Source organism: Streptomyces sp. NPDC098101 (assembly GCF_044760185.1).
Classification (GTDB): Bacteria; Actinomycetota; Actinomycetes; order Streptomycetales; family Streptomycetaceae; genus Streptomyces.
Map to the genome: position 1 here is coordinate 112,518 of NZ_JBIWAS010000007.1, position 57,498 is coordinate 170,015.

Genomic DNA, 57,498 nt, shown 5'->3' on the forward strand with positions numbered 1-57,498 from the left:
GGGCCGTACCCCGGCGTCGAGGGCCCCTGGCCGGGGGGCGGGGGCCCGTATCCGGGGGTCGGGGGACCGAAGCCCGGGGGCGGGGCGCCGGAGCCGGGGGTCGGGGCGCCGGAGCCGGGCGTCCCCCCGGAGGGGACCGGCTGCGGGGCGGGCGCGGCGGCGGGGTCCCCGGGGCGCGGTACGGGAACGAAGTCCAGGAGCTGGGCCGCGTGCCGTCCCAGCTGGGCCAGGACCTCGCCCGGCAGCCAGACCCCGCGCTCGTCCCCGTCGGTGCGGGCGGCGATCTGCTCCGGGGTGGGCCGCCCGGCCGGGTCCTTCTCCAGGCAGGCGCGGACGAGGTCGACGAGCGACTCCGGCACTCCCGTCAGGTCGGGCTCCTCCTCCGCGATCCGGAAGAGGTGGGCGTGCAGGCCGGTGTCGGTGGCGCCGAAGAGGAGCCGCCCGGTGGCCGCGTACACGAGGACGGCGCCGAGGCAGAACACGTCGCTGGCGGGGGTGAGTTCGCGGCCCCTGACCTGTTCCGGCGACATGAAGCCGGGCGAGCCGATCAGCATTCCGGTGCGGGTGTGCAGGCTGTCGCCGGTCAGGCTGTCCATGGCGCGGGCGATGCCGAAGTCGATGACGCGCGGCCCGTCGACCGTCACCAGGACGTTGGACGGCTTCAGGTCGCGGTGGATCAGGCCCGCTTCGTGGACGGCCTCCAGGGCGCGGGCGAGACGGTTGGCGAGGACGCGGACCGAGTGCTCGGGCAGCGGGCCGAAGTCCCGGGCGACGACGGTGGTCAGGTCGGGTCCCGCGATGTACTGGGTGGCCACCCAGGGCACTTCGACCCCGGCGCCCGCGCCCGTCCCCGCTCCCCCGTCCGGTCCCCCGCCGTCCGTCCCCGTTCCCGCTCCCGTCTCCGCGTCGAGGACGTCCGCCGTCCAGCTCCCGCCCACGCGCCGGGCCGCCGCCACCTCGCGGGCGAAACGCCTGCGGAACTCGGGCTGCGCGGCGTACTCGCGCTGCACGACCTTGACCGCGACCGTGCGGCCGACGTCGGAACGGCCGAGGTAGACCAGGCCCATGCCGCCCGCGCCCAGACGGGCGATCAGGCGGTAGGGGCCGATGTGCGTCGGGTCTTCGGGAGTCAGCGCGTCCACGTCAGGAATCTAACCGAGGGGGCCGACGCGGTCCGGGAAACGGGGAGATCCACGACGCCCCCCGCGGGGACGGAGAAGAGCCGGGACCCGTGACGGGTTCCGGCCCTTTTCGGGAGGTGCGCGCGCTTACTTCGCGGCGACCTCTTCCAGGCACAGGACGAACTTGTCCGAGTCCAGCTGCTGCGCGAGCGCCGCCTGGCCCTCGCCGCAGCTGTTCAGGTCGAAGGTGTTGTCGTTGACCTTGATGACCTTGAAGAGGTCGGCCTTCCCGGAGGAGCAGTCGACGGTGTCGACCTTCGGGTCGTCGTCCGGGCCGGTGACCGTGACGCACTCGCCGGCCTTGGCGTGCACCGGGGCGTCGCCGGTGAGGTGCGGGAGGCCGAGCTTCACCGCGATGGCGACGGCGATCGCGACGACGACCCCGCCGATCTTCTTGAGGATCGCGGAGCCCTTCTTCGCGGGGGCGGGCTGCTGCTCAGGAGCGGAGGGCGCGGGCGGCGTCGTCATGAGGGTTTCCTTGAAGGTATGGACATGATCAGACGCGAACGTTACATGCGCTAAAACCGGCAAAAAGGATCACGAAGATCCACTTCCCGATCATTTGCCGAGTCGTGATCCTGTCGCCCCGTCAGGGAAGCCACCCCGTCAGGACAGCCGCCCCGTCACGGGTGTCGCCCCGTCAGGGACGCGGCCCCATCATCCGCTGGTGGTCCAGCGCCCTGCGCAACTCCGCCGGAAGCGGGTGGTACGGGCCGTACGCGCGCTCCGCGTCGAACAGCAGCCGCTGGAGCTGGTCCCGGCCGGCCGCGTGCTCGCCCGCCGCCAGGAGCAGCAGCCCGATCCGCTGCCGGATGTCGAAGGCGCGCGCGGGCTCCCGCTCGTAGTACGGCAGGACCGCCCGGAACTCCGCGAGCGCGGCCGCCGTCTCCCCCAGCTGCTCCAGGCACAGCGCCGCGTCGTAGTGGAACTGGAGCGTCTGCGGGTCCGCCGGGCCCGCCTCCGCCTGGCGGTCCGCCGCGAGCCGCCGCAGCTCCGGCAGCGCGCGCCGGTACTGGCCGTCGTCCATCAGCGTCGACGCGTACTGCTTGCGCAGGATGCGGACGACCGGCGAGCGCTCCCCGTGCTCGGCCTCGGCCGCGGGCAGGATCCCGCCGAGGACGTCCACGGCCTGGGTCAGGGACCCCTCCGCGAGCAGCCGCTTGACCTCGTCCACGGCGGCGGCCACGTCCGGCCGCGCGAACGGCCCGGACCGGTCGTACACCCGGGGGTCGGCCCGGGGGCCCGGCACCGGGGTCGGGGCGTGCGTGGGCACGGGCGGGATCGGGACGGGGGGCGTCGGGACGGGCGGGGTCGGTCCCGCGGGCGTCTGCGCGCGGTCCGGCCAGGGCGCGTGCGGGCGCAGGAACGGCCGGGTCGGGTCCATCGGGCCCGCCGGGGCGCCGCGCGCGGGCAGCAGCGGCAGCAGGTGCTCGTACACCTCGTGCGCGCCGGCCGGCCGGTCCCGGGGATCCTTGGCGAGCAGCCGGAGGACCAGCGCCTCCAGCGGCTCGGGGACCTCGGGGCGCAGCCGCCGGAGCGGGACGGGCGGGTCGTACAGGTGGCGGTGCAGCACGCCGAGCGCGGTCGAGCCGGAGAACGGCACGTCCCCGCTGAGGAGTTCGTGGAGCAGGACGCCGAGCGCGTACAGGTCGGTGGCCGGGCCGACGGCGCCGCCCATGGCCTGCTCCGGCGCCATGTACGCCGGGCTGCCGATGGGCGAGCCGGTGTGGGTGAGCCGGGTGGTGTCGGTGTCCAGGACGGAGGCCACGCCGAGGTCGAGGACGGTCAGCGTCCCGTCCGGGCGGATCATCACGTTCCGCGGCTTGAGGTCGCGGTGCACGATCGGCACCGCGTGCACGGCGGCGAGCACCGCGCACAGCTGCGCGGCCACGGACACCGCCCACTCCCACGGGTACGGGGCGTGCTCGGCGAGGTGGTCGGCGAGGTCCGCGCCCTCCACGTACTGCATGACGAGGTACAGGTCCTCGCCCTCGCTGCCCGCGTCGTGCACGGTCACCAGGCCGGGGTGGGTCACGCGCGCGGTGACCCGGCACTCCCGCACGAAGCGGCGGCGCAGTTCGTCGGCGGAGGAGGCCTGCCCGTTCATGCCGGCCGGTCGCAGCAGCTTCACCGCGACCCGCCGGTCGAGGCGTCCGTCGTACGCCGTCCAGACCTGGCCCATGCCGCCCTGTCCGACGACGGTGGCCAGCTCGTAGCGCCCGCCGACGATCCGCCCGTTCACCGGCCGCCTTCGCCTTCCCGGGGCTCCCCGGTCTCCTTCCGCAGCAGGTCGCTCAGCTCGTCGAGCTCGGCGCGGACCTGGTCGATGCGGGGGCCGGGCGGCTGGGGCGCGGGGGTGGCGGGGGCCGGGACGACGGGCGCGTGCGGGGCGGGCGTGTGGGGGACGGGCGCATGGGTGACGGGGCCGACGTACGGGTTCGGGCGCAGGTCCGTGCTCGGCACGGTCGCCGCGGTGCCGCCGCCGTACGTGTAGGCCGCCGGGCCGTACGCGGGCGCGGTGCGGGCGCGCTCCGCGTGCCGGATCTCCCCGAACAGGTAGTACGTGACCGAGCCCGCCACCAGGGCCACCATCACGCCGACGGCGGCGAAGGACTCCCCGGTGGTCGGCTCCTTGTCGCCGGTGGCCGCCGCGTACGCGAACAGGCCGGCCGAGCCCAGGAACAGCAGGCCGCACACCACCCAGTCCCGCGCCCTGCGGGTGACGCACGCCAGGCGCAGCAGCGGCGCCCAGGACAGGAAGCCGCAGCTGAGCAGCGCGAGGAGACAGAAGAGGACGAGCAGCGCGATCCGGCCACCGGAGAGGGAACTCCTCGGCGGCTTCGGAACCTGCGGGACCTGCGTGGGGCCGTACATCCTGCTGCTCCTGCTCGGACGGATCGGGGTGCGGGGACGAGCGTATACACCCATACGGACAACGGTTCCGGGTTACCCGGAACCGTTGTCGAAGAGATGAGGAGCGGAGGCGGCGTCAGGGGGCCACGGAACCGTCCGCCAGGCCGTCGTACAGGCCCTGGACGAGCCGGTCGCCGAGGCGGGAGGCCCGGCGCAGGGACTCCTCGAAGGCGGCGAGGGCGCGGAACCGCTCGCCGAAGCGGCGCTGTTCGGCCAGGGGCAGGCGCGGCAGCTGGAGGCGGCGGACGTCGAGGCGGGTCGCGGTGGAGGCGTAGCTGCTGGCCTGCCGGGTGTTGGCGGTGGCCCGCAGGAAACCGGCCAGGAACCAGGGGTCGAGGGCCGCCGGGTCGGGGCGCAGGAGCTGGAGGTTGCGGCCGAGGGCGGCGCCCTCGGCGGTGGCGTCCACGACCCGGACGGCCGCGCCGCCGCCGAGGACCGGGACGACGACGTCCCCGGCGGCCAGCAGGACCGGCTCCTCGGGCGGGCCGTCGGGCAGCGTGCCGGAGGGCGGCTGGGCGGCCAGGACGTCGTGGTCGGTGAGGACGGCGACGGGGGCGGTCGCGGGGGCCGTGCCCGTGCCGCCCGCGCGCAGCACCAGGGCCCCGGCGCGGGCCAGTTCGCCGACGGTCGTGGTGGGCCGGCCCGCTCCGGCGGCGGCCGGGTCGGCGACCGGGGGCGGGGTCAGTGCGCGGACGCGGTCCAGGGTCTCCGTCAGGCGCTCGCGCACCCCGGCGAGCTGGGCCGCGCCCCCGGCGGCGGCCGGGGGCGGCAGGTGCCGGGCGGGCGCGAGGTCGACGTCGTCGTCGAGGAGCTCGATGACGGGGACGGAGCGGCTGGCGCCCGGGGTCCCGGCGAGGGTGCCGTCCCGGTCGAAGGGCGCCCAGGCGTCCAGTACGGCGGTGTGGACGGCCGGCCAGTCGAGCCGGTCGCGGCCCTCCCGGCCCGGTCCGGTGTGCTCGGACGCGGTGTCCACGAGGAGGAGTTCGGCGGCGGGCCGGCCGCCGGGGACGGGCTTGCGCAGCACCCAGAGGTGGAGCGGGACGCCGTACGGGGGCGCGGCGCCGGCCGGGAGGGCGACGACCGCGCGCAGGGCGCCCCGGCGGAGCAGGTCGGCGCGGATGCGGCGGCCCGAGCGGCGGGAGGCGGCGGCGGGCGGCATGAGGAGGACGGCGGTGCCGCCGGGGCGGAGGCGGGCCAGGGCGTGCTGCACCCAGGCCAGTTCGGATTCCGTACGGGCCGGGAAGCCGTACTCCCAGCGCGGGTCGTAGGCCAGTTCCTCGTGGCCCCAGTTGCGTTCGTTGAACGGCGGGTGGCACAGGACGGCGTCGGCCGCGAGCGCCGGGAAGGCGTCGGCGCGCAGGCTGTCGCCGGACCTGACCCGGATGTCGGCGTCGGCGGCGAGGGCCAGGCGCAGGGCGGTGAGCGCGGCGAGGTCGGGGTCGGCGTCCTGGCCGCAGACGGCGCCGGGGCGCTCGACCGCGCCGAGCAGTCCGCCGGTGCCACAGGCCGGGTCGAGGACGGTGAGCGGGGCGGCGCCCTCGCCGGCGGGCGCGGGGGCCGCGAGCGCGGCCATGAGGGCGGCGGGGCCGGGCGGGGTGAGCGTGTACTGGCGCGGGTTGGCGTCGAGGTGGCGGCCGAGCAGGAACTCGAAGGCCTGGCGGGCGCCGGTGTCGGCCGCGAGTTCGGCGGCGCCGCGCAGCAGGGGCAGGGAGACGGCGAGCGCGCCCGAGGTGGGGGTGAGGACGGCCCGCCCGGGGCCGAGGCGCTCGGTCAGCGTCTCCTCCAGGGCGACCGGCAGCACGTCCCCGAGCCGCTCGTCCGGGAGCGCGGCGAGCGAGGGCCAGGCCGCCGACCTGTCCCGTACGAGGAGGAGGGCGCAGCCCGCGTGGACGAGGGCGGTGACGGCGCCGGCCGGGTGGCCCGCGACCTGCTGCCAGACGCGCTCCCGGAGCGGGACCTCGGCCAGTTTGCCCTGGACGCGGAGCCACTCCTCGACGTCGGCGAGGGCGAAGGACGGGCTGGTCTCCGTGCCGCCGACGGGCTTGGGGAAGTCGGCGTGGCGGCGGCGCCAGTTGCTGACGGCGGCCCGGCCGACCCCGGCGAGCCGGGCGATCCCGGCGGCGGTGACCTCGGCGGGGGCGGCCGCTTCGGGGACGGCTCTCTCGGGGGTGGCTGCTCCGGGGGCGTCCGGTTCCGGTGCTCCCGCGTCCGCTGCGTTCTCCGGCAACTGACCCATCTCCCCTGGCCGAACCGCTGCTGTCTCTCGTGTGACCCCCATCCTACTGACAACGCGACGCTCCCTCACTTCACAACGTGAGCCGACCCATTTCGCGTGAACCGTGTTGACTCGGTTCACAAACTTTGCTGTGATTGACCCACCACGCCAGACATCTCCATCGTCCGGAAGGGCACACCCGTGTCGTACGACGCGCCGCAGCCCTTCGGGTCCCGCCCCGTACACACTTCTTCCGGAGACGAACCGCCATGCGCGCCCACACCCGCACCTCCTTCGCCGTCACCGCCCTCCTGTGCGCCGCCGTCGCGGCCGGCGCCACCGCCTGCGGGCCGTCCTCGGAGGACGCGAAGCCGGCGGGGCCCTTCGCGGGTCTCACCGGGTCGGAGATCGTCGACAAGGCGTTCGCGGCGACGGCGGCGGCGAAGTCCCTGACCGTGGACGTCGACACGACGTCCGAGGGCGAGCGGACGAGGGCCTACGTCTCCTTCGACAGCACCGGGAAGTGCGCGGGCACGCTGACCACGGGCACGGCCGCCACGACCGAGCTGCTCCGGGTCGACCGGAAGAACGTGTACATGCGCTTCGACGAGGCGTCCCTGAACGAGCAGGCGAAGGGCGAGTCCCCGGAGGTCCGGGAGGCCATGCTCAAGACCCTCAAGGGCCGCTGGGTCGAGATGGCGGCCTCCGAGCCCGAGGCGAAGGACGCCATGGAGATGTGCGACGCGAAGACGCTCCTCGGCGGCTTCGAGCAGGGCGCGAGCGGCATCGTGCGGGGCGGGGAGACCACCGTCGGCGGCCGGAAGGCGCTCACCCTGACGGAGCCGGACGGCGACGGCGGGACGAGCACGGTCTACGTGGCCACCGAGGGCACGCCGTACGTCCTGCGCATCGTCACGAAGGGCACCGAGCCGGAGACGATCACCTTCACCCAGTACGGCAAGCCGGTCGCGGCGAAGGCCCCGGCGGCGAAGGACATCGCGGACCTGGACTGAGCCCGAGGGGGGCGTGCCCGGCCCGGGGGGCCGAGGGGGACGCGTGAGGGGGGCCGTCGCCGGGGAGCGGCCCCCCTCACGCGTGCGCGTGGTGGTGCGGGTGCGTCAGACGCGGTGCCTGACCCACACGTTCGGTTCGACGTAGACCGCGTAGCCGCGTGAGGCCTCGCAGTGGACCGGGACGAGTGCGCCCTCGACCTCGACCGGGCCGTCCGTGTCGAAGGGGAGGCCGGTCCACTTCCGCCACTGCTCGACGGAGCCGGGGACCGTCATCGACGCCGGGGCCACCGCCTCGATCGTGCCGCCCGCGCGCACGTGGACGCGGAGCCACGGGTCGTGCGGCAGGCCGTCGGACGCGCGGGTCCGGAAGGCGTACTCGTGGATGCCGGAACCGGCCTCCAGGTGCTTGCCGTTGGGGCGGACCGGGGCGACCAGCTCGGAGAAGCCGCGCGCGGCCGCGTTCTGCCGCAGGGCGGTGAGCATCCGGCGCGAGACGCCCTTCCCCAGAAAGTCCTTGTCGACCGTGATCTCGATCGCGCTGACCGTGTCGGGCTCCCGGCCCTGCTTCAGGTCGGAGAAGGCCCAGAGCAGCACCTCGTCCCAGCCCCGGTCGGGCAGCGCGCGGCGACCGTCCAGGTCGAGCCGGAAGGGGACGCTGAACCCGCGCGCGACGAACTTCCCGTCGGCGTCGGTGGCGACGAGCACGTACTCCGGGAGCTGCCGCACGATCTGGCCCATGCTCGCCCAGCCCACCGGGTCGTGCATCATGAACTCGGGCCAGAGGTGGCGCATGTCCCACATCGGCCCTTCCAGTTCGGGGCGCTCGGCGAGGGTCGATATGTTCAGGTCCATGGCCGCAGACTAAAGATCGTTCCGGCAGTGGCCAATCGTTTTTCCTCCGGTTCCCCGCAGGCCTTCCCGTCGGACCGCTCTCCTACGGGAGCTTCTGCTGCGGGCACTCGCGCAGGACCCGCTTCATCGCGTCCCGCTCCCCCTCCGTCACCCACACCCCGTACTTCTTCTTCACCGCGACCTGCCGGGCCACGTACGTGCAGCGGTACGCGCTGTTCGGCGGCAGCCAGGTCGCGGCGTCGCCGTCGGACTTGCGGCGGTTGGTGGCGGCGTCGACGGCGAGGAGGTTGAGCGGGTCGTTGGCGAAGCGGCGCCGGGTCTCCGCGTTCCACTGCTGCGCCCCCTTCTGCCAGGCGTCGGAGAGCGCCACGACGTGGTCGATGTCGACCTTGCTGCGGCCCCGGACGTAGGGGACGGTGGTGCCGGTGTACGGGTCGTCGGTGAGGGTGCCGGAGGCGACCTTGCAGCGGCCGTCCGTGTACCGGACCCCGGTCAGGTCCCGCTTGAGGATGTCGTCGCGGGTGCCGCAGCCGTTGCGGTCGACGTCGATCCAGCCGCGCCCGAACGCGTCCCGGTCGTACCCCGTCTTCGGGGCGCGGCCCTTGACGGTGAGGGCGTCCACGGCGGCGAGGGCGGTCCCGGGCGAGGGCGAGGGTCCGGCTCCGCCGCCGGTCCAGGGGGAGCAGGCGGAGGTTATGAGGGCGACGACCGCGAGGGCCGAGGCGGCGAGGGTCCTTCGATACGTCAGCACCCTTCAGATCCTAGGACGGACGGCAAGAACCGCTTCGTACCGGTGTGTCACACCTTGCCGATGCCGAGGGTGTTCTCGGCGGGCAGCAGACCCGAGCCGATCACGGCGAGCCAGGGGCCACCGAGGAGGTCGGCGAGCCGGTCGGCCTCCCCCGGCCCGAGGGCGGCCCAGGGGGCGGCGGCCAGTTCGTCCGTACGCCGCTCGATCCCGGCCCGCAGGTCCCGCCCGGCCCCGGTGGCCGCGCCGTCCGCGTCCACGAGCCCCCGGGCGGCGAGCCGGTCCCGGGCGGCGGACCACTCGGCGGCGGACCAGCCCCGGCTCGCGAAGACGGGCTCGGGCGCGGCGCCGACCGCCGCGAAGGAGACGAGCGCCTCGACCGGGTCGAGCCCGGCGGCCAGGAGCGCGGCGAGGTGCCCGTCGCCCCGGTGCTCGCGCAGGACCGTCGCGGCCTGCCAGAGGACGAGGTGCGGGCTGTCGGGCCAGGGCAGTTCGGCGTTGGCGGCGGCTAGCGGCCGGCCGGCGCACGAGGCGGCCTCCGCCGCCCGGCGGGCGAGGGCGGCGGCCTCGGCGAGACCGGGGTCGGGGTCGGGGCCCGCGACCGCGTCCTCCCCGAGGACGGCCCGGTAGGCGCGGTCGACGGCCCGGAGCCGGGCGGCGAGCACGTCGGCGGGTTCGGCGGTCGCCCAGGCCGCGGGGACGTACCGGGCGACCGCGGCGGGGCTGAAGCTGTAGAAGGCGGAGGCCACCCGCAGCGGCCCGGCCGCGCCGAGGGGCGCGGCGCGCCAGGCGAAGTAGGAGGGCCAGCGCTCGCCGGTGCCGTATCCGAGGGCGGCGGCCTCCTCGAAGGCCTCGGGGGCGTAGTAGAGCAGGGCGTGCAGGGGTTCGAGCAGGTGCCACATCCGGCGTACGCGCCCGGATTCGACGAGTTCCCCGACCTCCACGGACTGCACGGCTCGCGCGGCTTCCACGGCGTTCTCCCTCACGTGCGAACGGCACATCGTCTTGTCATTGACAAGATTGCGCCCGGTCCCGTGAACTTGTCAATGACTAGATGAGGGATAGGCTGCCGCCATGACGACCGGGAAGACGCACAAGAACACGGGCCGGAGCACGTACCACCACGGCGGCCTGCGGGAGGCCGTCCTCGCCGCCGCCCTCGACGTCATCGCCGCCGAGGGCCCCGGCGCGCTGAGCCTGCGGGACCTCGCCCGCCGCGCGGGCGTCTCGCACGCCGCGCCCGCCCACCACTTCAAGGACCGCACCGGGCTCCTGACCGCCGTCGCCGCCGAGGGCTACGACCTCCTCGCCGGGGCCCTGGCCGGCACGCCCGCACTGCGCGAACGGGGCGTGCGGTACGTGCGGTTCGCGGTGGAGCACCCCGCCCACTTCCAGGTCATGTTCCAGCCGGACCTGCTGCGCGCCGACGACCCGGACCTGCTCGCCGCGAAGGAGCGCGCCTCCGCCGAACTCCGCGCGGGCGTCGCGGGCCTGGACGACGTCCCCGACGCGCGCGAGGCCGGCATCGCGGCCTGGTCGCTCGCCCACGGCTTCGCGACGCTGCTCCTCACCCACAACGTGACGGACGCGCTGGGCGACCGGACCCCGGAGGAGTACTTCCGCTCGCTCACCGGCCTGCTCTTCACGCGGCGGGAGTAGGGGCGGCCCCGGAGGACCGCCCCGTCCCTCACGACCCCAGGATCGTCGTCAGGAACTCCCCCGTCCACGCCAGCAGTTCGCGGCCCACCACCGGCTTGCCGCCGATCTTGCCCGTCGTCGGGCGCGGGACCAGGATCTGGTGGACGGCCGGCTTGATCACCGTGCGCGGGTGGAGGCGCTTGAGGCGCAGCTCCTGGGACTCGCGCAGTTCCACCGGCGCGAAGCGGACGTTCGGGCCCTGGAGGACGATCTCGCCGACCCCGCAGGCGCGGGCCAGCATCCGCAGGCCCGCCACCAGGAGCAGGTTCTCGACCGGCTCGGGCAGCTTGCCGTAGCGGTCGGTGAGCTCCTCCCGCACGGCCCTGATGTCCTCCTCCGAGTTCGCCGAGGCGATGGCCCGGTAGGCCTGGAGGCGCAGCCGCTCCCCCGGCGCGTAGTCGTGCGGCACGTGCGCGTCGACCGGCAGCTCGATCTTGACCTCCAGGGGCGGCTCCTCCTCCGCCCCGCCGTCGAGCGACGCCCGGTAGTCCGCGACCGCCTCGCCGACCATCCGCACGTACAGGTCGAAGCCGACGCCCGCGATGTGGCCCGACTGCTCGCCGCCGAGCAGGTTGCCCGCGCCCCGGATCTCCAGGTCCTTCATGGCCACGTACATGCCCGCGCCCATCTCGGTGTGCTGGGCGATCGTCGCGAGCCGCTCGTGCGCGGTCTCCGTCAGCGGCTTCTCCGGGGGGTACAGGAAGTACGCGTAGCCCCGGTCGCGGCCTCGGCCGACCCGGCCGCGCAGCTGGTGGAGCTGCGACAACCCGAAGTTGTCGCCGCGCTCCACGATGAGGGTGTTGGCGTTGGAGATGTCGATGCCGGACTCCACGATCGTCGTGGAGACGAGCACGTCGAACTTCTTCTCCCAGAAGTCGACCACGACCTGTTCGAGGGCGCCCTCGCTCATCTGGCCGTGCGCGGTCGCGATCCGCGCCTCGGGCACGATCTCGCGCAGCCGCGCCGCCGCCCGGTCGATGGAGTCGACCCGGTTGTGGATGTAGAAGACCTGGCCCTCGCGCAGGAGTTCGCGCCGGATCGCGGCGCCGATCTGCTTCTCCTCGTACGGCCCGACGAAGGTGAGGACCGGGTGGCGCTCCTCCGGCGGGGTGGTGATCGTGGACATCTCGCGGATGCCGGTGACCGCCATTTCGAGCGTACGGGGGATGGGGGTGGCCGACATGGTGAGCACGTCGACGTTGGCCCGGAGCTTCTTCAGCTGCTCCTTGTGCTCGACGCCGAAGCGCTGCTCCTCGTCCACGATGACGAGGCCCAGGTCCTTGAACTTCGTCTCGGAGGAGAAGAGGCGGTGGGTGCCGATGACGATGTCCACCGAGCCGTCCCGCAGCCCCTCCAGGGTCGCCTTCGACTCGGTCTCGGACTGGAAGCGGGACAGGGCCCGCACCTTCACCGGGAACTGCGAGTACCGCTCGGAGAAGGTCCCGAAGTGCTGCTGCACGAGCAGGGTCGTCGGGACGAGGACCGCGACCTGCTTGCCGTCCTGGACGGCCTTGAAGGCCGCCCGCACCGCGATCTCCGTCTTGCCGTAGCCGACGTCGCCGCAGATCAGGCGGTCCATGGGGACGGTCTTCTCCATGTCCTCCTTCACCTCGGCGATGGTGGACAGCTGGTCGGGCGTCTCCGCGTACGGGAAGGCGTCCTCCAGCTCGCGCTGCCAGGGGGTGTCGGGGGCGAAGGCGTGGCCGGGGGCCGCCATCCGCGCCGAGTACAGCTTGATCAGGTCGGCGGCGATCTCCTTGACGGCCTTCTTGGCGCGCGCCTTCGTCTTCGTCCAGTCCGCGCCGCCGAGCCGGTGCAGGGTCGGCGCCTCGCCGCCCACGTACTTGGTGACCTGCTCCAGCTGGTCGGTCGGGATGTAGAGCCGGTCGCCGGGCTGGCCGCGCTTCGCGGGCGCGTACTCCACGAGGAGGTACTCGCGGGTGGCGCCCTGCACGGTCCGCTGGACCATCTCGACGTACCGGCCGACGCCGTGCTGCTCGTGCACGATGTAGTCGCCGACCTCCAGGGTCAGCGGGTCGATGGTCTTGCGCCGCTTGGCGGGCATCCGCTGCCCGTCCTTGCCGGCCGCCTTCTGCCCGGACAGGTCGGTCTCGGTGAGGACGGCCAGCTTCAGGCCGGGGTCGACGAAGCCGTGGTCGATGGAGCCGCAGGCCACGTGGACGACCGAGGGCGCGATCTCGGTGAGGTCGGAGTCGAGGCGGGCGGCGATGCCCTCGCCGCCGAGGACCTCGACCGTGCGGGAGGCGGGGCCGTGGGCCTCGGTCACGTAGACCGTGCGCCAGCCGTCGGCCAGCCAGCCCTTGGTGTCGGCGAGCGCGCGTGCGGTGTCGCCCCGGTACGACTCGGGGGCGCGCATCCCGAGGGCGAGGACGTCGCCGTCGGCGTCGGCCGCGTCCGCCGCGAACGGCGACACCGACCACCAGGGCATCCCGAGCTCGCGGGCCCGGTCGCGGACGTCCGCGATGCCCCACAGGGAGGCCGCGCCGACGTCGATCGGGGCCTCGCCGCCGCCGGCCGTCGCCGCCCAGGACGCCTGGAGGAACTCCTGGCTGGTGGCGACCAGGTCGGCCGCCCGGGTCCGGACCCGCTCGGGGTCGCAGACCACGGCCATGGAGCCCTTCGGCAGCACGTCGAGGAGCAGCTCCATGTCGTCGACGAGGACCGGCGCGAGGGACTCCATGCCCTCGACCGCGATCCCCTCCGCGATCTTGTTCAGGAGCTCGCCCAGCTCCGGGTGCTCCTCGGCGAGGGCCGCCGCCCGCTCCCGTACGGAGTCGGTGAGGAGCAGCTCGCGGCAGGGCGGCGCCCACAGGCCGTGTTCGGCGACCTCCAGGGACCGCTGGTCGGCCACCTTGAAGTAGCGGATCTCCTCGACGTCGTCGCCCCAGAACTCGATCCGGAGCGGGTGCTCCTCGGTGGGCGGGAAGACGTCCAGGATGCCGCCGCGCACGGCGAACTCGCCGCGCTTCTCGACCAGCTCCACCCGGGAGTACGCGGCGGCCGCCAGGCCCGCCACGACCTCGTTCAGATCGGCCGTCTGCCCGGACCGCAGCGCCACCGGCTCCAGATCGCCCAGGCCCTTGACCTGCGGCTGGAGGACCGAGCGGATGGGCGCGACGACCACGCTGACCGGCCCGGCCGCCGGGTCGTCGTCCCTCGGGTGCGCGAGGCGGCGCAGCACGGCGAGGCGGCGGCCGACGGTGTCGGAGCGGGGCGAGAGGCGCTCGTGCGGCAGGGTCTCCCAGGAGGGGTACTCGGCGACCGTGTCGGGGTCGAGGAGCGAGCGCAGCGCGGCGGCCAGGTCCTCGGCCTCCCGGCCGGTCGCGGTCACCGCGAGCACCGGCCGCCCCGAGTCCCGGGCGAGCGCGGCCAGGGCGAACGGGCGCGCGGCGGCGGGGCCGACCAGGTCCACGTGCGGCCGGTTCCCGTCGGCTGCGGCCTTCACCGCCTCGGTGAGGGCGGCGTCCTTGACGACGGCGTCGAGCAGACCGTGCAGGCTCATGGGTCTTTCCATCCCGGAACTGGAGGGCGGACAACGCGAACGGCCCGGCACGTCGCACGGGCCGGGTGATCCCGGACGCGTTCGGCCCGGGCGTCCCCAGCCTACGACGTGCCACTGTCACCCGCCCGAAGGAACCCGGCCACTCGGGAGAGTGAGGCGGCTGGCTCGCCTGCGGCTTGTACGACTAAGATTAGTCCAGCACTTAGTCCACCTTTGCTCCACCTAGCTGTGAGAGGCCGCGATGGAAGCAGCCCGGCAGTACACCCGGCAGTACAACGTCCACGAGGCGAAGACCCACTTCTCCAAGATCCTGGAGGCGGTCGCGACCGGCGAGGAGGTGATCATCAGCAAGTCCGGAGAACCGGTCGCGAAGGTGATCCCGCTCCGGGGGAAGGTCCGGCGCACCGCCCGGGGATCCCTCACCGCGCCGGTCGTCCTCCACGACGACTTCGACGACATGTCCGACGACCCCGGCTTCGCCGAGGCCTTCGGACTCGGCCCGGAAGGCACCACGGAGTGAAGCTGCTGGTCGACACGCACGTCGTCATCTGGTGGCTGCTCGACTCCCCGCAGCTCTCCGACGACGTCAAGGACCTGCTCGACACGGAGGAGCACGCGTACGTCAGCGCCGTCACCCCGTGGGAGCTCTCCGTCAAGCAGGCCCTCGGCAAGCTCGACGGACCGGCCGAACTGCCGGAACTGGCCCGCGACTGCCAGCTCAAGCCGCTCCCGATCACCGCCGAACACGGCATCCGCGCCGGACGGCTCCCCGCCCACCACCGCGACCCCTTCGACCGGATACTGATCGCCCAGGCGCAGACCGAGGGGCTCACCCTCGTCACCCGGGACAAGCACATCCCCCGCTACGACGTGCCCGTGCTCACCGTCTGAGCAGCCGTACGGCCCCGGTACGCGCGTACCGGGGCCGTACGTTTCCCTCCGTACGACCGCTACTCGCTCGCGATCGCGTTCAGGACGTTCATCCGCCCCGCCCGGAACGCCGGGATCAGGGCCGCGAAGAGGCCCACGAAGGCCGAGGCGACGAAGACGGTGAGGATCGTCGGCCAGGGGATCTCCAGGACGCCCAGGCCCTCCAGGGCCAGGATCTTCTGGGCGGCGGTGCCCCAGCCCATGCCCAGGCCGAGGCCGAGGAGCGCGCCGAAGAGGGCGATGACCACCGACTCCAGGCGGATCATGCGGCGCAGCTGGCGGCGGGAGAGGCCGATGGCCCGCATGAGGCCGATCTCCCGGGTCCGCTCGACCACCGACAGGGCCAGGGTGTTCACGACGCCGAGGACCGCGACGACGATCGCCAGGGCGAGGAGCCCGTACACGATGTTGAGCAGCTGCCCGACCTGGTCCTGGAGCTCCTTCTTGTAGTCGGCCTGGTTGCTGACCTTGTACTGCGGGTAGGGCGCGAGCGCGTCCTTGAGCGCCTGGTACGCCTGCGTCTCCTGGCCGTCCTTCGCGCCGGCGAGGAGCAGCAGGCTGTGCGGCATCCGGTCGGCGGGCAGGTAGCGGGCGGCGGTGGTGACGTTGGTGTACATCGCCCCCTTGTCGACGTTCGCCTGGTCGGAGGTGATCGCCGCGACCCTCAGCTTCGCCGGCTTCCCGCCCTTGAAGGCGACGGTCAGCACGTCGCCGACCTTCACGCCGTGCGCGGTGGCGTAGTCGCTGCCGACGGACATGGCGTCCGGCCCGTAGGCGTCCGCGAGCCGCCCGGCGGTGGTCTCCCGGCGCAGGTCCTGCGCGTACGTCGGGTCGGCGGCGGCCAGGCCCTGCTCGGCCTTCTTGCCGCGCGGGTCGGTGACGGTGACGTCGAGCCACTTGTACTCGGTGACGTGGTCGATGCCGGGGGCCTTCTCCAGGGCGGCCTGCGCCTGCGGCACGATCGGCTGCCCGGTGCCGGACTGGACGATGAAGTCGGCGCCGACGGAGCGGTCCAGCTCCTCGGTGGCGGAGGCCACCATGGAGGAGCCGACCACCGACAGGCAGGCGACGAGCGCCAGGCCGATCATGAGGGCGGCGCCGGTGGCGCCGGTGCGGCGCGGGTTGCGCAGGGCGTTGCGCTCGGCCATCCGGCCGACGGGCCCGAAGACCCGCAGGACGACGACGCCGAGGGCGCGGACGACCCCGCCCGCGAGGAGCGGGCCGACGACGACGAAGCCGAGCAGGGAGAGGACGACGCCGAGGCCGAGCCAGCCGGAGCCGGGGGCGGCCTCCTCGGCGCGGGCGGCGGCCACGAGGGCGGCCGCTCCGGCGGCGGTGAGGGCGAGGCCGATCCCGCCCCGGACCCGGCCTGCCCTGCCGTCGGCGGGGGTGCCCGCGTCGCGCAGGGCGGCCATCGGGGAGATCCGGCCCGCCCGGCGGGCCGGGACGTAGGCGGCGAGGACGGTGACGACGACGCCGAGGACGACGCCGACGACCGGGGTCGTCCACTTCACGGTGAGGTCGCCGGTGGAGAGCTCCATGCCCACGGCGGACATCAGCTTCATCAGGCCGACGGCGAGGCCGACGCCCGCCGCGACGCCGGCGGCCGAGCCGACCAGGCCGAGGAGCAGCGCCTCGATCAGGACGGAGCGGTTGACCTGCCTGCGGCTCGATCCGATGGCCCGCATGAGGCCGATCTCGCGGGTGCGCTGGGCGACCAGCATGGAGAAGGTGTTGACGATGAGGAAGATGCCGACGAGGAAGGCGATCCCGGCGAAGCCGAGCATGGCGTACTTCATGACGTCGAGGAATCCGGCGATGTCCTCGCGGCCCGCGTCGGCGGCCTCGGCGGCCGTCTGGAGCTTGTAGCCGTCGCCGAGGACGGCGGCGACGTTCGCCTTGAGGGTCTCGTCGCTCACGCCGGGCGCGGCGTCGGCCGTGATCTGGGTGAAGAGGCCCTCCTTGCCGAGCAGTTCGCGCTGGGCGGTGGCGGTGTCGAAGTAGACGAGGGTGGCGCCGGGGTTGGTGACCTTGAAGTCGACGATGCCGGAGATCTTCGCGGTGAAGTCGCCGTTGACGGAGATGGTCCGCAGTTCGTCGCCGAGCTTCAGGCCGTGCTTCTCGGCGGTGGCGCCGTCCACGACGACGTCGGTGGGGCCGCGCGGCTCGTGGCCGGAGGCGATCTCCACCGAACGCAGCTCGTTCGGGCTCCAGTTGACGGCGATCGTCGGGGCGCCGCCGGTGGAGCCGAGGTTCTTGTTCTTCGCGTCGACGACGGTGACGCTCAGGGAGACGACCGCGCCCTGGACGTTCCGGGCGCCCTCGGCCTTCGCGACCTTCTCCAGGAGCACGGCGGGGAAGGTCTCGGGCCGGCCGGTCTGCGGGACGTCGTCGTCCGTCGCCGCGCCCTTGGGGCTGACGGTGACGTCGGAGGAGGTGGTGGCGAAGAGCTTGTCGAACGTCGTGTTCATCGTGTCCGTGAAGACCAGGGTCCCGGAGACGAACGCGACGGAGAGCAGGACGGCGACGGCGGAGAGCGCCATCCGCCCCTTGTGCGCGAGGAAGTTGCGCAGGGAGGTCTTGAGGACGCTCATGACGTCCGCCCGCGCGCGTCGAAGTCCTTCATGCGGTCGAGGACGGCCTCGGCGGTGGGCCGCTCCATCTCGTCCACGATCTTCCCGTCGGCGAGGTAGAGGACGCGGTCGGCGTAGGAGGCGGCGACCGGGTCGTGGGTGACCATGACGATGGTCTGGCCCAGTTCGTCCACCGAGGTGCGCAGGAAGCCGAGGACCTCGGCGCCGGCCCGCGAGTCGAGGTTTCCGGTCGGCTCGTCGCCGAAGATGATCTCGGGGCGGGCGGCGAGCGCGCGGGCCACGGCCACGCGCTGCTGCTGACCGCCGGAGAGCTCGTTCGGCCGGTGCTTGAGCCGCTCCGACAGGCCGACGGTGTCGACGACCCGGCGCAGCCAGTCGGCGTCCGGCTTGCGGCCCGCGATGTCCATCGGGAGCGTGATGTTCTCGATGGCGCTCAGGGTCGGCAGCAGGTTGAACGCCTGGAAGATGAAGCCGATCCGGTCCCGGCGCAGCTGGGTGAGCTTCTTGTCCTTGAGGCCGGTGATCTCGGTCTCGTCCAGGAAGATCTGCCCGCTGGTGACGGTGTCGAGCCCGGCGAGGCAGTGCATCAGGGTGGACTTGCCGGAGCCCGAGGGCCCCATGATCGCGGTGAACCGGCCGCGGGCGATGTCCACGTCGACGGCGTCGAGCGCGACGACCCGGGTCTCCCCGGAGCCGTACGCCTTGACGACCTGGCGCGCCCTCGCGGCGACGGCCGTAGCCCCTCCAGTACCCCCGTGCCTGGGGATGGTCACAGCCGAAGTCACGGTTTTCTCCTCGGGTCGGAACAGTGGTGGTTTGTAAGTTCAAGTTAAGGAGCGGCGCGGGGACTTCACCTCCTCCGCCGGTACGAACGGCCCCTGGGCCCTATGAGGGAGGAGCCCCTAGGGGTTCCTCCACCCGTGGTCCGAGTGGCACGCTGTCCCCGGGAATTTAGGTGTACGAAGAAAGGAAGGGCGTACGGTGACCGATCCGTCGACGACACGGACCGGGACCGGCCCGGCCCCCGCCCCCGCACCGGCGCGCCGGGGACCCGTCGTCGCCGCGCTCATGCTGGGGATGGGCCTCGCCGCGCTCGACGGCACGATCGTGTCCACGGCCGTCCCTCAGATCGTCGGCGACCTCGGCGGACTCGCCGTCTTCTCCTGGCTGTTCTCCGGCTACCTGCTCGCCGTCACCGTCACCCTGCCGGTGTACGGGAAGCTCAGCGACACCTTCGGCCGCAAGCCGGTCCTGATCGCCGGGGTCGTCCTCTTCCTGCTCGGCTCCCTGCTGTGCGCGGCCGCCTGGAACATGGCGTCCCTCATCGCCTTCCGGGTCGTCCAGGGCCTGGGCGGCGGCGCGCTCCAGGGCACGGTCCAGACGATCGCCGCCGACCTGTACCCGCTGAAGGAGCGCCCGAAGATCCAGGCGAAGCTCTCCTCCGTCTGGGCCGCCTCCTCGGTCGCGGGCCCGGCAGCCGGCGGCCTCCTCGCGGGCTACGCCGACTGGCGCTGGATCTTCCTGATCAACCTGCCGGTCGGCCTGGTGGCGCTGTGGCTGATCTGCCGGTACTTGGTGGAGCCGGAACGGGACCGCGCGGGCGTACGGGCGGGGGCCGGGAAAACGGAGCCACGCGCGGGCGTACGGGCGGGGGCCCGGAAAACGGAGCCACGCGCGCGCGTACGGATCGACTGGGCCGGCGCGCTCTGCGTCTTCGCCACCGGCGTCCTGCTGCTCACCGCCCTCGTCCAGGGCGGCGTCGCCTGGCCCTGGCTCTCGGCACCCTCCCTCGGACTCCTGGGCGGAGCGGCCGTCCTCGGCGCCGTGACGGTCGCCGTCGAGCGGCGCGCGGCCGAGCCGATCATCCCCGGGTGGGTCTGGCGCCGCCGTACGATCGCCGCCGTCAACCTCGCGCTCGGGGCCCTCGGCCTGCTCATGGTCGCCCCGACGGTCTTCCTCCCCACGTACGCCCAAGCCGTCCTCGGACTCGGGCCGATCGCGGCCGGGTTCGTCCTGTCGGCGATGACCCTGAGCTGGCCCGTCAGCGCGGCGCTCTCGAACCGGGTCTACACCCGCATCGGCTTCCGCCGCACCGCGATCCTCGGGATCTCCGGCGCGCTGCTCGTCCTGCTCGCCTTCCCGCTGCTGCCGTTCCCCGGGGAGCCCTGGCAGCCCGCGCTCCTGATGCTGCTCCTCGGCGCGGCCCTCGGCCTCTTCCAACTGCCCCTGATCGTCGGCGTGCAGTCGACTGTCCCGTACGAGGAACGGGGCACGACCACCGCGTCCGTCCTCTTCTGCCGCCAGGTCGGCCAGAGCGTCGGCGCGGCCGTCTTCGGCGCCGTCGCCAACGGCGTCCTCGCCGCCCGCCTCGGCGACGGCGGCGACCTGGACGCCCTGGCCCGCGCCCTGGACTCCCCCGACTCCCTCCCGCCCGCCACGACGGACCTCCTGCGCCGCGCGGTCGACGCGGCGGTGGACTACGTCTTCGTGGGCGCGGCGGGAGCGGCGGCCCTGGCCCTCCTGGTCCTGCTCACCCTGGCGCCCCGCCGCTTCCCGGTGCTGCGGGAGGGAGCGGGGGACGGGGACTGACCCCGTACGGCTCCGGCATGGGGGGGACGGCCCGGCAGTAGGATTCCGGCCCATGACCCACCCCCCGTACGACGCGCCCGAGACCGGGGAGGGGGACGACGACGCGCTGATCGAGAGGCTGCGGGCCTGCGCGTGGGACCCGGGCCGGCGCTTCGACGCGGCGGACGTCCCCGTCGCGTGGCTGACCGAGCGGTACGGCGACGGGCGGCTGGACCAGGACCGCGACGACATCGTGTCGTACGGCGGCGACGGAACGGTCCAGCTCAAGGCGGGAGCCGAGGAGGTGGCCGCCTACTACGCCGACGCTCCCCGTGGGCCGCTGTTCCCGCCGGTCACCCCGGCCGAGGTCGAGAAGGCGGAGCGCCGCATCGGACACCCGCTGCCCGCACTGCTGCGGCGCGTGTACACCGAGGTCGCCGACGGCGGCTTCGGCCCCGACAGCGGACTCGCCTCCCTGACCGGGGGCAACCGTCCCCCCGGGCACCTCCGCGACTGGCCGTGCGCGGTCGACCTCCACGAACGGAACCGGACGCGGGGCGTGCCCGCGTCGTGGCTCCACCTCGCGTACGGCGGCTGCACGATGGAGTGGCACCTCTCGTTGACCGCGGCCGACAACCCGGTGCTCCTCTACGACGCCGACGGCTGGGAGCCCGCCCGGGACGAGGACCCCCACGACGGCCTGCGCCACGCGTCGCCGTCACTGCGCCACTGGCTCCGGACCTGGGCCGACGGCGGCGACGTGTGGACCGAAGCCCTCGGCCGCCGCTCCGGCCACGAGTGACGTCCCGGCCTCGCGGACGGGGGCCGGGGGCTGCTGCTCGTGGAGCGGCTCGCGGACCGCTGGGGCTGGTACCCCAGGGTCGGCGCGCCGGGGAAGACGGTGTGGGCGGAGTGCGTCCTCCCCTGAACGGGCCGTCTAGAAGACGGTGTTGTAGGTCGTCTCCTGGGTGAGGGACACGGCGGTGCCGCGCTTGAAGGGTGCCGACCAGCCGCCCGTACCGGCGTAGAAGGTCTCGGCGCCGTTCGAGGCGACCAGGTCGGCCCGTCCGTCGCCGTTGGCGTCGCCGACGGCCGTGAGCCCGGTGAACCCGCCCCATCCGCCGCCCACCTTGGTACGGGCGGCGAAGGTGCCGTCGCCCTTGCCGAGGTACAGCCAGAGGACGCCGTCCTTGTCACGGGCGACGAGGTCCCCGGCCGGACCGCCGGCGAGGTTGCCGGTGGCCGCCAGCTGGTTGTAGGTGCCCCAGCCGTGGCCGATCTGCTTCCGCGCCGCGAAGGGGGCGGTGGCCGAGCCCGTGCCCTTGTAGAGCCACAGGGCGCCCGCCTTGTCCGTGGCGACGAGGTCCGCGCGTCCGTCGCCGGTCAGGTCGCTGCCACCCGCGAGCTCGGTGTACGTCTGCCAGCCGGACCCGATCCTCGTGCGGGCCGCGAGCGGCTTGTTCCGGTCGCCCGTGCCCCGGTAGAGCCAGAGGACGCCGCTCTTCTCCCGGGCGATCACGTCGGGCGCGGTCGAGCCCGCGACGTCGCCGACGGTCTCCAGCCGGTCGTAGGCTCCCCAGCCGCCTCCGACGCGCGAGCCCCCGGTGTCCGCGAGGGAGCCGCCGGGAGCGGCGGGGCGGGTGCCGAAGCGCCACAGCACTCCGCCGGTGTCCCGGACGAGGAGGTCGGCCGTGCCGTCGTCGTCGAAGTCGTGCGGGGCCGCCGGCCGGGTCACGGTGAACCGGCCGGTGGAGACGGCGTCGGGGCCGATGCCCTCGTCGGGGCGGGCGGTGAGCTGCCACTCGTACGTGCCGTTGCGCGCCGGGGCGTCCCAGTCGGCGGCCTCCAGGTCCTTGCCGTCCCAGTGCCAGGTGAGGTGGCCCGGCAGGCCCGGGGCGACGGGGTTCTGGGCGTACAGGCGGGTGCTGATCGTCCCGCCGCTGCCGACGTGGGTCAGGGTCAGCCACACGTCGGCGTCCGCCCGGGACAGGTCCCAGCCGAAGTCGAAGCCGCGCGCGGCCTGCTCGCCGGTCAGGGTCGTCGGGGTGGTGGAACGGGTGACGGCCAGGACGGTCGACTGCCCGGTGGACGCGACGAGTGCGACGTCCGGACGGCCGCCGTCGGAGCGCGGCGAGACCCGGTAGAGGCCCTCGCCGTGCTCGGGGGTGCCGCCGCGCACGAGGAGGCTGCCGTCGGGGCCCGCGACGGCGGACGAGAAGGCGGTGAGGAGCTGGACCTTCTCTCCGGTCGCGACGGACTGGGCCGTGAACGGCCGCACCGTCGGACGGGGCAGGCCGGGCGCCGAGGTGGACGAATCGATGCGGGCCTTGCTGCCGGACGCCACCCAGCCGCCGACCAGGTACAGCGGGTCGCTCAGGTCGTCGTCCGACGGGATCCACCGCTCGGTGGTGCTGTCGCGCGCGAAGGCGACGATCCCGTGGACGGCCCGGCTGCCGGACATCCGGGCCTCGCGCCAGGCGACGTGGGTGCCGGAGACGGCGCCCTCGCGGGCCCACTGGCCGTCGAACTGGGGGTACCACTTCGAGGTGCCCGAGGCGAGGTCGACGAGGACCTTGACGGTCGTCCCGGTCGCGTCGAGGCTGCACTCGTAGAGCGCGGAGGCGGTGTCGGTCCAGCCCTCGCGGCCGTCGGAGCAGTCGATTCCGGCGCCTCCGGCCACCGCGCGGGCCTTCGGCGGGTTGCCGTCGAGGGTGACGGCGTACTGCTTCTGCGGGCCGCCGGCCACGTACTGCCCGAGGAGCATGGTGGCACCGGCGACACCCTCGAAGAAGAAGCCGTCGCCGAGGGCGTCGAGGTCCACCTCCCGGGGAACCGGGGCGGCCGTGGGCTTCGCCAGGTCGTAGGCCCGGACCACCCGGCCGGCGACCGGGGCGGACCGGTCGACGGTGACGACGAGGTCCGCGCCGCCGGCGGCGGCGTCGGTGGCCCCCGGCAGCACGACGGACGAGCCGTCCGCGTACCAGGTCCAGCGGAACTCCGGCGTGGCGCCGCGGGTCTTCGACAGGAAGCCGCTCGGGCCCGCGCCGACGACGTCGGCGTTGCGCGGGAACGACACGGGGGCCTGCTGGTCTTCCCGCGTCGCGGCGGGCGCGGGTGCGGCCGTGGCCGGGAGCGCGGTGAGCGCCCCGCCGGTGGCGGCGAGTACGACGGTGACGGCGACGGCCGCGAGACGGCGCGCGCGCGGGTGTGCGTGGTTCACGTGGATGTTCCCTCCCCTGGGAGAGGGGAGGTTATCCGACGTCAGACGGCCACCGGCCTTCGGGGGGAGGCGGAAGGGCCCCGCCTACCCCTCGGTCCCGGGCTCTGCCCCGGCCCCGTCCTCGTCCGTCGTCCCCGCCCGGCCCGTCAGCGCCGCCAGCGAGTCGCGGATGTGTTCCATGTGGGAGTGGATCTCGTCCCGGGCCTCCTCGTGCTCCCGCAGGATCCGGTCCGTCGCGCGCTGGACGCGTTCGGCGTCGAGGCGGGCCCGGGTGAGGAGTTCCGCCGCCTTCGCCTCCGCCTCCGCCTGGTCGTGCCGGGCCCGCTCACCGGTCTCCGCCAGGGACCGGCGGGCCTCCGCGAGACGGGCCTCCGCGCGGTCGAACAGGTCCTCGTGGAGCGCGTCCTGCTCGTCCGTGCGGGACCGCTCCTCGCGCTCGGCCTCCTCGCGCGCCGCCTCCTGCTCGGCGGCCCGCTCCGCCAGGAGCTCCGCCGCGCGCCGCTCGGTCTCCTCGAAGACCTCCCGGGCCGCCGCCCGCAGCTCCTCCGCCGCGCGGTCCGCCTCCGCCGTCAGCTCCCCGGCCCGGCCCCGGGCCGCCTCCAGGGTCGCGCGGGCCTTCGCCTCCGCCGCCGCGCGGACGCCCTCCGCGTACGCCGCCGCCGACTCCGCCGCCCCCCGGGCCGCCGCCCCGGCCGCCTCGGCGAGGGCCTGCGCGTCGGCCTCGGCGGCGCGCACCAGCGCCTCGTCCTCCGCCTCCGCGAACTCCAGGATCTTCCGCGCCCGCTCGCCCAGCGACTCGTACCGCTGCGGCGGCAGCCCCTCGACGAGCTCGCGGAGCCCCGCGAGCTCCTTCTCCCGCTCCGTCACCAGGCCGGTCAGCAGCACCGCCCGTTCCCGGGCGTCGTCGCGTTCGGCGGAGAGCGCGGCGAGGAAGCGGTCGACCTGTTCGGGGCGGTAGCTCCGTCCCCGCCCGACAGCGAAACTCATCCCTGGCGTCCCTTCCCTGTGGCCCGAACGTCCAGGATGCTCCATCAGAACGGACAAAAGACGCCCAACGTGTACACACGTCGAGCGCCTTTCGTCACATTCCGTCCGGCCGTGGACCGGGCACGGTCAGAGCAGACCGTCCCACATCTGCTCCAGGAGCACCGACCACCAGTTCTCCGGCGACGACAGCGCCGCCGGGTCCAGCATCGCCAGCTGCGCCTGGAAGTCCACCGTCCAGCGGCCCGCCTGCTCCGGGTTCAGCCCGAACCGCAGCCGCCACATCCGGCCCAGCAGCGCCAGCGAGCGCGTGAACTCCGGCAGCCCGGTGTTCACGAACTGCGGCGGCACCGACTGCCCGCCCGGACCGGCCTCCACCGGCACCGCCACGATGTGCGCGGTCCCGTACTGGACGCAGATCGCCCGCCCGAAGTCCGAACCGAGCACCAGGTACGAGCTCGCGTCCGGCGCCGCCGGGACCTGCCGCTGCGCCGCCAGCTCCGCGAGCGTCGGCACCACCGGCACCGCCGGCTGCGCCCAGAAGAACGGACCGAAGTCCGCCGGGAGCCCCGCCCACACCAGCGTGCGCGCCACCAGCTCCGGCACGCCCTGCCGCGACACCGCCCGCTGGTCGAAGCGCAGGATCCCCGGACCGAACGCCCCGGCCAGCTCCTGCGCGATCGCCTCCGGCGGGACCGGCGGCGCCGGCTGCATCGGCGGCAGCGGCGCCCGCACCGGGGCGGGCCGCGCCGGACCGTCCGCGACCTGGTGCAACTCGCCCTGATGGGTGAGCAGTTGCCGCATCCCCTGCTGCCGGCCCGCGTGGTCGCGACCGTACGGGGCGATGCTGGTGATCCGTGCCTGCGGCCACGTCTCCCGGATCATCCGCGCGCAGTAACCGCCCGGCAGCTCGCAGGACTCCAGCTCCGTGTGCAGTTCGAGCACCTGCTGCGGCGGCACGTTCATCGCGCGCAGCTCGTGCAGGATCTGCCACTCCGGATGCGGGGTGCCGGGCGCCGAACGCCGGATGATCTGCGCCTCGGAACCGTCGGGCGCCCGGTAGCGCAGTACCGCCTGGTAGCCGGGACCGACCGTCGGCTGACCTGTCGGCTGCTGCGGATACCCGTACGCGGGCGGCGGCGTGTGCCCGCCGTGCACCGGCGGCGCCGGGGCGGGCGGGGGCGGCGGACCGGCCGGACCGCCGGGCCCGGGACCCGGGTGCGCCAGCATCGTCGCCGCGTGCGCGACACCACCCGGAGGCGTACCGGGCACGCCCGGCGGCGGCGGGGGCGGCGGAGGAACCCCCGGACCGGCCGGACCGGGCTGCGCCAGCATCGTCGCCGCGTAGTGCACGGGCTGCGGCGGCGTGACCGGACCCGGCGGGGCGGGCGGCGGACCGGGCGGACCCGGCTGCGCGGGCGGCTGGGGCGGCTGGGGCCCGTCGGGCCCGAGCTGCGACACCAGCTGCGTCGGGATGTACGCGTTGCCGCCCGACGACGCGCCCGGCACGCCCGGGACACCCGGCGGGGGCGGCGGGCCGACCGGGCCCCGCCCGCTCTTCGGCGGCGGCGTGGCCTTGCTCGTCGCGGCGTCCGCGATGTCCCCGGCACCCGAGGGCCCCGGCGGCGGAAGCGGCGGGGCGGCCGGACCGGGCGGGGCCGGCGGGGTCGCCGGGGTGACGCCCGGCGGGGGCGGGGCGGCCGGGTCGAGCCGGGGCGCCACGGCGGTCGGCGGCAGTGCGCTGCCGCCCTTCATCAGGGCGGTCGGCGCGTCGGCGCCCACCACCGGCGGCGGGGCGTCCTCGTCGTCCGTCCCCGACAGCGGCGGCGCGAAGACGGTCGCGGGCAGCGGCACCGCCCCGTCCGCACCGCCGGAACTCGCGTTCGCGTCCACCCACGGGCCGCCCACGGGCGCGGCCGCGGGGACGCCGTCCATCGCGGTCGGCTCGTAGGCGTCGTCGGAGGCTGTGCCGGTGCCGGTCGCGGTCCCGGACGCGGGGGTCCCCTGAGCCGGGGTCCCGGAAACCGGCGCCACCGGGCCGGAAGCCGCGTCGGACACCGGGGCCGCGTCCGTCACCGGGGCGTCCGCCGTTCCGGAAGCCGTTCCGGAAACCTCGTCGGACACCGAGGACGCCTCGGACGCCTCCGGCCCGGAGCCCGTGGAGGACACGGACACGGACGCGGACTCGGACGCGGACTCGGACACGGGCTCGGACGCGGACGTAGACGTGGATCCGGACGAGGACCACGACCCGGATGACGACCCGGACCCGGCCGACGACCCGCCCCCGGACGACGACACCGGCACCCCGGAAGAAGTGGAGGACGCCGACGACGCCGACGGCACCGGCCTGTCCACCACGTCCGACACGTCGTCCACCGGACCCGCCGCGCTCGCGCTCTCCTGCGAGGCGTGCGACTCCTCCCTCGGCAGCCCGACCTTGTCCGCCGCGTCCTGCAACCACTCCGGCGGCGTCAGCAGGAACGACGTCTGGTTCAGATCGATCCGGGCCGCCGGCACCGCCGCCTGCGCCGGCACCTCGTCGGCGGACCCGTACTCCTCCTCGTACCGCCGGATCACCTCGCCCACCGGCAGCCCCGGCCACAGCGTCGCCTCACCGCTGTCCCGCGCGATCACGAGCCGCTGGCGCCCGCCGTCCGACGTCGGACCGCCCGCGCGGTCCTCCGCCCACACCACGAACCCCAGCTCGAACTCCCGCACCCGCACCTCGCGGTGCTGATAGCCCGGCAGATCGCCGTTGATCCACTCCTCGGCGCGCTCCTGCGCCTGCGCGAACGTCACCACAGCCAGCTCACTCCCCCACCGGGACCACGGGCACGGCACGCGCGAAGCCGCCGTCCACCATCAGGTTCGCCACCGTCTCCAGCTCCGGCGGATTGCCCGCGAGCCGCTGGAGGAACGCGTCGAAGTCCGCGCCGCAGGGCAGCAGCAGCCGCTCCACCCGCTCGTTCACCGTCCAGCCCGCCGCCGCCTCGCCGGCGTCCCGCGCGTCGTCGTACGCGCAGAACCACACCGAACCGACCGCGTCGCCCCGCACCTTCAGGGCGATCAGACCGCCCTGCACGAACGCGACGCCCAGGTAATCCTTCGTCAGGTGGTCGCGGAGGCACTTGTTCACGTACACGAGGTCGTTGACCCCGGCCTCCTCCCGCACCGTGAAGAACGGCTGGTCCACCAGGAGCCCCAGCTCCGCGTCGAGCGCCGCCCCCACCGGGGCGCACCCGCCCGCCGCCCGCAGGAAGGAGCGGTACGCCCCCGGAAGCCGGTAGCCCAGGTCCTCCTCGACGCCCTGGAGCTGCTGCTCCGAGACCGACACCCCGCCCTTCGGCAGCCCGAAGTGCGCGGGGCGCGTCTCCTGGAGCGGACGCGTGCCCCGCTTCGTCTGGTCCACGGCGGCCGTCGCCACCCCGCCGTGGTGCCGCAGCAGCGCCTTCACCTCGACCGGCACCAGCTCCATCCGGCGGCTGTGCGCCACGTGGTGCCAGGTCCAGCCGTGCGGCGTCGCCACCGCCGGAATCGTGTCCCACAGCTCGTGGCCGGTCGCGGCCATCGCCGCGTTCGCCGACACGTAGTCCGTGAGCCGCAGCTCGTCGACGCCGAAGCCCTCCGGAGGATCCGCGATCTCCGCCGCCGCGCGCGCGTACGGCGAGAAGTCCGGGTAGCCGCGCCCGTCCACCCGCACACCCCTGGGGTGCCGGGAAGCACGGACCGGATCCGGGAAGTGCACGACCTGCCCGGCGTAGGCCGCGTTCGGTGGCGCGGTGTCCTGCCCGAGCCGACCTGTCGTCATGGCGGTTGCCCCCTGCATGGCGTCGCTGACTGCTGCTACCGACAGCCGGACCGCTGGCTGCCGCCGACTGATGCCGCACAGCCTATGCGCTGCCACAAGAGGCCGAACCGGTCCGATCCCACGGTGACCAAACGTCACGACCCCATGACAGGCGCACCATGATTCCGACACACCGAAAGCGCGTTTCGGCGCCCCAGCTTCCCCATATGGCTCCCCATTTGGCAGGCTGTCCCCGCAACTCGGGGGGATTGCAGGAGGGGAAGACCAGCACCATGCACACAGCAACGACGCCCACACAGGGTGACCCACGCCTCAACTGGAGCAGCAGCGCCGAGGCGGGCCGCGCCCCCTTACTGCGTCACCGCCGCGACGGAATCCTTCCCACCGTCGGGGCCGCCCTCTCCGTCCGCGGCGAGACCCTCACCGGCACCGCGGGCCGCGGCGACCGCCCGCCCGCCCTGCACCCGCTCGTCCAGGACTTCCTGGACACCCTCACCAGTGGTCAGCGGGAACGGTTCACCGGCCGATGTCCCGAGGCGATCCTGCTCTCCCGGCACCTCGCCGCCACCGAGGGCGGACGCTCCAAGCGCGCCCAGCGCAAGCCGCTCACCCACGGCGAGGCCCGCCGCTCCCTCAAGCACGCCAAGCTCACCGCCCGGCACATCCGCGAGGACGGCGACCCGCTGCACGGCAGCTACGCGGCACCCTGCCGCTCCTGCACGGCGATGCTCGCCCACTTCGGCGTCCGCGCCGTCGACCCCACCACACCCGTCGAGAACGGCTGACCGCACCCCCATGCCCGACCACAGCACCACCCGCTTCCCGGTCAACGTCGACGCCGCCCTCCGCGAGGCCGGCTGGCAGCCCGGCCGCTGGGACATCAAGCTCGCCGAGGAGTGGGCCGACGCCCTGCGCGCCCACGTCTCCCCCGCCGGGCACCGGCACAGCGTCTTCCCCGCCGTCGTCGAGGCCTGGGCCGAGTTCGGCGGCCTGCGGATCACCGCGCCCGGCCACGGCCGGCAGATAGCCCCCGCCGCCGTCCGCTTCGACCCGCTCGCCGGCCTCCACCTCTCCCGCACCCTCGCGGACCTCGGCCGCGCCCTGGAGACCGAGCTCGCCCCGCTCGGCGAGGAGGGCGACCACCAGGCGGTCCTGGCGATGGACGCGGAGGGACGCGTGTACAGCCTCGACCACGCGGGCGACTGGTACCTCGGCAAGGACATCGACGCGGCGCTCGCGGCGCTGGTGACGGGGGCGCAGCCGACACGGCTGACGGCGGGCTAGGGCCTGTCCGGCGGAGGGCTACACCGTCTCCGCCGCCCGCACCGGCAGCACCGCCGACACCTTGAAGCCCCCCGCGTCCGTCGGACCGGACACGAACGCGCCGCCCAGCCGGGACACCCGCTCCCGCATCCCGACCAGCCCGTTGCCCCCGCTCGGCAGACCGGCGTCCGAGGCCCCCGCGTCCGAGGGGCACGGCCCGTTCTCCACCTGCATCGCGACCTCCGCCCCCCGGTGCGCGAGACGCACCACGACCTCGGCGCCCACCGCGTGCTTGTGGACGTTGGTCAGGGCCTCCTGCACCACGCGGTACGCCGTGCGCTCCACCTCCGGCGGGTACGCGCGCACCTCTCCCGTCACCATCAGCTCCACGACCGTCCCCGCGAGCCGCGACTGCTCGCACAGCGCCTCCAGGGCGTCCAGGCACGGCCCGTCGTCGGCGGCAGCCTCGGCAGCGGCGGCGGCGGCCCGCCCGACGGCGGCCAGCGGCACCGGCGCGGGGGCGGCGGGCACAGTCCCCTCCCGCAGCACCCCGAGCATCTCCCTCAGCTCGGTCAGCGCCTGCCGGCCCATGTCGCCGACGAGGGCGGCGTTCTTCACGGCCTTCTGCGGGTCCTTCAGGGCCACCGCCTGGAGCGCGGCCGCGTGCACCACCATCAGCGACACCCGGTGCGCGACCACGTCGTGCATCTCGCGGGCGATCCGGGTCCGCTCCTCCTGCCGCGCCCACTGGGCCTGCTGCTCGGCCCGGTCGGCGAGGAGCGACAGCTCCTGCTCCAGGCTGTCGGCCCGCTCCCGCAGGCTCTCCATGAGCCGGCGGCGGGCCCCTATGTAGAGGCCGAGGAGGAGCGGCGGCGCGTTGAGCCCGAGGGTCAGGAGGAGCGCCATGCCGGGCACGTACCAGCTGCTCGTCTCCAGACCGGCCCGGGCGATGTCCTGCCGCAGCGAGACCACCGTCACGACGAACACGGCCGTCGTCGACATGGCGGCCAGGACGGCGGTGATCCGGCGGGGGACGTCGGAGGCGGCGAGCGTGTAGAGCCCGACGATCCCCATCAGGAAGCCCATCTCGGCGGGCGCGACGGCGATCGACACGAGCACGACGGCGATGGGCCAGCGGCGGCGCGCGACCAGGACGGAGCCGACGACCAGCCCGAACACCACCCCCACGGGCAGGGGCAGCGCGGCCTTCTCCGCGAACCCGATCCCCTCGAGCCCGCACTCCAGCGCGGACACGACCGCGAGCCCCACGTCGAGAACGGCGCTCCGCCGTCTCCCCCACCACCGGCCCCCGACGCCCGCGGCGTCCCGATCTGCCCCCGTTACGGTCATGCCCACCACCCTACGGGCGGGCCCGGGGCTTTACCGTCGCACTCAGGGGGCCGGGTACGGCATAGTAGAGGCCGCCGGGGACGAGACCGACGACTTGTCCATTTCGACCCCATACGCCATCCCCTGTGGTGTAATTGGCAGCACTGGGGCTTTTGGTGCCCTATGTCCGGGTTCGAGTCCTGGCGGGGGAGCTGTGCGTCGCGGGTCCCGACCTCCACGGTCGGGACCCGCGCTCATGTCCGCCCCCCGACCCCCCGGTATCCTTCGTGCGTCCACCACCCAAAGCCGAAGGGCATCCCCGTGAGCACCAATCGCCCGGCAGCCGTCGTCGTCCTCGCAGCGGGTGAGGGCACCCGCATGAAGTCGAAGACCCCCAAGGTCCTGCACGAGATCGCCGGACGTTCGCTCGTCGGGCACGTCGTGTCCGCCGCGCGGGAGCTGGAGCCCGAGCACCTCGTCGTGGTCGTCGGGCACGCCCGGGAGCAGGTGCGGGGGCACCTGGAGGAGCACTACGCCGGCACCCGGACCGCCGTCCAGGAGGAGCAGAACGGCACCGGGCACGCGGTGCGGATGGCCCTGGAGGAGCTGGGCGAGGCGCCCGAGGGGACCGTCGTGGTCGTCTGCGGCGACACCCCGCTGCTCTCCGGCGAGACCCTGCGCGCCCTGGCGGACACCCACGCGGCCGACGGCAACGCCGTCACCGTGCTGAGCGCCGAGGTCCCCGACTCCACCGGCTACGGGCGGATCGTGCGGGACGCGGCGACCGGCGCCGTGACGGAGATCGTCGAGCACAAGGACGCCTCCGACGCGCAGCGCGCGATCAAGGAGATCAACTCCGGCGTCTTCGCGTTCGACGGGAAGCTGCTCGCCGAGGCCCTGGGCCAGGTGCGGACCGACAACAGCCAGGGCGAGGAGTACCTCACCGACGTGCTGTCGATCCTGCGCGAGGCCGGGCACCGGGTCGGCGCCTCCGTGGCCGCCGACCACCGCGAGATCCTCGGCATCAACAACCGGGTGCAGCTCGCCGAGGCCCGCGGCCTCCTGAACGGGCGCCTCCTGGAGCGCGCCATGCTCGCCGGCGTGACCGTCGTCGACCCCGGGTCGGTCTTCGTGGACGTGACCGTGACCTTCGAGCCCGACGCCGTGATCCTGCCCGGCACGCAGCTGCTCGGCGCCACGCACGTCGCCGAGGACGCCGTGGTCGGCCCGAACACCCGCCTCAAGGACACCGTCGTCGGCGCGGGAGCCCGGGTGGACAACACGGTGGCGGATTCGGCCACCGTCGGCGCGGGCGCCTCCGTGGGCCCGTACGCGTACCTGCGTCCGGGCACGAACCTCGGCCCGAAGGCCAAGGCCGGCACGTACGTCGAGATGAAGAACGCGACGATCGGCGAGGGCACCAAGGTCCCGCACCTGTCGTACGTGGGCGACGCGACGATCGGCGAGTACACGAACATCGGCGCGGCGAGCGTCTTCGTGAACTACGACGGCGAGGCGAAGCACCACACCACGATCGGCTCGCACTGCAAGACCGGCTCGGACAACATGTTTGTGGCTCCGGTCACGATCGGGGACGGCGCCTACACGGCCGCCGGGTCCGTGATCACGAAGGATGTGCCGGCCGGCGCCCTGGCCGTGGCCCGGGGCCAGCAGCGGAATATCGAGGGTTGGGTCGCCCGGAAGCGGCCCGGCAGCGCCGCCGCGCAGGCCGCCCAGAGCACCCCGGAGGGTTCCGCCGGGGAAAGCTGACCGGAAACAGGTGCGCCGAACTCGGCGTACCGTGATACGTGCACACAAATTCGGCTGGTTCGCCCACGCGCACGGGAGCGCGGATCGCGGCCAGAGAACACGTCTGAGGAGACAGTGCTGTGACCGGGATCAAGACGACCGGCGAGAAGAAGCTGATGCTCTTCTCCGGCCGCGCCCACCCCGAGCTGGCCGAGGAGGTCGCGCACCAGCTGGGCGTCGGCCTCGTTCCCACCAAGGCGTTCGACTTCGCCAACGGTGAGATCTACGTCCGCTTCCAGGAGTCGGCCCGTGGTGCGGACTGCTTCCTGATCCAGAGCCACACGGCTCCGATCAACAAGTGGATCATGGAGCAGCTGATCATGATCGATGCGCTGAAGCGGGCCTCGGCCCGCAGCATCACCGTGATCATCCCGTCGTACGGCTACGCCCGTCAGGACAAGAAGCACCGCGGCCGCGAGCCGATCTCGGCGCGTCTGGTGGCGGACCTGCTGAAGACGGCGGGCGCGCACCGGATCCTGACCGTGGACCTGCACACGGACCAGATCCAGGGCTTCTTCGACGGGCCGGTGGACCACCTGTCGGCGCTGCCGGTCCTCGCGGACTACGTGGGCGCCAAGGTCGACCGCTCCAAGCTGACGATCGTCTCCCCGGACGCGGGCCGCGTGCGGGTCGCCGACCGCTGGTGCGACCGTCTGGACGCCCCCCTCGCGATCGTGCACAAGCGGCGCGACAAGGACGTCGCCAACCAGGTGACCGTGCACGAGGTCGTCGGTGACGTGAAGGGCCGCGTCTGCGTCCTGGTGGACGACATGGTCGACACCGGCGGCACCATCTGCGCCGCCGCCGACGCCCTGTTCGCGCACGGCGCCGAGGACGTCATCGTGACGGCCACGCACGGCATCCTGTCGGGTCCGGCGGCCGACCGCCTGAAGAACTCCAAGGTGAGCGAGTTCGTGTTCACGGACACGCTGCCGGTGCCGGGCGCCCTGGAGCTGGACAAGATCACGGTGCTCTCGATCGCGCCGACGATCGCGCGCGCGGTGCGCGAGGTGTTCGAGGACGGTTCGGTGACGAGCCTCTTCGAGGAGCACTGAGCCCCGGAGAAGTGACAGGGAGGGCCGTTTCCCCGATGGGGAGGCGGCCCTCTCCCGTGCTCCCGCTGATCCATTTGGGCGCTTCGGGGGCGGCGGGTAGACTGCCGGGGTTGCTCGGCGAGGGAGGCCGCACCCGTGAGGGGTCGCGGCGGTCCGTTATCGACGCGCTCTTCGTAGCAGGCCATCGCCAGTCGTGGCCGGGTGACCACGCTTTCCGTCACCTTCTACGAGGAGTGCACCATGTCCGAGGTCAAGATCGCCGCCTCCGTCCGCTCGGAGTTCGGCAAGGGCGCCGCCCGCAAGATCCGCCGTGACAACAAGGTCCCCGTCGTCCTCTACGGCCACGGCACGGACCCGGTCCACCTGACCCTCCCGGGCCACGAGCTGCTGCTCGCCCTGCGTACCCCGAACGTCCTGCTCGCCCTGGACATCGACGGCAAGGGCCAGGAGCTGGCGATCCCGAAGGCCGTGCAGCGCGACCCGCTGAAGGGCTTCCTGGAGCACGTCGACCTGATCCTCGTGAAGCGCGGCGAGAAGGTCACCGTCGAGGTTCCGGTCCAGGCCGAGGGCGAGCTGGCCGCCGGCGGCAACCTGCTCGAGCACGTGCTGAACACCCTCTCCGTCGAGGCCGAGGCCACCCACCTGCCCGAGTCCTTCTCGGTCTCCGTCGAGGGCCTGGAGGCCGGTGCCTCCGTCCTCGCCAAGGACATCGAGCTCCCCAAGGGCACCACCCTGGTGACCGACGCCGACGCCGTCGTCCTCCAGGTCCTGGCCGCCCAGGCCGAGGAGCCGGCCGCCGAGGGCGAGGCCACCGAGGCCGCCGAGGGCGAGACCGCCGAGGGCGCCGAGGCCTGAGCCGTAGGCTCTGCCTGACGTGACGGGGTGACGGGCCGCACGGCCCGTCACCCCGTTTCTTTCTGTACGGGTACGGACACCACGGCTCACGGACACGAGGAGACCTGACGCACATGACGGACGACGTCGACGCCCCCTGGCTGATCGTCGGCCTCGGCAACCCGGGGCCCGAGTACGCGGCCAACCGCCACAACATCGGCTTCATGGTCGCGGACCTGCTCGCGGAGCGGATCCGCGGCTCGTTCAAGCGGGCGCAGAAGGCGCAGGCGCAGGTCGTGGAGGGCCGGATGGGCCCGCCCGGTCCTTCGAGCCGCCGGGTGGTCCTGGCGAAGCCGATGTCGTACATGAACCTGTCGGGCGGTCCGGTGACGGCGCTGCGCGACTTCTACAAGGTGCCGACGGCGCACGTGGTGGCGGTCCACGACGAGCTGGACGTCGACTACGGGGTGCTGCGGCTGAAGCTGGGCGGCGGCGACAACGGGCACAACGGCCTGAAGTCGATGACGAAGGCGATGGGCGCCGACTACCACCGGGTGCGGTGCGGGATCGGGCGTCCGCCGGGCCGGATGCAGGTCGCGGACTTCGTCCTGAAGGACTTCTCGTCGACGGAGCGCAAGGACCTGGACTGGTTCGTGGACCGGGCGGCGGACGCGGTGGAGTGCCTGGTGGCCGAGGGCCTGGAGCGGGCCCAGTCCGCGTACAACTCCTGAGTCCGGTCGTACGGGCGTACGTCCCCACGGATGTACGACTGTACGATCGCGGGTCATGACGCACGTCCGTAACGCCGCCCTGGCCCTGGTCGCCCTGCTCCTCGTCGTCGCGGGCGTGTGGGCCTCGTGGTCCTCGGCCCAGCACGTGCTGCTGGGCAAGGGGCGCGAGCACGGCACCCTGACGGTGACGGCCTGCGGCGAGGAGACGTGCAGCGGGCGCTACGTCCCGGGCGAGCCGGGTCCGGCGCACCGGACGCTGTCCATAGGGCGTTCGGTGGCGGCGGGCCCGGGGATGACGATCCCGGTGGTGGTGAAGCCGGGCACGGACGAGGGCGTACGGGCGGGCTGGGGCGGCGGGCTGCACGCCTGGCTGCCGCTGGGCGGGGCGCTGCTCCTGGCGGCGCCGCTGGTCGGCGGGGGGCTGCGGCTGCCGCGGACGGCGTGGTCGCTGGCGGGGCTGGGCGCGGGGCTGCTGGTGGCGACGTTCTTCGCGCTCTGAGCCGTACGCGCACCGAGCCGTACGCGCACCGATTCGTACGTACGGGGAAGCCCCCGTCGGGAGAGATCCCGGCGGGGGCTTCGCCGTGTCCGTGCGGGTGGGGGTCAGCCGGTGTTGCGCAGGCCCGCCGCCACGCCGTTCACCGTGAGGAGCAGGGCTCGGGCGAGCAGCGGGTCCGGGTCCTCCTCCTGCTCGGCGGCCGCGCGCTGGCGGGCGAGGAGGGCGACCTGGAGGTAGGAGATCGGGTCCAGGTAGGCGTCGCGGATGGCGAAGGTCTGCTGGAGGACCGGGTTGGAGTCGAGGAGCTTCTCGCCGCCGGTGACCTTGAGGACCTCGGCGACGGTCAGCTCGTGCTCGGCCCGGATGGCGTCGAAGACGTGCTTGAGGTCGTCGGGGACGAGGGTGTCGACGTAGTGGCGGGCGATCCGCAGGTCCGTCTTCGCGAGCGTCATCTCCACGTTGGAGAGGAAGTTGCGGAAGAAGTGCCAGTGCTCGTACATCTCGCCGAGGACCGGGTCGAGTCCGGCCTCGCGCAGGGCCTTGAGGCCGGAGCCGACGCCGTACCAGCCGGGGACGATCTGGCGGGACTGGGTCCAGCCGAACACCCAGGGGATGGCGCGGAGTCCGTCGAGGGAGACGCCGGAGCCGGGGCGGCGCGAGGGCCGCGAGCCCAGGTGCAGGTCGGCGAGCTGGTCGACGGGGGTGGAGGCGAGGAAGTACGCCGGCAGGCCGGGGTCCTCGACGAGCTTGCGGTAGGCGGTGTGGGCGGCGTCGGAGACGGTGTCCATGGCCGCGTCCCAGCGGGCGAGGGCCTCGTCGGACTGGCGCGGCGCGGTGTGCAGGGCGGAGGCCTGCAGGGTGGCGGCGACGGTCAGTTCGAGGTTCTCGCGGGCCAGGGACGGGATGAGGTACTTGTCGGAGATGACCTCGCCCTGCTCGGTGACCTTGATCTCGCCCTCCAGGGTGCCCCAGGGCTGGGCGAGGATCGCGTCGTGCGAGGGGCCGCCGCCGCGGCCGACGGTGCCGCCGCGGCCGTGGAAGAGGCGGAGGCGGACGCCGTAGCGGTGGGCGACGTCGCGCAGGCGCCGCTGGGCGCGGTGGATCTCCCACTGGGAGGTGGTGATGCCGCCGAACTTGGAGGAGTCCGAGTAGCCGAGCATGACCTCCTGGACGTCGCCGCGGAGCGAGACCAGGCGCCGGTAGGAGGGGTCGGCCAGCATGGCGTCGAGGATGACGTCGGCGGCCTTGAGCTCGTCGGTGGTCTCCAGGAGCGGCACGATGCCGATCTTGGCCCAGCCGCCGTGCAGGTCGATCAGTCCGGCCTCGCGGGCGAGGACGGCGGCGGCGAAGACGTCGTCGGCGCCCTGGCACATCGAGATGATGTACGACTCGATGACCTCGGGGCCGAAGCGCTCGAAGGCCTCCTTGACGGTGTGGAAGACGCCGAGGGTCTTCTCTCCCGCGGCGTCGAGGGGGGCCGGGGTGGGGGCGAGCGGGCGGCGCGAGCGCAGCTCCTTGGCGAGCAGCTTCTGCCGGTAGTCGCGGGGCATGTCCGCGTACCGCCAGGACTCCTCGCCGAGGCGGTCGAAGAGCTGGCCGAGGGCGTGGTGGTGGGCCTCGGCGTGCTCGCGGACGTCCATGGTGGCGAGCTGGAGGCCGAAGGCGGAGAGGGTGCGGATGACCCGGTCCATGCGCCCGTCGGCGAAGAGCGCGCCGCGGTGCTCGCGCAGCGAGGTCTGGATGAGGGTGAGGTCGTGGATCAGCTCGGCGGTGCCGAGGTAGTCGCGGCCGTCCTGGTGCGCGGTGCCGTTGGCCAGGCGCTCGCGGGTGTTGACGAGCTTCTGCCGGACGCAGGTGGCCTTGAGGCGGTACGGCTCCTCGGCGTTGAGGCGCTTGTAGCGGGGGCTGATCTCGGGGAGGAGTTCCAGGTCGCGCTGGAGGGAGTCCAGGAGTTCCTGGGTGGCTCCGGTGTAGCGGATGGAGTTGGAGAGGAGTCCGCGCAGGAAGTCGACCAGTTCGAGGGCGTCGGTGATGCCGTGCTCGTGCTGGAGGATCAGGACGTCGCGGGTGACCTGGGGGGTGACGTTGGGGTTGCCGTCCCGGTCGCCGCCGATCCAGGTGCCGAAGGTGAGCGGGCGGGTGCCGGCGGGCAGCTCGACGCCGACGCGCTCCAGCTCGGCGGCGAGGTCCTCCAGGACGTCGCCGACGGCGCCGGCGTGCAGCTCGTCGAGGTAGTAGATGGCGTTGCGGGCCTCGTCGGCGGGCTCGGGGCGGACCACCCGGAGTTCGTCGGTCTGCCAGATGAGGTCGATGTTCTCGGCGAGGCGGAGGTCGGTGCGGCGCCGGTCGGCCTGGCCGACGGGGGTCTCCAGGAGGGCGGCGATCCGGCGCAGCTTGTTGAGGACGGAGCGGCGGGCGGCCTCGGTGGGGTGCGCGGTGAAGACGGGCCGCACGTTGAGGTTCTTGACGGTCTCGCGGACGTGCTCGGGGTCGCCGTCCTTGAGCATGTCGACGGTGCGGGCGAGGAGACCGCCCTCGGCGGCGCGCTTCTCGCGGAGCTCGCGGCCGCGGTGGACCTGCTCGGTGACGTTCGCGAGGTGGAAGTAGGTGGAGAAGGCGCGTACGAGCTTGGCGGCCGTCTCGAGTTCGACGCCGCGGAGCAGCTCGGCGGCGGCCTCGCCGTCCTCGCGGGTGAGGCCGCGGACGCGCTCGACGAGGTCGAGGAGTTCGTGGCCCTCCTGCCGGACGAGGGTCTCGCCCAGGAGGTCGCCCAGTCGGCGGATGTCGGCGCGCAGCTCGGCGCTGGCGGTGGGGGTCTGGTCGGCACTGCTCACAGGTGCGGCTCCTTGCAGTGTTTGAGCACGTCTGGAGGTGTTCTGGAGGCTTGCGGACCGCGCTGTCCGACGCACCAAGGATAGGTGGCCGTCCTCCCGGTGGCGGCCGGGCCCCTCTTGTGCCCTCTTGCCGCGCGCCACGACGCTGCCATACTTACGACACCGTAGGTTACGGAGCCGTAGCCACGGGGCTGTTTCCGTGCGCGTTTCCGCGCGCGTCACCCCTTTTTCCCCTCACTCCCCAGGGAGACCCATGACCATGAGCCCCGAAGTGACCTCCGCGCCCGAGGCGCCGGACAGTGCCGGATCCCCGCCGTACGCCACGCTGAGCGGCGACAGCAAGGGTTCGGTCGAGCAGGTCGCCCTGCTGCTGTTCATCACGGTGCCGTTCGTGGCGCTGCTCGCGGCGGTGCCGCTGGCGTGGGGCTGGGGGGTGAGCTGGCTGGACCTGGGGCTGATGGTGGCGATGTACTTCATCGGCTGCCACGGGATCACGATCGGTTTCCACCGCTACTTCACGCACGGCTCGTTCAAGGCGAAGCGGCCGCTGCGGATCGCGCTCGCGATCATGGGTTCGCTGGCGGTGGAGGGGCCGCTGGTGCGCTGGGTGGCGGACCACCGCAAGCACCACAAGTTCTCGGACGCGGAGGGCGACCCGCATTCGCCGTGGCGGTTCGGCGAGACGGTCCCGGCGCTGATGAAGGGCCTGTGGTGGGCGCACATCGGCTGGATGTTCGACGAGGAGCGGACGCCGCAGCACAAGTACGCCCCCGATCTGATCAAGGATCCGGCGCTGCGGGCGATCTCGCGCCAGTTCGTGCTGTGGACGATCGTGTCGCTGGCGATCCCGCCGCTGGTGGGCGGTCTGGTGACGTGGTCGTGGTGGGGCGCGTTCACGGCGTTCTTCTGGGGCTCGCTGGTGCGGGTGGCGCTGCTGCACCACGTGACGTGGTCGATCAACTCGATCTGTCACGCGGTGGGCAAGCGTCCGTTCAAGTCGCGCGACCGCTCGGGCAACGTGTGGTGGCTGGCGGTCCTGTCCTGCGGCGAGTCGTGGCACAACCTGCACCACGCGGACCCGACGTCGGCGCGGCACGGGGTGCTGCGCGGCCAGATCGACTCCAGCGCGCGGCTGATCCGCTGGTTCGAGAAGGCGGGCTGGGCGTACGACGTGCGCTGGCCGGTGAAGTCCCGCGTGGAAGCCCGCCGCCGGACCGCGTCCGCAGACGCGGCATGATGGAAGACGTGGCGATCGAGGGCAGGACCGGCGGCAGTGGCGGCAGCGGCGGAGAGCAGAAGCCTCCCCGGCGCGGGCGCCGGGTGCGGATGACGGGCGCGGAGCGCCGGGAGCAGTTGCTCGACATCGGCCGCACGCTGTTCGCCGCGAAGGGCTTCGAGGGCACGTCGGTGGAGGAGATCGCGGCGAAGGCCGGGGTCTCCAAGCCGGTGGTGTACGAGCACTTCGGGGGCAAGGAGGGGCTGTACGCGGTCGTGGTCGACCGGGAGATGCGCCAGCTCCTGGACGGGGTGACGGGGGCGCTGACGGCGGGGCATCCGCGGGAGCTCCTGGAGCAGGCGGCGTTCGCGCTGCTCGACTACATCGAGAACTACACGGACGGTTTCCGGATCCTCGTGCGGGATTCGCCGGTGGCGCAGTCGACGGGCACGTTCGCTTCGCTGATCAGCGACATCGCCACGCAGGTGGAGGACATCCTGGGCCTGGAGTTCAAGGCGCGGGGGTTCGATCCGAAGCTGGCTCCGCTGTACGCGCAGGCGCTGGTGGGCAGCGTGGCGCTCACGGGCCAGTGGTGGCTGGACGTGCGCAAGCCGAAGAAGGCGGAGGTCGCGGCGCACCTGGTGAACCTGGCGTGGCACGGCCTGGACGGTCTGGAGCAGAAGCCCCGGCTGATAGGGCACCGGAAGAGCTGAGGGGCGGGGCGCGCTGCGGACGGCGCGGAAACTGACCGGACAGTCGGATTCAGGCCGTAAACCCCTGGCCAGTGGCGCGTCCATGAGTAGAATCGTGTTCAACATCCGGGGGGGTGTTTCGAACCGTCGAACGACGCCGTCTCCGCGTGCTTCCGCACGCGCTGACGCCGTTCGATGCCCGTGCGAACCCCCCTGTGTGGTTCTGTCGAACTGTGTGGTTCTGTCGAACCTCTTAGATCCCTGGGGGGGATCTCTTGCTCTTCACGCGTTCCCGGCGTGCCCGTAGGGTCGCCACCTGCACCGCCCTCGCCCTCTCCGCGGGCATGGTGCTCGCGGGCACCGCGTCCGCCGACACCCCGGCGCCGCGTCCGGCCACCGAGAAGCCGGCCCCGGCCGCCGAGCCGCTGGAGCGGGTCCTGCCGCCGTACGAGGGCACCGCCCGCGCGACCGGCGCCTCGAACGCCGGCACCGCTCCGCGCTCCGACCTCGACGGCGACGGCCGGGGCGACCTCGTCTACCGCGTCGGTGACAAGGTCTACACCTCGACGACCCAGAAGCAGGGCTCCGAGTTCTCCGGGTTCAACGAGTTCGCCGAGGACATCATCCCGCTCGGCGACCAGGACAAGAACGGCAGCGGCCCCGAGGTCCTGACCGTGTCGAAGTTCGGCGCGGTGACCCTCTACGGGGACGCCTCCCCGTCGTACGCCTACCAGCGCTGGTCCGGTGCCGGCTGGCAGATCTACAACAAGATCTTCTCGCCCGGCGACATCAGCGGCGACGGCCGCGCCGACGTGCTGGCCCGCACGCCCTCCGGCGAGCTGTGGGTCTACGTCTCCACCGGCACGTACGGCGCCCCGTTCCACGCCCGCCAGAAGGTCGGCAACGGCTGGGACGTCTACGACCACCTGATCGGTCTGGGCGACAGCGACGGCGACGGCCGGGGCGACCTCCTGGCCCGCACCCCCTCCGGCGCGCTCTTCTACTACGGGAGCACCGGCAGCCCGTACTCGGTGAAGGCGCGCAAGCAGGTCGGGTACGGCTGGCAGGAGTTCAACCAGATCGTCGGCATCGACGACGACAACGGCAACGGCATCCCCGACCTCCTGGCGCGCGGCTCCGACGGCACGCTGTGGGAGTACTTCGGCACCGGAAGCGGCCACTTCACGGCCCGCAAGCAGGTCGGCTCGAAGTGGGGCGGCGCGTACCAGATCGGCGGCGCGGGCAACGTCCCGGCGCACGGCAAGGAGGGGCTGCTGGCCCGCGACAAGGCCGGCTCGCTCTACTGGTACAACACCCTGGGCACGGGCAAGCTGTCCCCGCGCGACCAGCTCGGGGAGACCGGCGAGGCGGCCGGCGCCACGCTCTACGAGGTCAACTCGCTGGACCGGGACTCGGTCTCCGACACCCTGCAGATCTTCCAGGGCGGCCTCTACAGCATGAACGCCTACCTGGGCAGCGGCTGGGGCTCGATCAACCTGATCGCGGGCCCGGGCGACCTGAACGGCGACGGCACCGGCGACTTCGTCGCCCGGGACAAGTCCGGCGTCCTGTGGCTGTACCGGAGCAACTACGACGGCACGGCGCTGCACGCGCGCGTCAGGGTCGGCGGCGGCTGGGACGCGTACAACGCGATCGTCGGCTCGGGCGACTACACCGGCGACGGCCGGAACGACCTGGTGGCCCGGGACAAGTCCGGCGTGCTGTGGCTGTACCCGGGCACCGGCCGGGAGGGCAGCCCGTTCCACGCCCGCGTGAGGATCGGCGGCGGCTGGAACAGCTACACCAAGCTGGCGGCGCCCGGTGACATCACGGGCGACGGCAAGGGCGACCTGGTCGCGGTGAACTCCGGCGGCGAGCTGTTCCGCTACAGCGGCACCGGCGAGAAGGGCAACGCCTTCAAGCCGCGCGTCAGCATCGGCCACGGCTACCAGACCTACAACAACCTGTACTAGTCGCAGGGCGGGCGCCCCGCACCGGAGTTCCGGTGCGGGGCGCCCGTGCGTCCGGGGGTGCCGGGCGAAACGGACCGCGCGGTCCGCTTCCGGCCCGGGCCCCGCCCGCGCGGAGGCCTCGCGTAGACTCGCGTCCGACGTCCAGGGGGGTTCCGGCCGCCGGGCGAGGCCGTCTCCGCGCGCCCGCGCCGACGCCGCCCGGTCCCGTACGAGCCCCCGGGCCGCTCCTGTCCGTGCCCTTCCGTTCGCGTCCTCCGGTGCGCGCGGCGACCACGTCCGCGCGATCCGTCCGTGTGGTTCCGTCGAACCTCCGATCCCTGGGGGGGATCCCTTGCTCTTCCCGCACTCCGCGCGCGTCCGGCGCGTCGCCGCCTGCACCGCGCTCGTGCTCTCCGCCGGCACGGTGCTCACGGGCATCGCCTCCGCCGGCACCCCGGCGCCGCGTCCGGCCGCCGAGAAGCCCGTGTCCGGCTTCGTCCCGCCGACCCTGGAGCGGCCCGCCGCCGGCGCGTCCCGCGCGGGCGCCGCGGGCACCGCGGGCGTCGGCGCCTCGCCCCTGCTGTCGGACTTCGACCGCGACGGGGTCGGGGACCTGATCTACCGCGCCTGGGACGGCAACCTCTACACCGCCACGGCCGCGGGGCGGGGCGGGCTCTTCCTCGGGAAGACCTCGCAGCCCGTGAAGGACGTCGTCCCGATCGGCAACCAGGACGGGGACGTCAGCGGCCCCGAGGTCCTGACGCTCTCGGCGCACGGCGTGCTCTCGCTGTACCGGAACGCCTCGCCCACCTCCGCGTCGTACGCCTGGCAGGGCAGGGGCTGGCAGATCTACAACAAGCTGGTCGCGCCCGGCGACGTGAACGACGACGGCCGCGCGGACCTGCTCGCCCGCGAGCACAACGGCGACCTGTACCTGTACTACGCCACCGGCGACCCCAAAGCGCCGTTCTCCGCGCGCGTGAAGGTCGGCCACGGCTGGAACGGCTACGACCAGGTCGCCGGCATCGGCGACAACAACGGCGACGGCTGGGCCGACCTGATCGCCCGCGACCCCGCCGGCACCCTGTGGTTCTACGCGGGCCGGGGCGACAAGTCCGGCCCGTTCGCCGCGCGCGTGCGGATCGGCGGCGGCTGGAACGCCTACAACCAGTTCTTCCCCGTCGGCGACGACACCGGCGACGGCAACGGCGAGCTGATCGCCCGCGACCAGCAGGGCACCTTCTGGTACTACACCGGGCGGGGCGACGGCACCTTCACGGCCCGGCAGCAGCTCGGCAAGACGGGCGCGTGGAGCGGCATCCCGCAGTTCGGCGGGGCGGGCAACATCCCGGTCACCCTCGAGAAGGACGGCGTGATGGCCCGGGACAAGGCCGGCACGCTCTTCTGGTACGGCGCCACCAACACCGGCCGGCTCGACGCCCGCGCCCAGTACGGCAACACGGGCGGCTGGGCGGGGGCCGACTTCACCTACCTGTCCACGCTGGACCCGGACGGCTCCTCCGACCTCGCGCAGCTCCTGCAGAACAAGCTCTACGTCGAGGGCCGCATCATCGGCTCCGGCTGGAACGTGTACAACGCGTTCGTGGGCCCGGGCGACCTGACCGGCGACGGCAAGGGCGACCTGCTGGCCCGGGAGAAGTCCGGCGCCCTCTACCTGTACCCGGGCAACGGCGCGGGCACCGGCTTCGCGGCGCGGATCAGGGTCGGCTCCGGCTGGGGCGCGTACGACCGGATCGTGGGCGCGGGCGACTACACGGGCGACGGGCGCGCCGACATCGTGGCCCGCACCCCGGGCGGCGTCCTGTACCTGTACGCGGGCACGGGCGGCGCGAAGACCCCGTTCAAGACCCGGCAGCAGATCGGCACCGGCTGGCACACCTACTCCAAGGTGATCGCCCCGGGCGACCTGAACGCCGACGGCAAGGGCGACCTGCTCGGCGTGGCCTCCAACGGCGACCTGTACGCCTACCTGAACACCTCGCCGGGCAAGTTCACGGCGCGGAACAGGATCGGCAACGGCTACGGGATCTACAACACCATGTCGTAGGCGGCCCCCGGGCCACGGGCGCCCCGCACCGGGACTCCGGTGCGGGGCGCCCGCGCGTCCGGGCCCGTTCAGGCCGGCTTGCGGGCGACGGCGAAGATCCGCCGGAAGGGGAAGACGGTCCCGTGCGGGCCGGGCGGGTAGGCCTCGCGCAGGAGGTCCCGGTACTGGCCGAGGAAGGCGTCGGCCGCCTCCCGGTCGTCGCCCAGGGCGGTGAGGACAGGGCGCAGGGCGGTGCCCTTGACCCAGTCGAGGACGGGGTCCTCGCCCTGGAGGAGCTGGCAGTACGTGGTCTCCCAGACGTCCGCCTCGCAGCCGAGGCCGATGAGGCGGTTCAGGTAGTCGGCGGTGTCGAGGACGTGGACGAAGCGGCGGCCCTGCTCGCCGAGGCGGTCGCGCCACTCGGGGGCGTCGCAGAGGTCGCCGAGCAGGGCGTGGCTGGGCGAGACGAAGTTGCCGGGGACCTGGAAGGCGAAGGTGCCGCCGGGGCGCAGTCCGTCGATCCAGGGGGCGAAGGACTCGGGGTGGTTGGGGACCCACTGGAGGGCCGCGTTGGAGACGATCAGGTCGTAGGGCTCGTCCGGGGTCCAGTGGGCGGCGTCGGCGGGCCGGAAGTCGATCCAGCCGCCGCCCCGGGTGGTCCCCGCCCAGTCCTTCTCGGCCCGTTCCAGCATCTCGGGCGAGAGGTCGAACCCGGTGATGTGCGCGTCGGGCCACCGGTCGGCGAGGAGGACCGTCACGTTGCCGGGGCCGCAGCCGAGGTCGGCGACGCGGGCGGGCCGCCCCTCGGCCGGCAGCCGCGGTATTCGGGCGAGCAGGTCGAGGAAGGGCCGGGCGCGGTGTCCGGAGTGGCGGAGGTACTGCTGCGGATCCCACGTGGGCGCGGCGGATTCCACGGAATGCATGTTCGAAGCCCCCTTGCTGGAACGAATGACCGAAACGGAACGGTGTTCCGGCCGGGTCCCTTCCCCATAGTCCAGCGAAATATATCTTGACGAGAAGAATCTTTAGGTAAAGAAACTTGACTTGAAGAGACTTTATGTCAACAGACCCTCTACACTGATCGTCATGGAGGACGAGGTCGACCGACTGGTCGCAGCATGGCGCCGCGAGCGCCCCGACCTCGACGTGGAACCGCTCGAGGTGCTCAGCCGCGTCTCGCGGCTCGCCCGGCACCTCGACCGCGCCCGTCGGCTCGCCTTCTCCGAGCACCAGCTGGAGCCCTGGGAGTTCGACGTCCTCACCTCGCTGCGCCGCGCCGGAGCGCCCTACCAGCTCTCCCCCGGCCAGCTCCTCACCCAGACCCTGGTCACCTCGGGGACCATGACCAACCGCATCGACCGGCTCACCAAGAAGGGCCTGGTCGAGCGGCTGCCCGATCCCAGCGACCGCCGCGGGGTCCTCGTCCGGCTCACCCCCGAGGGCCGCGACCGCGCCGACGAGGCGCTCGCCGGGCTCCTCGCCCAGGAGCGCGCCATCCTGGCCCGGCTCTCCGGCGGCCAGCGCGCCGAACTGGCCGCCCTGCTACGCCGGCTGACCGCCCCGTTCGACAACGTCCCCGGCTAGTACGGGCGTCGGCACCGACGCCTTCGCCGGTACGGCCTCCGCCGGGCCGACGCCCGCGCGGCGGGCCAGGGCCACCGCCGCCAGGGTCGAGTGCACGCCCAGCTTCCCCAGCACGTTCTGCATGTGGGTGCGGACGGTGTGCGGGGACAGGAAGAGGCGCTCGGCGACCGCCTTGCGGCCCAGGCCCGCGACCATGCAGCGCAGCACCTCCCGCTCGCGCGGGGTCAGCGACTCCACCAGACGCTCGCTGTCCGTGCGGTGCTTGCGGGCCGCCGTCAGCTCCCGCAGGACGCCCGTGAGGAGGGCCGGCGGCAGGTGCGTCTCGTCCCTGAGCACCCCCCGGACCACCGCGAGCAGCCGCTGGAGCGAGCAGTCCTTCGCGACCCAGCCCGACGCCCCGGCCTGGAGGGCGAGCGCGGCCCGGTGCGGGTCGTCCCGCTCCGCGAGGACGACGGTCCGGACGGCGGGCTGGACCCGGCGCACCCCGGCGACCAGCGAGATCCCGTCCACCGCGGCCTCGCCGTCGTCGGGCACCGCGCGGGCCGGGGCCGTCCCGGGCGGGCCCGCGCCCAGCTCGGCGTCGACGAGCAGCACGTCGAACCTGCGTCCCTCCGCCGCGCCGCGCTCCAGACAGCGCAGGGCCGCCGGACCGCTGCCGGCCGCGGCGACGTCGACGTCCGGCTCCGCCGCGAGGGCGGCGGCCAGCGACTCGGCGAAGATCCGGTGGTCGTCCACCACCAGGACACGGATACGTGCCACGGACACCCCCATGCGTCGAGGAACGGACCGGCGCGGGCACGGCGCCGGAGGCGGGTCCGTCGTGGGACACGGCCGCCGCCGTGCGTGGACAGATACCCCGCTCACGGCGCCGTACCCGGCGGGCCTCGCCCCCTGAACGGCGCCGGCCCCCACCGGCGCTGCCCCTCAGGGTAGGGGCGGGGCGCCACGGCGGGGGCCGAATCGGGGAACTGTCGGGGGCGGAGGCCGGAAAGGGCTCCTCAGAGGCGGCGGGCTCCCGCCGACGGGACGGCCGGGAAGACGCCCGGGGCCGCGTGCCCGGCCAGGGCGAAGGCCTCCTCGACGGCGGCGGCGACCTTCTCCGCCCGGTCGGTCTCCACCAGGACGACGGCCGAGCCGCCGAAGCCGCCGCCGGTCATCCGGGCGCCGAGCGCCCCGGCCGCGTTCGCCGCCGCGACCACCAGGTCCAGTTCGGGGCAGGAGACCCGCAGGTCGTCCCGGAGGGAGGCGTGGCCCTCGGTGAGGACCGGGCCGACCGCCCGGGGGTCCCCGGCGTCCAGCAGCGCGATCACGCGCTCCACGCGCGCGTTGTCCGAGACGACGTGCCGGACGTACCGCCGGACCGTCCCGTCGTCCAGCCGGGCGAGCGCTTCCGGCAGGTGTACGGCGTCGACCTCGCGCAGGGTGCGGACGCCGAGCGCCCGCGCGCCCGCCTCGCACCCGGCGCGCCGCTCGGCGTACGCGCCGTCCCCGAGCGCGTGCTTCACGCGGGTGTCGACGACGAGCAGCGCCAGCCCCTCGGCGGCCAGGTCGAAGGGGACCTGACGGTACGACAGGTCGCGGGTGTCCAGGTGGAGGGCGTGGCCCTCCTCCGCGCAGGCGGAGGCCATCTGGTCCATGACCCCGCAGGGCACGCCGACGAAGGCGTTCTCGGCGCGCTGGGCGATCCGGGCCAGCTCCGGCCGGGAGAGGCCGAGGCCGAACAGGTCGTTCAGGGCGAGCGCGGTGACGACCTCCAGGGCGGCCGAGGAGGAGAGTCCGGCGCCGGTCGGCACGGTCGAGGCGAGGTGCAGGTCGGCGCCCGTCACCGGGTGCCCGGCCTCCCGCAGGGCCCAGACGACCCCGGCCGGGTAGGCCGCCCAGCCGCCGCCGGAGAGCGGTTCCAGGGTGTCCGTATCGAGCCGGACGATCCCGCCGTCGACGTCGGCCGAGTGCAGCCGCAGGACGCCGTCGTCGCGGCGGGCGACGGCGGCGACGGCGGTGTGCGGCAGGGCGAGCGGCAGCACGAAGCCGTCGTTGAAGTCGGTGTACTCCCCGATGAGGTTGACCCGCCCGGGGGCCGCCCAGACCCCGTCGGGGGCGGTCCCGTAGAGGCTCTCGAATCCGGCGGCGACGTTCACGGGCGTTCTCCTTCTCCGCGCCGGGCGAAGGCCCAGGCGTCGGCGACGACGTCCGCCAGGTCGGGGCGGGCGGGGGTCCAGCCGAGCCGCTCGCGCGCGGTGTCGGCAGAGGCGACGAGGACGGCGGGGTCGCCGGGGCGGCGCGGGGCGACGACCTCGGGGACCGGGTGGCCGGTGACCTTACGGACGGTCTCGATCACCTCGCGGACGGAGAAGCCGTTGCCGTTGCCCAGGTTGCAGACCAGGTGCTCGCCCGGCGCCACGGCGTCGAGCGCGAGCAGGTGGGCCTCGGCGAGGTCGGCGACGTGGATGTAGTCGCGGACGCAGGTGCCGTCCGGGGTCGGGTAGTCCTCGCCGTACACGGAGATCGCCTCGCGGCGGCCCAGGGCGACCTGGAGGACGAGCGGGATCAGGTGCGACTCGGGGTCGTGGCGCTCGCCGTACGGGCCGTACGCCCCGGCCACGTTGAAGTAGCGCAGCGAGACGGCGGCCAGGCCGTGGGCGGCGCACTCGCCGCCGATCATGTGGTCCACGGCGAGCTTGGTGGCCCCGTAGGGGCTGGTGGGGGCGGTGGGGGCGGTCTCGGGGATCGGCACGGTCTCCGGCTCGCCGTAGGTGGCGGCGGTGGAGGAGAAGACCAGGCGGCGGACGCCGGCCGTGCGCAGGGCGGCGAGCAGGGCCGTGGTGCCGCCGACGTTGTTCTCCCAGTACTTCTCCGGCTTCTCGACGGACTCGCCGACCTGGGAGGAGGCGGCGAAGTGCAGGACGGCGTCGTAGGAGCCGTCGAGCCACCGCTCGGCGTCCTGGACGCGGCCCTCGACGAACTCGGCGCCCGCCGGGACGGCTTCGGCGAAGCCGGTGGAGAGGTCGTCGAGGACGGTGACCCGGTGGCCCCGCTCCAGGAGGTGGGCGGCGACGACGCTGCCCACGTATCCCGCCCCGCCCGTCACCAGATACCTCTGCGTCATGCGTCTGCCACCTCTCGGAGTCGTCGGGCCGCGTCCTCCGGCCGCACGTCGTTCATGAACGCGCCCATGCCGGATTCGGTGCCCGCGAGGAACTTGAGCTTGCCGGGGGCCCGGCGGACGGTGAAGAGCTCCAGGTGGAGCCCGAAGTCCTCGCGCCGCCGGTCCGTGAACGGCGCCTGGTGCCAGGCGGCGATGTAGGGCGTCGGCGGCGCGTCCGGGCCGAAGATCCGGTCGAAGCGCCTCAAGAGTTCCAGAAGGACCTGTGCGCACTCTGTGCGGGCGTCGCCGTCGAGGGCGAGCAGGTCGGGCACCCGCCGCTTGGGGTGCAGGTGCACCTCGTACGGCCAGTGGGCGGCGTACGGCACGAAGGCGATCCAGTGGTCGGTCTCCAGGACCACCCGCTCGCCGTCCTCCTTCTCCCGGGCGACGACGTCGTCGAAGAGGTTCCGTCCGGTGGCCTCGCGGTGCTCGTCGAGCCGGCGCCGCATGGCGGCCGTCCGGGGCGTCACGTAGGGGAAGGCGTAGATCTGGCCGTGGGCGTGGGGCAGGGTGACGCCGATCTCGGCGCCCCGGTTCTCGAAGCAGTAGACCTGCTCGACGCCGGGGAGGGCGGAGAGTTCGGCGGTGCGGTCGGTCCAGGCGTCGAGGACGAGGGCGGCACGCTCCTCGGTGAGGTCGGCGAAGGAGTCGGTGTGGTCGTCGGTGAAGCAGACGACCTCGCAGCGGCCGACGCCGCCGGAGAGGGAGGGGAAGCGGTTCTCGAAGACCGCCACCTCGTAGCCCTTCTCGGGGATCTCGCTCTCGTGCCCGTCCCGGGAGGGACAGAGCGGGCAGGCCTCGGCCGGCGGGAGGTAGGTGCGGTCCTGCCGGTGGGAGGCGACGGTGACCGGGTCGCCGGTCAGCTCGTCGTACCGGATCTCGGAGCGGGAGACGACGGGGGTGAGGGGACGGGGGTCGACGGCGTCGCGGACGGTGTCCTCGCGCACGTCGTAGTAGATGAGCTCGCGCCCGTCGGCGAGCGTGGTGACGGTCTTCTTCACGGGATGCCCTCCGGGCAGGACCAAGCGCGATCAAACAGAACCACGCACAAAGAACCACATTCCAACATCACCGTCAATGGCGAGGCGGGCCCCGGCGCGGGGCGGGTTTCTCGTGATGCCCGCCGGGGCGGGTGCGGGGGGTGCCTGGCAGGCAGCGGGCGGGTACCTGACGGACGCCGGACAGCCTCGGGCGGGCCCCCGGAGGTGCCTGGCCAGCGGCAGACGGCCGCCGGACAGGCCCCGGGCGGGTGCCGGGCGCCGGGCAAGCCCCCGGTGGCCCCTAGGAGGCTCCCCTGGGGTGCGGCAAGGCTCTGTCCAAGAGGCCTGTGCGGGCTGCGAGGGCCGCTGCTTCCAGGCGGGAGCCGACGTCCAGTTTCATCAGGACGCGCTGCACGTGGGTCCGGGCCGTGCTCGGGGCGATGCCCATTCCGAGGGCGATCAGCCGGGTGTCCTCGCCCTCCGCGACCCGCACCAGGACCTCCACCTCGCGCCGGGTCAGGAGCCGCAGCAGCCGCTGGCCCTCGTCGTCCGGCTGCTCCGAGGGGTGCAGCAGCTCCGCGAACGCGCCCTGGAGCAGCTGCGGCGCCACCGCCGACTCCCCCGCCCTGGCCTTCACCAGGGCCCGCTCGACGCCCTCGATGCGCTCGTCGTGGCGGACGTACCCGGACGCCCCGGCCGCGAACGCCGCCGCGATCCCGCGCGGCGACGGCACCGGGCCGAGCACCACCACGGCCACCTGCGGCCGCTCCCGCTTGATCCGTACGACCGGGTCGAAGACCCCCGGCCCGTCCGGCGCCGCCGTGCCCAGGAGGCAGACCTCCGGCGCCCGGCTCACCACCAGCTCCGCCGCGCCCGCCACCGGCGCGGCCGCCGCGAGCACCCGGTGCCCGCGCAGCTTCAGCGCCGAGGCGAGCGCCTCCGCGTGCAGCCGGTGGTCGTCGACCACCACGAGGCGTACGCCCATCCCGGTCATTCCCCCTCCTCCGGGCCCGCCGGAGATCCGGGGCGGGCCTGAACCCGGCAAGCTACACGCTCCCCCGCCGCGTATCGCGCCAATCCCGGACACGGCCGCGGGCCCCTCCGGATCACCGGAGGGGCCCGCGGCCGTGTCGATCCGCCGTCAGCGCGCGACGGCGAAGGAGACCAGCAGGTACTCCTTGGGGCCGGTGTCCGACTCCCGGGGCTTGCTGATCAGCCGGTCGGAGATGAAGAACCGGCCGTCCTGGTAGCGGAGTTCGGCGCCGGTCAGGCTGAAGCTGCGCTCCGGGTTCTGCACCGACTTGTCCGCCGGGTTCTCCAGGAGCAGCGTCTCCTTCATCGTGGTGCCGTCGATCGAGACGATCTGGCTGCCCTTGTCGTACGGGGGCTCCTTGTACGCGATGATGTTGGCGCCGTCCATCCGCAGCGGGACGTAGGTGTACTTGTCGCCCGCGTCGGCCTTCTCCGGCGCCGTGCGCCCGGTGGCCAGGTCGAAGGCGATGACCTCGTTGGTCTCGGAGCCGTACTCGCCGGTGCTGCCCTCGTGCTCCTCGGTCGGCACGTACAGCTTGCCGTTGCCCACGAGCGCCCGCTCGCAGGACTCGACCTGGGTCGTGCGGCAGCGGGCGGCGTACTGGTCCGCGTCCGCCGTGATCTTCGCCTTCAGCTTCCCGGTCTTCTCGTCGATCGAGAAGAAGTCCGAGATGCCGCTGCCGTCGCCCGCGGTCTCGCCGACGTCGGCCGCGACGACCAGCGGCTTGGTGGAGACGACCGAGGCGTACTTCACGCCGGACGGCATCTTGTACTGCGAGAGCGGCTTGCCCGACACCGGGTCGAGGTTCTGGATCAGCACGCTCGGGTTGTCGTACGTGCCGCACTTGCGGACCGCGACGAGGGCCGGGCCGCCGCCGTAGCCCAGGTCGTAGCAGCGGTCGTCCTCGGCCTTCGGCTTCCAGCGGGCGTTGCCGCTGTTCAGGTCGAAGGCCGCGCCGCCGTCGGTGCCGCCGGCCGCGACGGTCGTCCCGCTGAGCGTGACCTCGCTGAACCGCGCCTTGTCGTCGCCGACCGACACGGCCTCGGACCACACCAGCTTGCCGGTGTTCAGGTCGACCACGCCGACCTGGGTGCACTGCTGGTAGTAGCGCGGCGCGACCCGCTTGGCCGCCTCGAAGAGGATCGGCAGCTTGTTGTCGGCGCTGACGTGCCGCGAGGAGCCGCAGACCTGGCCGGTCAGCGGCAGCGTCCACAGGACGTCGCCCCCGTTCAGGTCATAGGCGACCAGCGAGTTGACGCCCGGCTTCACGAACGCCTTGTCGGTGATCCAGGAGCCGGAGACGTCGGTGACGTCCGGGACCTTCGGCTGCGCGATCTTGTAGGCCACCTTCGCCTGCGGATCGGCGGGCGCCTTCTCCTTGCCGCCGCCCCCACCGCCGCCCTTGCCGCCGGTGTCGCCGCCGCCGGTGGAGCCCTGCGTGGTGCCGCCCGTCCCCTTGGCCTCGTCGGGGCCGTCGTCACCGGAGTTGGCGTACCAGATGCCGAAGCCGACGATCAGGGCGATCGCGACGGCCGCCGCGATCACGATCTGGAGCTGCGCCGACAGCTTCTTGCCGCCGCCGGGCGCCGGCGGCGTGGCGGGCTGCTGGTACCCGCCGTACTGCGGCTGGGTCGGGTAGCCGTACGGGGCCTGCTGCGGCTGCTGGGGCTGCGTCGGGTAGCCGTGGCCCTGGTCGGGCGCGGACGGCCCGGGGTAGCCGTACGGGGCCTGCTGCGGGTAGCCGTAGCCCGGCTCCGCCGGAGGCTGCTGCGGGTAGCCGTACCCCTGGTCGGCCGGGGGCTGCATCGGGTAGCCGTAGCCGGGCGCGGGCTGCTGCGGCGGAGGCGTCGGCCCGCCGAAGCCGCCCTGCGGGTCCGGCGGCTGGTTCGGCGGGGGCGGGGGTGGCTGCGTCATCGGTCCGTGTACCTCACTTGCTGAAGGCCATCATCGTCTTGACCAGCTTCTCTTCCTTGTCGTTCGTGGCGGAGACGCGTCCGCTCGCGACGACGAAGGTGCCGTTGCCGTAGGCGTATCCGGCGCTGTAGAAGCTGCTCTCGATCTCGGCGGTGGAGGCCGGGTGCTGGAGCAGGATCTTCGGCGCGCCGCCGGCCGGGGCGATGGTGGCGGTGGCACCGCCCTTGTTGTACGAGGGCTTCACGTACGTCAGGACCTCGGAGCCCTCGATGCGCAGCGGGATCATGGTCTGCTCGCCAGGGGCCTTGGAGCGCCACTTGGGCTTGCCGGTGTTCAGGTCGAAGGCGACGACCTCGTTGGCCTTGCCGTAGCCGGTGTCGGTCGCCATGTAGAAGGCGTTCGCGTCGGCCGCGACGCCCGTGCAGCCCTGGAGGTTCTTGCCGAAGATGACGAAGCTGCCGCCGCACGAGGGGGCGAACTTGTCCGCGCCGCCCTGGATGGTGGAGCGGAGCTTGCCGTCCGGGCGGAGGGCGAAGACGCCCCACTTCTTCTGCTCGCGCTGGGTGGCCGAGACGACCAGCGGGTCGACCGAGTAGATCTTGTCGACCGTCCAGTCCGGCTGGAGCTGGAAGGTGAACTTCGGCTTGCCGGTGGTGGGGTCGACCTCGCCGACCGCCTCGACCTTCTTGGAGGCGTTGCCCGAGGGGCAGCTCATGGCGGCGATCAGCTTCTTGCCGCCCGCGTAGGCGAAGGGCTTGCAGCCGGTGGTGGCGCCCTTGAAGAGCTGGCGGCCGTCGGTGAGCGAGAAGCCGTACGCGCTGCTGGTGCCGGCCGCGGTGACCGTGTTGCCGCTGATGGTCAGGGTGTTGTCGGAGAAGGCGAAGAGGCCGGTGGCCTTCGGGACGGCCTTCTTCCAGCCGGCCTTGCCGGTCTTGAGGTCGATCTGCTGGAGCTCGGTGCACTTGGCGCCGTCCTTGGCGCTCTCCTCGTACCCGAAGACCATGATCCCGTTCGCGGAGGGCTCCGTCGGGGCCGCGCACAGCTCGAACGGCAGGGGGACGGTCCACTTCACGGCGCCCGTGGTGAGGTCGTAGCCCTCGACGCTCTTGTACATGGCCTTGACGACGGTGTCGCCGACGATCCAGGGGCCCTTGACGTCGGCGCCGTTGCGGGGCAGGTCGACGGTGTTCTTCGTCAGCCAGTTGACCTTGGCCTCGCCGTCCTGGCGGCCGGCGTTGAGGTCTTCTTCGCCGTTGCGCCCGTCGCCGGAGCCGTCGCCCTCGTCGGCCGACCCGGAGGGCTTGGGGGCGCCGGAGGTCGGTCCGGAGGTGGCCGTGGCGGTGGGCTGGGCCACCGGGTCCTTCTCGTCGTCACCGCCGCCGACGACGGCCCAGGTGGTGACGGCGGCGACCAGGACGGCCGCGGCGGCCACACCGGCGACGAGGGCGGTCCGGTTCTTGCCGGGACCGCCGCCGGGCGGCGGGGTCGGGGCGCCGGGGTACCCGGGCTGGGTGGGGTGGCCGCCGTAGGGGTTGGGCTGCTGGCCGTACGGGCCGGGCTGCTGGCCCTGCTGCGGGTACCCGTAGGGCGGCGGCACCGGCTGCCCGTACGGGCCGGGCTGACCGGGCTGACCCGGCTGCTGCGGGTAGCCGTACCCGGGCGCGGGCTGCTGCGGGGCCTGCCCGTACGGGCCCGGCGCGGCGGGCGGGACCGGCGGCGCCTGCGGCGGGACCGGCGGTACGGGCGGCTGCCCCGGCTGCGGGGAGTGGCCCGAGGGCTGGTTCGGGTCCTGAGGGGCTCCGAAGCCCCCCGGCGGCTGGTTGCTGGGCGGCTGTGTCATCGGCTGGTTCCCCCTAGGCGTGAACGGGTTTTCTTTCTACCACTCACGCAATGGCGCAAAAGCGACCGGTCCACCCCTTGTTCCCAAGGGAGGACCGGCCTGTAATGCCCTCGTTATGCGTCCTCGGCCAGTTCCAGCCAGCGCATCTCCAGTTCCTCACGCTCCGCGACGAGCTCCCGCAGCTCCGCGTCGAGCTTCGCCACCTTCTCGAAGTCGGTGGCGTTGTCCGCGATCCGGGCGTGGAGCTGCGCCTCCTTCCCGGAGACCTTGTCGAGCTGCCGCTCGACCTTCTGGAGCTCCTTCTTCGCGGCGCGCGCGTCGGCGGCCGAGACGCCCGGCTTCGGCTGCGCGGGGGCGGCGGCGGGCGTCGGGACGGACGCCTCGACGGCCCTGCGGCGCCGCTCCAGGTACTCGTCGATGCCGCGCGGCAGCATCCGCAGCGTCTTGTCACCGAGCAGGGCGAACGTCTTGTCCGTGGTCCGCTCGATGAAGAACCGGTCGTGGGAGATGACGACCATGGAGCCCGGCCAGCCGTCGAGGAGGTCCTCCAGCTGGGTCAGGGTCTCGATGTCGAGGTCGTTGGTGGGCTCGTCGAGGAAGAGGACGTTCGGCTCGTCCATCAGCAGGCGCAGCAGCTGGAGCCTGCGGCGCTCGCCGCCGGAGAGATCGGCGACCGGCGTCCACTGCTTCTCCTTGGAGAAGCCGAACTGCTCGCAGAGCTGCCCGGCCGTCATCTCGCGGCCCTTGCCGAGATCGACCCGGTCGCGGATCTGCTGCACGGCCTCCAGGACGCGCAGGGTGCCGGGGAGCTCGGTGACGTCCTGGGAGAGGTAGGCGAGCCGGACGGTCTTGCCGACGACGATCCGGCCGGCGGCGGGCTGCTCCTCGCCGCCGGTGCGGGCCGCGTCCGCGAGGGCGCGCAGGAGTGAGGTCTTGCCCGCGCCGTTGACGCCGACCAGGCCGACGCGGTCGCCGGGGCCGAGCTGCCAGGTGAGGTGCCTGAGCAGTTCCTTGGGTCCGGCGGTGACGGTCACGTCCTCCAGGTCGAAGACCGTCCTGCCCAGGCGCGCGTTGGCGAACTTCATCAGCTCGCTGGTGTCGCGCGGCGGCGGCACGTCGGCGATCAGCTCGTTGGCCGCCTCGATGCGGTAGCGGGGCTTGGAGGTGCGGGCGGGGGCGCCGCGCCGCAGCCAGGCCAGCTCCTTGCGCATCAGGTTCTGCCGCTTGACCTCCTCCGTGGCCGCGATCCGCTCGCGCTCGGCGCGGGCGAAGACGTAGTCGGAGTAGCCGCCCTCGTACTCGTGCACGTCACCGCGCTGCACGTCCCACATGCGGGTGCAGACCTGGTCGAGGAACCAGCGGTCGTGGGTGACGCAGACGAGCGCCGAGCGCCGGTTCTGCAGGTGCTGGGCGAGCCAGGAGATGCCCTCGACGTCGAGGTGGTTGGTGGGCTCGTCGAGGACGATGAGGTCCTGGTCCTCGATGAGGAGCTTGGCGAGCGCGATCCGGCGCCGCTCGCCGCCGGAGAGCGGGCCGATGACGGTGTCCAGGCCGTTCTCGAAGCCGGGCAGGTCGAGCCCGCCGAAGAGGCCGGTGAGCACGTCGCGGATCTTGGCGCTGCCGGCCCACTCGTGGTCGGCCATGACGCCGATGACCTCGTGCCGGATGGTGGCCTTCGGGTCGAGCGAGTCGTGCTGGGTGAGGACGCCCAGGCGCAGGCCGCCGCTGTGGGTGACGCGGCCGGTGTCGGCCTCCTCCAGGCGGGCGAGCATCCGGATGAGGGTGGTCTTGCCGTCGCCGTTGCGGCCCACGACCCCGATCCGGTCCCCTTCGGAGACGCCGAGCGAGACGCCGTCGAGCAGGGCACGGGTGCCGTACACCTTGCTGACGTTCTCGACATTGACCAGGTTGACGGCCACGTTGACTCCTGACGGGGTGATCGATCGACGTCCAGGGTAGACCGTGGGACCGACGGGCCTCGCGGCGCTCAGCCGGTCCGGCCCGCCCGCTCCACCGCGAGCCAGCCCGCCAGGATCAGCGCCACGGCGGCCGGGGCCGTGAGCGGGAGGACGATCAGGGTCGCCGCGTGGCCGTCGAGGAGCCCGGCGAAGCCGGTCACGGAGAGGCCGAGGACGCCCAGCAGGGCCAGGGTGATGCCGAGTGCGGCGAGCGGGCCGCCCGCGCCGGTCGACGGGGCGGGCGGCACCGGGGCCTCGAAGCGGCGGAAGGCGGCGACGAGCAGGGCGGTGAGCAGGGCCGCCGCCGCGCACCGGAGCGGCACCTGCGCCCACCAGGCGCCGGAGGCGGGGGCGGGCAGCGTCGCGCCGGTCCCGAGGAGCACCCCGTACACCCCGAGCATGGCCGTCAGGTGCCAGAGGAAGGTGGTCATCGCGATCCCGTTGGCGGCGACCACCGCCCGCCAGACCCCGGCGCGGGCGACGAGCCGGGACCCGGGGCCCTTCAGGAGCTCGACCGCGCCGACCAGCCACAG

General features: G+C 73.5%; 45 protein-coding genes, 1 tRNA gene and 1 pseudogene (2 of these 47 running past the window's edge). 20 read left to right on the forward strand and 27 right to left on the reverse strand.

What is annotated here, in order from left to right:
• The 5 genes from ACIQVI_RS28070 to ACIQVI_RS28090 all read right to left on the reverse strand — a co-directional run.
• Window positions 1–1,142, reverse strand: partial view of a bifunctional serine/threonine protein kinase/MFS transporter gene (locus ACIQVI_RS28070; RefSeq protein ID WP_403600771.1) — the start only. It extends 1,399 nt beyond the left edge of the window; only the first 1,142 of its 2,541 coding nucleotides appear in the window; its start codon is at window positions 1,140–1,142; the stop codon falls past the left edge of the window.
• 126 nt (window positions 1,143–1,268) lie between these two features.
• On the reverse strand, window positions 1,269–1,649 hold the full coding sequence (locus ACIQVI_RS28075; protein ID WP_351969637.1) for a hypothetical protein: 381 nt from the start codon (window positions 1,647–1,649) through the stop codon (window positions 1,269–1,271).
• 172 nt (window positions 1,650–1,821) lie between these two features.
• Complete coding sequence (locus tag ACIQVI_RS28080; RefSeq protein WP_351969638.1) at window positions 1,822–3,423, reverse strand: serine/threonine-protein kinase; 1,602 nt, start codon at window positions 3,421–3,423, stop codon at window positions 1,822–1,824.
• Complete coding sequence (locus ACIQVI_RS28085) at window positions 3,420–4,055, reverse strand: hypothetical protein (RefSeq protein WP_403600776.1); 636 nt, start codon at window positions 4,053–4,055, stop codon at window positions 3,420–3,422. Before ACIQVI_RS28085 ends, ACIQVI_RS28080 begins: the two co-directional genes overlap by 4 nt.
• Window positions 4,056–4,170: 115 nt before the next feature.
• Complete coding sequence (locus tag ACIQVI_RS28090; protein WP_403600780.1) at window positions 4,171–6,330, reverse strand: N-6 DNA methylase; 2,160 nt, start codon at window positions 6,328–6,330, stop codon at window positions 4,171–4,173.
• A 248-nt stretch (window positions 6,331–6,578) separates the two neighbouring features.
• Between ACIQVI_RS28090 and ACIQVI_RS28095 the strand changes: the two genes are divergently transcribed.
• Entirely contained in the window at window positions 6,579–7,322 is a 744-nt protein-coding gene (locus ACIQVI_RS28095; RefSeq protein WP_403600783.1) for a hypothetical protein, read from the forward strand.
• Window positions 7,323–7,427: 105 nt separating this feature from the next.
• Here the strand turns inward: ACIQVI_RS28095 and ACIQVI_RS28100 are convergent, their stop codons facing one another.
• The 3 genes from ACIQVI_RS28100 to ACIQVI_RS28110 all read right to left on the reverse strand — a co-directional run bounded on the left by ACIQVI_RS28100 (window position 7,428) and on the right by ACIQVI_RS28110 (window position 9,824).
• Entirely contained in the window at window positions 7,428–8,174 is a 747-nt protein-coding gene (locus tag ACIQVI_RS28100) for an N-acetyltransferase (RefSeq protein WP_403600786.1), read from the reverse strand.
• 82 nt (window positions 8,175–8,256) lie between these two features.
• Window positions 8,257–8,925 carry an HNH endonuclease family protein gene (locus ACIQVI_RS28105; protein WP_351974120.1) on the reverse strand — a complete coding sequence of 223 codons (669 nt, stop codon included), beginning with the start codon at window positions 8,923–8,925 and terminating at the stop codon, window positions 8,257–8,259.
• A gap of 47 nt (window positions 8,926–8,972) precedes the next feature.
• Window positions 8,973–9,824 (reverse strand): hypothetical protein, encoded by an 852-nt coding sequence (locus ACIQVI_RS28110; protein ID WP_403601228.1) that lies wholly within the window; start codon window positions 9,822–9,824, stop codon window positions 8,973–8,975.
• A gap of 172 nt (window positions 9,825–9,996) precedes the next feature.
• Here ACIQVI_RS28110 and ACIQVI_RS28115 point away from each other — a divergent pair, with 172 nt between their 5' ends.
• Window positions 9,997–10,581, forward strand: coding sequence for a TetR/AcrR family transcriptional regulator (locus ACIQVI_RS28115; protein WP_403600789.1), 585 nt, complete (start codon window positions 9,997–9,999; stop codon window positions 10,579–10,581).
• 28 nt (window positions 10,582–10,609) lie between these two features.
• On the opposite strand, the gene mfd is transcribed toward ACIQVI_RS28115, so the two are convergent.
• A complete protein-coding gene (mfd, locus tag ACIQVI_RS28120) occupies window positions 10,610–14,143 on the reverse strand; it encodes a transcription-repair coupling factor (protein WP_351970368.1) in 3,534 nt (1,177 codons plus the stop codon).
• Window positions 14,144–14,384: 241 nt separating this feature from the next.
• Between mfd and ACIQVI_RS28125 the strand changes: the two genes are divergently transcribed.
• Both ACIQVI_RS28125 and ACIQVI_RS28130 read left to right on the forward strand, forming a co-directional pair.
• Window positions 14,385–14,663, forward strand: coding sequence for a type II toxin-antitoxin system prevent-host-death family antitoxin (locus ACIQVI_RS28125; RefSeq protein ID WP_351970369.1), 279 nt, complete (start codon window positions 14,385–14,387; stop codon window positions 14,661–14,663).
• Window positions 14,660–15,034: a type II toxin-antitoxin system VapC family toxin gene (locus ACIQVI_RS28130; RefSeq protein WP_351970370.1), complete on the forward strand. Its 375-nt coding sequence runs from the start codon at window positions 14,660–14,662 to the stop codon at window positions 15,032–15,034. Before ACIQVI_RS28125 ends, ACIQVI_RS28130 begins: the two co-directional genes overlap by 4 nt.
• Window positions 15,035–15,093: 59 nt before the next feature.
• On the opposite strand, the gene ACIQVI_RS28135 is transcribed toward ACIQVI_RS28130, so the two are convergent.
• The gene (locus ACIQVI_RS28135; protein WP_403600794.1) at window positions 15,094–17,667 is read right to left on the reverse strand and encodes an ABC transporter permease; all 2,574 of its coding nucleotides are present in this window, start codon (window positions 17,665–17,667) and stop codon (window positions 15,094–15,096) included.
• Window positions 17,664–18,452, reverse strand: a complete 789-nt coding sequence (locus ACIQVI_RS28140) for an ABC transporter ATP-binding protein (protein ID WP_403600797.1) — start codon at window positions 18,450–18,452, stop codon at window positions 17,664–17,666. Before ACIQVI_RS28140 ends, ACIQVI_RS28135 begins: the two co-directional genes overlap by 4 nt.
• A 196-nt stretch (window positions 18,453–18,648) precedes the next feature.
• On the opposite strand from ACIQVI_RS28140, the gene ACIQVI_RS28145 reads away from it, so the two are divergent.
• The 3 genes and pseudogenes from ACIQVI_RS28145 to ACIQVI_RS28155 form a co-directional block, all read left to right on the forward strand.
• A complete protein-coding gene (locus tag ACIQVI_RS28145) occupies window positions 18,649–20,256 on the forward strand; it encodes an MFS transporter (protein WP_403600800.1) in 1,608 nt (535 codons plus the stop codon).
• 52 nt (window positions 20,257–20,308) lie between these two features.
• On the forward strand, window positions 20,309–21,037 hold the full coding sequence (locus ACIQVI_RS28150) for an SMI1/KNR4 family protein (protein WP_403600803.1): 729 nt from the start codon (window positions 20,309–20,311) through the stop codon (window positions 21,035–21,037).
• Window positions 21,038–21,043: 6 nt separating this feature from the next.
• Window positions 21,044–21,163: pseudogene (locus ACIQVI_RS28155) on the forward strand (ATP-binding protein); the annotation flags it as partial.
• Window positions 21,164–21,172: 9 nt separating this feature from the next.
• On the opposite strand, the gene ACIQVI_RS28160 reads toward ACIQVI_RS28155, so the two are convergent.
• The 4 genes from ACIQVI_RS28160 to ACIQVI_RS28175 all read right to left on the reverse strand — a co-directional run bounded on the left by ACIQVI_RS28160 (window position 21,173) and on the right by ACIQVI_RS28175 (window position 28,250).
• Window positions 21,173–23,455 (reverse strand): FG-GAP repeat domain-containing protein, encoded by a 2,283-nt coding sequence (locus ACIQVI_RS28160; RefSeq protein ID WP_403600806.1) that lies wholly within the window; start codon window positions 23,453–23,455, stop codon window positions 21,173–21,175.
• A gap of 84 nt (window positions 23,456–23,539) precedes the next feature.
• On the reverse strand, window positions 23,540–24,442 hold the full coding sequence (locus tag ACIQVI_RS28165; RefSeq protein WP_403600809.1) for a cellulose-binding protein: 903 nt from the start codon (window positions 24,440–24,442) through the stop codon (window positions 23,540–23,542).
• 126 nt (window positions 24,443–24,568) lie between these two features.
• Window positions 24,569–27,244 (reverse strand): SUKH-4 family immunity protein, encoded by a 2,676-nt coding sequence (locus ACIQVI_RS28170; protein ID WP_403600812.1) that lies wholly within the window; start codon window positions 27,242–27,244, stop codon window positions 24,569–24,571.
• Window positions 27,245–27,251: 7 nt separating this feature from the next.
• Window positions 27,252–28,250: an SMI1/KNR4 family protein gene (locus tag ACIQVI_RS28175; RefSeq protein WP_351970377.1), complete on the reverse strand. Its 999-nt coding sequence runs from the start codon at window positions 28,248–28,250 to the stop codon at window positions 27,252–27,254.
• A gap of 272 nt (window positions 28,251–28,522) precedes the next feature.
• Here ACIQVI_RS28175 and ACIQVI_RS28180 point away from each other — a divergent pair, with 272 nt between their 5' ends.
• Complete coding sequence (locus tag ACIQVI_RS28180; RefSeq protein WP_402444737.1) at window positions 28,523–29,035, forward strand: YwqJ-related putative deaminase; 513 nt, start codon at window positions 28,523–28,525, stop codon at window positions 29,033–29,035.
• 10 nt (window positions 29,036–29,045) lie between these two features.
• Window positions 29,046–29,534 (forward strand): SUKH-3 domain-containing protein, encoded by a 489-nt coding sequence (locus ACIQVI_RS28185; RefSeq protein ID WP_121833961.1) that lies wholly within the window; start codon window positions 29,046–29,048, stop codon window positions 29,532–29,534.
• Between the two features lie 18 nt (window positions 29,535–29,552).
• Here the strand turns inward: ACIQVI_RS28185 and ACIQVI_RS28190 are convergent, their stop codons facing one another.
• The gene (locus ACIQVI_RS28190) at window positions 29,553–30,863 is read right to left on the reverse strand and encodes a sensor histidine kinase (protein ID WP_403600816.1); all 1,311 of its coding nucleotides are present in this window, start codon (window positions 30,861–30,863) and stop codon (window positions 29,553–29,555) included.
• A 119-nt stretch (window positions 30,864–30,982) separates the two neighbouring features.
• Here ACIQVI_RS28190 and ACIQVI_RS28195 point away from each other — a divergent pair.
• The 6 genes from ACIQVI_RS28195 (at window position 30,983) to ACIQVI_RS28220 (ending at window position 35,770) form a co-directional block, all read left to right on the forward strand.
• Window positions 30,983–31,054 (forward strand) — tRNA-Gln (locus tag ACIQVI_RS28195).
• A 109-nt stretch (window positions 31,055–31,163) separates the two neighbouring features.
• On the forward strand, window positions 31,164–32,612 hold the full coding sequence (glmU, locus tag ACIQVI_RS28200) for a bifunctional UDP-N-acetylglucosamine diphosphorylase/glucosamine-1-phosphate N-acetyltransferase GlmU (protein ID WP_403600819.1): 1,449 nt from the start codon (window positions 31,164–31,166) through the stop codon (window positions 32,610–32,612).
• 119 nt (window positions 32,613–32,731) lie between these two features.
• On the forward strand, window positions 32,732–33,706 hold the full coding sequence (locus tag ACIQVI_RS28205; protein ID WP_030216703.1) for a ribose-phosphate diphosphokinase: 975 nt from the start codon (window positions 32,732–32,734) through the stop codon (window positions 33,704–33,706).
• A 240-nt stretch (window positions 33,707–33,946) separates the two neighbouring features.
• Window positions 33,947–34,561 carry a 50S ribosomal protein L25/general stress protein Ctc gene (locus ACIQVI_RS28210; protein ID WP_351970387.1) on the forward strand — a complete coding sequence of 205 codons (615 nt, stop codon included), beginning with the start codon at window positions 33,947–33,949 and terminating at the stop codon, window positions 34,559–34,561.
• A 113-nt stretch (window positions 34,562–34,674) separates the two neighbouring features.
• Window positions 34,675–35,271, forward strand: coding sequence for an aminoacyl-tRNA hydrolase (pth, locus tag ACIQVI_RS28215; protein ID WP_351970381.1), 597 nt, complete (start codon window positions 34,675–34,677; stop codon window positions 35,269–35,271).
• Window positions 35,272–35,326: 55 nt separating this feature from the next.
• Window positions 35,327–35,770, forward strand: a complete 444-nt coding sequence (locus ACIQVI_RS28220; protein WP_351970382.1) for a hypothetical protein — start codon at window positions 35,327–35,329, stop codon at window positions 35,768–35,770.
• 104 nt (window positions 35,771–35,874) lie between these two features.
• On the opposite strand, the gene ppc is transcribed toward ACIQVI_RS28220, so the two are convergent.
• Entirely contained in the window at window positions 35,875–38,604 is a 2,730-nt protein-coding gene (gene ppc / locus ACIQVI_RS28225) for a phosphoenolpyruvate carboxylase (protein ID WP_403600824.1), read from the reverse strand.
• 253 nt (window positions 38,605–38,857) lie between these two features.
• Between ppc and ACIQVI_RS28230 the strand changes: the two genes are divergently transcribed.
• The 4 genes from ACIQVI_RS28230 (at window position 38,858) to ACIQVI_RS28245 (ending at window position 44,532) form a co-directional block, all read left to right on the forward strand.
• On the forward strand, window positions 38,858–39,841 hold the full coding sequence (locus ACIQVI_RS28230) for a fatty acid desaturase (RefSeq protein WP_351970384.1): 984 nt from the start codon (window positions 38,858–38,860) through the stop codon (window positions 39,839–39,841).
• Complete coding sequence (locus ACIQVI_RS28235; protein ID WP_062757048.1) at window positions 39,841–40,533, forward strand: TetR/AcrR family transcriptional regulator; 693 nt, start codon at window positions 39,841–39,843, stop codon at window positions 40,531–40,533. Before ACIQVI_RS28230 ends, ACIQVI_RS28235 begins: the two co-directional genes overlap by 1 nt.
• Window positions 40,534–40,787: 254 nt before the next feature.
• Window positions 40,788–42,485, forward strand: a complete 1,698-nt coding sequence (locus ACIQVI_RS28240) for an FG-GAP repeat domain-containing protein (RefSeq protein ID WP_403600827.1) — start codon at window positions 40,788–40,790, stop codon at window positions 42,483–42,485.
• Window positions 42,486–42,816: 331 nt separating this feature from the next.
• Window positions 42,817–44,532, forward strand: coding sequence for an FG-GAP repeat domain-containing protein (locus ACIQVI_RS28245; protein ID WP_403600830.1), 1,716 nt, complete (start codon window positions 42,817–42,819; stop codon window positions 44,530–44,532).
• 68 nt (window positions 44,533–44,600) lie between these two features.
• On the opposite strand, the gene ACIQVI_RS28250 is transcribed toward ACIQVI_RS28245, so the two are convergent.
• Complete coding sequence (locus ACIQVI_RS28250) at window positions 44,601–45,434, reverse strand: trans-aconitate 2-methyltransferase (RefSeq protein ID WP_351973087.1); 834 nt, start codon at window positions 45,432–45,434, stop codon at window positions 44,601–44,603.
• Window positions 45,435–45,597: 163 nt separating this feature from the next.
• Here ACIQVI_RS28250 and ACIQVI_RS28255 point away from each other — a divergent pair, with 163 nt between their 5' ends.
• The gene (locus ACIQVI_RS28255; RefSeq protein ID WP_351973086.1) at window positions 45,598–46,095 is read left to right on the forward strand and encodes a MarR family transcriptional regulator; all 498 of its coding nucleotides are present in this window, start codon (window positions 45,598–45,600) and stop codon (window positions 46,093–46,095) included.
• On the opposite strand, the gene ACIQVI_RS28260 is transcribed toward ACIQVI_RS28255, so the two are convergent.
• The 9 genes from ACIQVI_RS28260 to ACIQVI_RS28300 all read right to left on the reverse strand — a co-directional run.
• Entirely contained in the window at window positions 46,054–46,854 is an 801-nt protein-coding gene (locus ACIQVI_RS28260; protein WP_351973085.1) for a response regulator transcription factor, read from the reverse strand. The genes ACIQVI_RS28255 and ACIQVI_RS28260 overlap by 42 nt on opposite strands.
• 239 nt (window positions 46,855–47,093) lie before the next feature.
• Complete coding sequence (gene galK / locus ACIQVI_RS28265; RefSeq protein ID WP_351973084.1) at window positions 47,094–48,233, reverse strand: galactokinase; 1,140 nt, start codon at window positions 48,231–48,233, stop codon at window positions 47,094–47,096.
• Window positions 48,230–49,201 (reverse strand): UDP-glucose 4-epimerase GalE, encoded by a 972-nt coding sequence (galE, locus tag ACIQVI_RS28270; RefSeq protein ID WP_403600835.1) that lies wholly within the window; start codon window positions 49,199–49,201, stop codon window positions 48,230–48,232. The genes galK and galE overlap by 4 nt, the downstream gene beginning before the upstream one ends.
• Entirely contained in the window at window positions 49,198–50,241 is a 1,044-nt protein-coding gene (gene galT / locus ACIQVI_RS28275; protein ID WP_403600838.1) for a galactose-1-phosphate uridylyltransferase, read from the reverse strand. The genes galE and galT overlap by 4 nt, the downstream gene beginning before the upstream one ends.
• Window positions 50,242–50,521: 280 nt before the next feature.
• Complete coding sequence (locus tag ACIQVI_RS28280) at window positions 50,522–51,205, reverse strand: LuxR C-terminal-related transcriptional regulator (RefSeq protein ID WP_403601232.1); 684 nt, start codon at window positions 51,203–51,205, stop codon at window positions 50,522–50,524.
• 156 nt (window positions 51,206–51,361) lie between these two features.
• Window positions 51,362–53,167, reverse strand: a complete 1,806-nt coding sequence (locus ACIQVI_RS28285) for a PQQ-binding-like beta-propeller repeat protein (RefSeq protein WP_403600841.1) — start codon at window positions 53,165–53,167, stop codon at window positions 51,362–51,364.
• A gap of 13 nt (window positions 53,168–53,180) precedes the next feature.
• A complete protein-coding gene (locus ACIQVI_RS28290) occupies window positions 53,181–55,007 on the reverse strand; it encodes a PQQ-binding-like beta-propeller repeat protein (RefSeq protein ID WP_351973080.1) in 1,827 nt (608 codons plus the stop codon).
• 113 nt (window positions 55,008–55,120) lie between these two features.
• The gene (locus tag ACIQVI_RS28295) at window positions 55,121–56,926 is read right to left on the reverse strand and encodes an ABC-F family ATP-binding cassette domain-containing protein (RefSeq protein ID WP_403600844.1); all 1,806 of its coding nucleotides are present in this window, start codon (window positions 56,924–56,926) and stop codon (window positions 55,121–55,123) included.
• A gap of 68 nt (window positions 56,927–56,994) precedes the next feature.
• On the reverse strand, window positions 56,995–57,498 hold the 3' end of the coding sequence (locus tag ACIQVI_RS28300) for an acyltransferase (RefSeq protein WP_403600847.1). It continues 795 nt past the right edge of the window; only the last 504 of its 1,299 coding nucleotides appear in the window; its start codon lies off the right edge, out of view; the stop codon is at window positions 56,995–56,997.

What these genes read in the sequence shown, in the direction of transcription:
- ACIQVI_RS28075 (WP_351969637.1), bottom strand. Translation starts at nt 1,649, where the DNA reads ATGACGACGCCGCCCGCGCCCTCCGCTCCTGAGCAGCAGCCCGCCCCC.
- ACIQVI_RS28085 (WP_403600776.1), bottom strand. Translation starts at nt 4,055, where the DNA reads ATGTACGGCCCCACGCAGGTCCCGCAGGTTCCGAAGCCGCCGAGGAGT.
- ACIQVI_RS28090 (WP_403600780.1), bottom strand. Translation starts at nt 6,330, where the DNA reads ATGGGTCAGTTGCCGGAGAACGCAGCGGACGCGGGAGCACCGGAACCG.
- ACIQVI_RS28095 (WP_403600783.1), top strand. Translation starts at nt 6,579, where the DNA reads ATGCGCGCCCACACCCGCACCTCCTTCGCCGTCACCGCCCTCCTGTGC.
- ACIQVI_RS28100 (WP_403600786.1), bottom strand. Translation starts at nt 8,174, where the DNA reads ATGGACCTGAACATATCGACCCTCGCCGAGCGCCCCGAACTGGAAGGG.
- ACIQVI_RS28110 (WP_403601228.1), bottom strand. Translation starts at nt 9,824, where the DNA reads ATGTGGCACCTGCTCGAACCCCTGCACGCCCTGCTCTACTACGCCCCC.
- ACIQVI_RS28115 (WP_403600789.1), top strand. Translation starts at nt 9,997, where the DNA reads ATGACGACCGGGAAGACGCACAAGAACACGGGCCGGAGCACGTACCAC.
- mfd (WP_351970368.1), bottom strand. Translation starts at nt 14,143, where the DNA reads ATGAGCCTGCACGGTCTGCTCGACGCCGTCGTCAAGGACGCCGCCCTC.
- ACIQVI_RS28125 (WP_351970369.1), top strand. Translation starts at nt 14,385, where the DNA reads ATGGAAGCAGCCCGGCAGTACACCCGGCAGTACAACGTCCACGAGGCG.
- ACIQVI_RS28135 (WP_403600794.1), bottom strand. Translation starts at nt 17,667, where the DNA reads ATGAGCGTCCTCAAGACCTCCCTGCGCAACTTCCTCGCGCACAAGGGG.
- ACIQVI_RS28150 (WP_403600803.1), top strand. Translation starts at nt 20,309, where the DNA reads ATGACCCACCCCCCGTACGACGCGCCCGAGACCGGGGAGGGGGACGAC.
- ACIQVI_RS28165 (WP_403600809.1), bottom strand. Translation starts at nt 24,442, where the DNA reads ATGAGTTTCGCTGTCGGGCGGGGACGGAGCTACCGCCCCGAACAGGTC.
- ACIQVI_RS28175 (WP_351970377.1), bottom strand. Translation starts at nt 28,250, where the DNA reads ATGACGACAGGTCGGCTCGGGCAGGACACCGCGCCACCGAACGCGGCC.
- ACIQVI_RS28180 (WP_402444737.1), top strand. Translation starts at nt 28,523, where the DNA reads ATGCACACAGCAACGACGCCCACACAGGGTGACCCACGCCTCAACTGG.
- ACIQVI_RS28185 (WP_121833961.1), top strand. Translation starts at nt 29,046, where the DNA reads ATGCCCGACCACAGCACCACCCGCTTCCCGGTCAACGTCGACGCCGCC.
- ACIQVI_RS28190 (WP_403600816.1), bottom strand. Translation starts at nt 30,863, where the DNA reads ATGACCGTAACGGGGGCAGATCGGGACGCCGCGGGCGTCGGGGGCCGG.
- ACIQVI_RS28210 (WP_351970387.1), top strand. Translation starts at nt 33,947, where the DNA reads ATGTCCGAGGTCAAGATCGCCGCCTCCGTCCGCTCGGAGTTCGGCAAG.
- pth (WP_351970381.1), top strand. Translation starts at nt 34,675, where the DNA reads ATGACGGACGACGTCGACGCCCCCTGGCTGATCGTCGGCCTCGGCAAC.
- ACIQVI_RS28220 (WP_351970382.1), top strand. Translation starts at nt 35,327, where the DNA reads ATGACGCACGTCCGTAACGCCGCCCTGGCCCTGGTCGCCCTGCTCCTC.
- ACIQVI_RS28230 (WP_351970384.1), top strand. Translation starts at nt 38,858, where the DNA reads ATGACCATGAGCCCCGAAGTGACCTCCGCGCCCGAGGCGCCGGACAGT.
- ACIQVI_RS28235 (WP_062757048.1), top strand. Translation starts at nt 39,841, where the DNA reads ATGGAAGACGTGGCGATCGAGGGCAGGACCGGCGGCAGTGGCGGCAGC.
- ACIQVI_RS28250 (WP_351973087.1), bottom strand. Translation starts at nt 45,434, where the DNA reads ATGCATTCCGTGGAATCCGCCGCGCCCACGTGGGATCCGCAGCAGTAC.
- ACIQVI_RS28255 (WP_351973086.1), top strand. Translation starts at nt 45,598, where the DNA reads ATGGAGGACGAGGTCGACCGACTGGTCGCAGCATGGCGCCGCGAGCGC.
- galE (WP_403600835.1), bottom strand. Translation starts at nt 49,201, where the DNA reads ATGACGCAGAGGTATCTGGTGACGGGCGGGGCGGGATACGTGGGCAGC.
- ACIQVI_RS28280 (WP_403601232.1), bottom strand. Translation starts at nt 51,205, where the DNA reads ATGGGCGTACGCCTCGTGGTGGTCGACGACCACCGGCTGCACGCGGAG.
- ACIQVI_RS28285 (WP_403600841.1), bottom strand. Translation starts at nt 53,167, where the DNA reads ATGACGCAGCCACCCCCGCCCCCGCCGAACCAGCCGCCGGACCCGCAG.
- ACIQVI_RS28290 (WP_351973080.1), bottom strand. Translation starts at nt 55,007, where the DNA reads ATGACACAGCCGCCCAGCAACCAGCCGCCGGGGGGCTTCGGAGCCCCT.